The sequence below is a fragment of the Yersinia bercovieri ATCC 43970 genome (assembly GCF_013282745.1).
GTDB classification, from domain to species: Bacteria; Pseudomonadota; Gammaproteobacteria; order Enterobacterales; family Enterobacteriaceae; genus Yersinia; species Yersinia bercovieri.
Genome location: NZ_CP054044.1, coordinates 1380541 through 1438211, shown reverse-complemented (window position 1 = coordinate 1438211; position 57671 = coordinate 1380541). Strand labels below are relative to the sequence as shown.

Here is a 57671-nt window from a genome sequence, read left to right as displayed (position 1 = left end):
TTCTGAACCAAGGTAGAGTAAAAGAATTTTCGACGTGTTTTTCTCTATAAAATCAGCATAAAATTGGTCTATTTTTGCGCACGGAGTCACATATAGTTCACACAAATTTTACATTACAACACGCTATATGCGCGATACCTCGCAGCTGATTTGAGTGCCCGATATCACTTGATCCATTATCTGACTCCTCATTTGGAATCAAAAAATGGATCTATTTTTGCAAATCAGTCAGAGATAAAAATCCGATCAACGATAAACACGACAAATCATGCCAAAATAATAAATAAAGGTGGGTACATATAGAGCAGGGATCATTTATAGATCTATAGATGGCAGGAGATATCCATACACCTAAAGCGGGTCGTCGGACGCGGAGATGGGTAAAGGTTTTCTCTAATAGTCGTTCCCAGAATGATAAAAGCCCCAACTGTGTTAGTCAGGGCTTTTAAGGTACTACAAATTTAAAATTAAACATTAATCAACTTAATAACGTGATACTTATCTTCGTACTGTTTATAACGATGTACATGTTTCTACAGGAATATTTTCGCTTATTACTAACTTCCCTCCAATATATTAACTGAATGGTAACAATTCCCGTTTATTCATTTTAGCTATGCTCATGATAAAACAAGCTAAATTAGTACATCCCCTCGCGATATATACTCTTTGTTACGTGGCTTTACTTTCGTCGCGATATCCTCGATCTCATACTTGTGTACACAAATCGCGAACATTACTATTAACAACAAAGCCTTAACTCATCGCGTTATCGTCCACAAAATGCGATTGTAAAGATCTACTGCGTAGCCTTAAAGCTTCATCACAACGATTAATTATAAAAAACCATTGTGAATCTCACATACAAAAATATTTCGTGACCTTTATCGCATTATTTAAACTTTACTACATGGACACCGGCTAAATAAAAAATTTACTACTAATTGCACCGGTGTTGAATTCCAATGTACTTGTTCTAGATGAGATGTCAATACTGTTTTTAAGAACATGGTTTTATTATCAGTACTACTTAAAAACCATCGCTTTTTATTAGCTTAAATTATGTTCTAAGTCATTATCTTAGCATCATAGCCTTCAGTAGCGCTGCCTAGAGTCGCGTCCACGTTAAGTTTTTCTATTCTGCGGTGGGGGGCTGAATAAACAGCACTACTATGGCCTGTTTTTCCGTGTTAGTGTATTTTGAATAAATAGAGGCTGTTGCTAATATTTTTCAATAATTTACCCTCCAGTAATCAATCTGGCCTGTAATAGACGAAAATAATACCAACGTAAAGATAATGCGATTGCCCTGAGCTACCACTTCCTTTAAAAGGAAATATGCTGATTACATCCCATTTTCATGCTTTAGTGATACTAACCGACTAAAACGTCACTTCTCTCGACATGCTCACTTAAACAAACTTTCACCTGCTATATTTTATTAATTTTAGGAATTAACTTAAATGAGCATAACAGCATAAAAAATATAGTGTTTTTTTATTTTTTTCATGCTTAACTTTCGCTCTATCTCAAAATCTGAGAGTAGAAAGAAAATTTAATATGATTATCGCTACTATCTAATATCAGCTATGAAGAAATTACACATATACTTTATCAGTTGAATGGTCACGATAGCGTCGTGCTATAGAGGTCAAGATAACCACAATGATAGAGCAAGCTAGGGATAGGACTGTTTTAACCACTGGCTAAGGTAACTAAAAGACACATAGATACTTATTGGGGGATCGCGCATGTTCGAAGACCAAGACACATCGATCCTCAATACCTATTTTGGTACTCATAGCCCTTTTTGGCGACTTGCTTTTGACAGCCAAGCTTTAGAGTTAGCTGCGATTAAAGGGACGACCAATATTGCGATTCCCCTTAATTCAGTTCAAACAATGAAAATCCGCAGCTTAACCGGAATTACTGCCAGCTTAGATGTAGAAATTGAGATTTATGGTCATCCACTCCATTTACACCTTGTCGGCCGAAAAATTAATAGCAAAGAGTGGGGAGGAACAGCCTCCGCCTATGCTGATACTGAATCTGTCGCTCGCGATTTAGTCATGGGACTCTCCTTTGCAGAGCAGGTCGTTTCCGAAGCGAATTCAGTTATCGTTATTCTCGATAAAGATGGCTACGTCCAACGTTTTAATCACCTCAGCGAAGAATATACCGGCAAAAAAGAGCAAGATGTTATTGGCAAAAATGTTTATGACTTATTTATGACAGCCAAAGAGGGGGCGTCATCGCGGAAAAATATTGAAGGCTTCTTCCAACGCGGCGCGTCTTATGAAGTTGAACGTTGGGTTAATACAGTAAAAGGGAAACGCCTCTTTTTATTCCGCAATAAATTTGTTCACAGCGGCAGTGGAAAAAATGAACGTTATCTCATCTGCTCTGGTACTGATATTACCAAAGAGCGGCGTGCCCAAGAGCGCCTCAGGATTTTAGCTAATACCGACATGATTACTGGCTTACCTAATCGCCATGCGATTCATGAACGGATTAATAGCGCGATCCAAACTCGCGGTGATACCTCGGTGGGTATTATTTACCTCGATCTCGATAACTTTAAAAAAGTGAATGACCATTACGGGCACATGTTTGGTGACCGGTTACTCAAAGATGTCTCGCTGGCTATTTTGAGTTGTTTAGAGGAAAACGAAATGCTGGCCCGGTTGGGCGGCGATGAGTTTATTGTGCTGGTCGAGAATTCCTGCCTGAATGAACTGGAGGCAACCACACAGCGTATTCTCAACCGCATGAAATTACCTTTTAGAGTGGGATTGATCGAGGTATATACCGGCTGCTCTATTGGCATTGCATTATGCCCTGAGCATGGCGATACATTGGAAAATATTATCCGCAGTGCGGACACGGCCATGTATACCGCGAAAGAACATGGCAAACGAACCTATTCAATCTTTTCGCAAGAGATGAATAAAAAAGTATCTGAATATGTTTGGCTAGATACTAATTTGCGCAAAGGTTTAGAACAGCATCAGCTGCAAGTGTTTTACCAACCAAAAATATCCACGCAAACCGGTAAAGTACATAGTGTCGAAGCATTAGTCCGATGGCTATCGCCTGAACGCGGCTTAATCGCGCCTCTAGAGTTTATCTCATATGCAGAAGAGTCTGGACTAATAGGGCCACTAGGTAAATGGGTTCTGCAAACGTCAATGCAGCAAGCAGTTGATTGGAAGAGTCGAGGAATTAATCTGCGGGTGGCAGTAAATGTCTCTGCCCGGCAATTAATTGACGAGGCGATCGTAACCAGTTTTATTGAATCTCTTGAAGCCAGCGATCTGGAGTCTAGCTTAGTTGATGTGGAACTCACCGAAAGTTGCTTAATAGATGACGAAGATGCCGCTATTAACATCATGAAGCAGTTGCGCCACTTAGGGGCTCAAGTTCATTTGGATGATTTCGGTACAGGCTACTCTTCCCTTTCTCAATTAGCACGTATCCCAATTGATGCCATTAAGCTGGACCAAAGCTTTGTGCGCGGCATTGATAATAATCCTATTTCACAATCTCTGGTTCGGGCCATTATCGTTGTTGCCGAAGCCCTTAAAATGCGGGTTATTGCCGAAGGGGTAGAGACGACAGGAGAAGAGGAGTTTTTGGACTCTATTGGCATTGATGAAAAACAGGGATTTCTTTACGCTAAACCAATGCCCGCAGATGAACTGGAGCATTGGCTGGTAACACAGCACCCTCACCTTTTACTGGATTAGGTGCCAAAAACTATATTGCTTTTGGCATTGTCGAAGTATGGCGATCTTGTAGCATAACCAAACGTTCAATATAGGCGATATCTTTTGGCTCAATAGAGAATGCAGAATCAACCCAATCCTCAGTAATATCCATTAGTTCAGAACGTGTTAATTGCAAAACACGCTGCCGGACCCTAATCATGGCTCTTATACCATTTAGCTTAGGTCTTATCGTATCTATAAAAGTGCGAGTCGCAAGATACGCATCGCCCGGTTGAAATAATTTATCCACTAACCCACGACTCTCATACCATTCAGCAGCATGGGGTTCGCCGGTCCAAATCAGCTGTTCAGCCACTCGCATTCCCGCTTTTCTCGCGACAAGCGAATAACCTCCCATGCCAGGGAATAGGTTAAAAGCAATTTCCGGAAAACCCATTCTGGCGGTTGTTTGTGCTAGAACAAAATGATGGGCCAGTGCGGCTTCAAATCCCCCCCTAATGCACTGCCTTCAATCATTGCAATAGATATTGCGCCAGTATCAAACCCGCGAGAAGCTCCATGAACACAATCTACACAAGCGCGCGCATAGGCCATTAATGCTTCACGTTTACGACTGCGAATCATTTGTGCAAAAAAGCTTAAATCACCTCCCACATTAAACATATTGGGTACAACTGAGCCGGTCACCCAAAAATCAAAAGGTAATTTTGACTCTTTAGCGGCCTGTGCCAACGTCATAATATTTTCAATTAACTCTAAGTTAAAACAGGGACGCGGATGAGCACGCAACAACATCCACATGATATTGCGCTCCTCTTCATAATAGGCCGATATTTGAGATAAATGGCCGGCTTCGCTAAAAGGGCGGCAGCTAGGCAGATTAATCATATTCATATTCCATCCAATGAGTTAGTTGAACACCAAGAGTACTTTTGAGCCTGAGCCTCCTTGAGGAAGCGCTAAACATGTCGCAATCGCGACAATTTAAGCTGGCAGATAAATAGTGAGCCACTCAATGAATAAATGATGGAAAAGCAGTAAAATTTTCAGCTCTCGAAATTTTTGGGATACAGCTATGCGATGCGTAGAATATATATTTTCAGGAGGGTTGAATTTCAGATGAAAAAAATCTGTTATTGCAGATAAAATGCTAGCTGAATTTTATCCCTAACGGACTTATTATGTTGCAAATTCTGCATTTTCTTCTGGCGTTGATGACTATTGCAATACTGGCATTACTGGCTAGCCGTGACCGGAAAAGCATTAGACTGCGTTATATTTTTCAATTACTGATTATAGAGATCGCCCTCGCTTATTTCTTTTTACACTCAGAAAGTGGCTTGGGCGCGATCACGTATTTTGCTGGATTATTCGAAGTGTTGATGAAATTTGCCGCAGTCGGCACCAGCTTTGTTTTTGGCAACATGAATGAACAAGGGTTAGCCTTTATATTCTTGAATGTTCTTTGCCCAATCATTTTCGTTTCCGCATTGATTGGAATTTTGCAGCATTTTCGCATATTACCACTCATCATTCGGGTGGTCGGTACATTGCTGTCCAAAGTTAATGGGATGGGTAAACTAGAATCTTTTAATGCCGTGAGCACATTGATTCTAGGGCAGTCAGAGAATTTTATTGCCTACAAAGGAATTATTGCTGATATATCGCCGCGCAGAATGTACACCATGGCGGCGACAGCGATGTCGACAGTATCCATGTCAATTGTAAGTGCTTATATGACCATGCTCGAACCGAAATTTGTGGTGACGGCACTAATATTGAATATGTTTAGTACATTTATTGTTCTTTCTATTATTAACCCTTACCAAGCCATTGAAGAACCCGAATTAAAGCTCAACAAGCTTCATGAAGACCAAAGTTTTTTTGAAATGTTGGGAGAATATATCCTGGCTGGATTTAAAATCGCGATGATTATAGCTGCAATGTTAATCGGGTTTATTGCCATCATTTCTGCTATTAATGCTTTATTTAGTAGCTTATTCCAGATTAGCTTCCAAGGCGTGCTGGGATATCTATTTTATCCACTGGCGTTTCTGATTGGTATCCCTGCTCAAGATGCCTTGCAGGCTGGGAGTATTATGGCGACCAAACTGGTTGCTAATGAATTTGTTGCCATGATTGAGTTGAAAAAGGTTGCAGCTGAAATGTCTCCACGTGGCTTAGGTATTCTTTCTGTGTTTTTGGTCTCTTTTGCCAATTTTGCCTCTATTGGAATAGTGGCAGGTGCCATTAAGGGGCTTAATGAAAAACAGGGTAATGTGGTTTCACGCTTTGGGTTAAAACTGGTATATGGTTCAACATTAGTCAGCTTGCTTTCCGCTGCCGTTGTGGGGCTTATCCTGTAGCCGGATATAATAAATGGTGCTCTTGGTCTTTTACCTCCCATAAATTAGAGATAAAAGGCCAAGCATTCGCACGAGAGCTTCACTACCCGAGTTTCACTGTTAGAAATTTATCACTAAAAATCGACGCACACATTGGTATCAACACGCATCACAGACTCTTGCGCAAACTGCTGTTTATAGCGGGAGCGCAGAGCTTCAATGTCAGCATCTTTATCATTTTTATGGATAAGCACCAACGCCTTGCTACTCTCTTTGGCTACACGACCATCATTTCCTAACCACTGCCCTTTGGCATCAATGATGGTCAGGCCCTCTTTAAAGCGGCTAGTCACATCATTATCCACAAAAGAGTGCCATTCAGCTGTAGAAATAGCGGGGCCATGAGGGCGATTTAACCCGAAATAGAGTGTCGTTTGTGCCATCGGTTCACCTTTAATACAAGCCGGAGATGATACTTTCGCTGTTGCTGTGTCGCTGTGGACAGGGCGATCAACACAACCACTCAGTAATATGCCGGCAGCAATCATGCCGGTAAACAATACAGCCCGATAGTGGAACCGATTAATACACTTATCCATGAACAAATCTCACTGAAATAAAAGATAAAAACTAGCATCGGATAAGAAACTCTGCAATCAGGCCTGGTAATCATAAAATAGGCTCGCTAGCTCCCACGCAGAATCCATACCGCCATCGTTTACCATAGAAATATTCATGGTAAATAATTATATACATAGTATTTTATCTATATTTATTATGTAGATAATTAAAAAAACGATTAGATTAAATAATCATAAATGCATGACTTAGAAAATCTCAGTCGCAACAACCAAACTGTGTGATTACTCTGCAACCTTTGCAGCCCTTAAGAAATTTGACTCATTATGCTACTTAGCGTTCTTTATATTATTGGTATTACCGCCGAAGCCATGACAGGGGCGCTGGCTGCTGGCCGCCGTCAAATGGATATGTTTGGCGTCATTATCATTGCCTCTGCCACGGCAATCGGCGGTGGTTCGGTCAGAGATATGCTATTGGGTCATTATCCACTCGGTTGGGTTAAGCACCCTGAGTACATTGTGATTGTCGCTGTTGCTGCCATTGTGACAACTTGGATGGCGCCTTTAATGAAACACTTGCGCCACTTATTTCTCGTGCTTGATGCCATTGGGCTGATTGTTTTTTCCATTATTGGTGCACAAATTGCCCTTGATATGGGCCACAGCACAATTATTGCAGCTATTGCTGCGGTGATTACCGGTGTCTTTGGCGGTGTCCTACGCGACATGTTTTGTAACTGCATTCCATTGGTGTTTCAAAAAGAGATCTATGCCGGTATCTCCTTTGCTGCTGCTTGGATCTACATTGCCCTGCAATACACACCGCTGTCCCATAACTGGGTGATTATCATTACCCTTATCACTGGGCTAAGCGCCCGATTGTTGGCATTAAGATTCCACCTTGGTCTGCCCGTCTTCAAGTATGAGCATTCAGAGCACTAAGTCAGTGCCGCAAAAGCTTTACTGTTCGGGCCGGAACCCCACAATAGATTGTTTCGATAAGAAATCAGCCATCGTTTGCACCTCTGGGTGGTGTAAGAAATCATTAATCTGTTTCGCTCGTACCGGCCCAACACCCGGCATTAAGCGCCACTCAGCAATACTTTTTCGCTGTAAAGAGTGCCAGTGGCCATTACTGAATGTCACCAGTGGGAATCCCAATGCCTGTAACCACTGAGAAAATGGCTTCTGAGTTGTGCGTTGAAATTGTTGATAGATACTCTCTGCCCGATCACGACTTATCCCAGGAATATCAGCAATTTGATCTGGCGTTAGTGATAACCACCCGACCAGATCTTTGACAAGTCCATGGTGGATAAGCTCTCGCCAAAGCCCACCACTAATGTTGTGCATATTCAGCCCCTTCGGGCCACTGAGCCAGATCAAACGAGATAAGAATTGTGGCTCACACTCGTACGGCAAGTTACGAAAACAACTTAATTGATGAAATTTATCTCCATCTGGAGGGGTGAATTTATGGCGCTGGTTGACCCGCCAAACAACATTATTCAACCTTGGAATACTCTGTCCAGCCAGAGTAATGGTGACTTGATCTCCTGTGGTGATATCCCATTGTCGCCAACGCGCAATAGAACCAATATTCACTCGCCGAATCCATTTATCATCAATTTTTACCGGCGAAACCTGCAAAACCACAGTGATTTTACCAGTGCGACCAATCGTAAATTGTATATCTTTTATTTCTGCCATTTGCTGCTGTGGTGGGTATTTCCACGCCACAGACCACGGCCCCGGAACGGCCTGCCAATAGCGCCCGGCTGGCTCCTCTTCCTGACGGATAACAACACCATCAGTCACGAAAGGCAGAGGGGTTTGATGCCAGCGCTCCCGCCACCGGGCAACATCCTTGGCTGAAGTGACAGGCTTGCTGTATTGCGCGGTCAAAGGAAAGCCCATGTCCTGTAATCGCATGTTTTTTTCCACCATGCTTTTCGGCCCATCGGGCCATGCCCAAATAAAAATACCGAGTTGAGCCAGCAAAGGGGACGATGATTTTCTCATCAGCGCACCCGCGACTGAAGAGCGGGCATTAACACCGCCAAACTGGGCTTGTTTATGCCCTTCCATCTGTAGAAACAACTCCCCTTGCAGCGTTAGTAAAGGAGGGGCACCGGCAATATAGTGAGGAATGGCGGCAATAAAAGGAGCTTTATCGCTCCAGTTTTGACCCTTCCATCCATCTCCTCGGCTGAGCAGTTGCATCAGCTTTCCGTTCTGGTAAACCAGTGTCACTGCAACGCCATCAACTTTGGGTTGTACCCAGAGTTTTTCCCGCCGCAACATCCAGTTAGCTACTTCAGTTTCACTTTTCAGTTTTTTTAATCCGGTATGAGCAACAGGATGAGAAAACTTCCCGTGACCTGGTACTCCTTTATTTTCCGTGCTGTCAGGCTGACCACCACAGACCTGCCATCCCTGTAATTTAATCTGCAATTGATCGTAAATATCATCCTCAAGCAGGCTAACCCCCTGTTGATGATATGCCGCATCCCATTTATCCAACTGCTTTTTAAGGGAATTGACCTCAAGAGACACTCTTTCTGCTGACCACTCTGGGCAACCAGATACCGCACTGGTGTTCCAGCTCATAAAGCCAACCATCAGCAAGCTTAGTATTTGTATATTAGACATATTTACAGGCCCCTTTCCTTGGAGGTAAGCAGTAAACCCTGAAATGTCTTATCCGTCGAAGGCCAAAATTGTTAAATGCGCGGGCTGCCGAACAATACTTTTATATTTACTGTAACGAGTCGAAATTACGCTATCCTCCCCGCAAAATCAGAAAATCGGGCTGTTTATAGACAAAACATTCGGGTGAAATGCGTTGTAACGCTGCATGACGCGTAGCAGCCGTGTATACTGTGCGGAGATTCACACTTCTGCTTTCTATATATCAACCTAATCAACTGAAACGTCATCATGGTCCAAGGCACGCTATATATTGTTTCCGCGCCCAGTGGCGCAGGGAAATCAAGCCTGATTCAGGCTTTGTTAAAAACACAACCGTTGTACGACACGCAGGTTTCTATTTCTCATACCACGCGTGCTAAACGTCCGGGTGAGAATCACGGTGAGCATTACTTTTTTGTCGCTGAAGAAGAGTTTTGCCAGATGATTGATGACGACGCTTTTCTTGAGCATGCTAAGGTTTTTGAAAACTACTACGGCACCTCACGTTTGGCGATTGAGCAGGTTCTCGCAACCGGGGTTGATGTGTTTTTAGATATCGACTGGCAAGGTGCGCAACAAATTCGCGCAAAAATGCCAACCGCGCGCAGTATTTTTATTTTGCCTCCCTCTAAAGAAGAGCTGGATCGCCGCTTACGTGGCCGTGGGCAAGATAGCGAAGAGGTTATTGCAAAGCGTATGGCGCAAGCTGTCGCCGAGATGACCCATTACGCAGAGTATGATTATTTAATCGTAAATGATGATTTCAATCTGGCATTATCTGACCTGAAAACCATTATTCGCGCAGAACGACTGCGTTTAGGCCGCCAGAAACAGCGGCATGACGCTTTAATCAGCAAATTATTGGCAGACTGAACAGAGTTTCAGTATCATGCCCAGTCATTTCGTCACCTGTGGAGTAGCAGAATTATGGCACGCGTAACTGTTCAAGACGCTGTAGAGAAAATTGGTAACCGTTTTGACCTGGTGTTGGTCGCTGCTCGTCGGGCACGTCAAATCCAGTCCGGCGGCAAAGACGCACTGGTTCCAGAAGAGAACGATAAAGTTACTGTGATTGCGCTGCGCGAAATCGAAGAAGGTCTGATTACTAATCAGATTCTTGATGTTCGTGAACGCCAAGAGCAGCAAGAGCAGGAAGCCGCAGAGATCCAAGCGGTTACCGCGATTGCTGAAGGTCGTCGTTAATTAGACTGCGAGTCTGCCTTGTACCTGTTTGAAAGCCTGAATCTGCTGATTCAACGTTACCTGCCAGAGGAGCAGATTAAGCGCCTCAAACAGGCATATCTTGTTGCACGTGATGCTCACGAGGGTCAGACACGCTCCAGCGGTGAGCCTTATATCACTCACCCGGTTGCTGTGGCCTGTATTCTCGCGGAGATGCGGCTTGATTACGAAACCTTAATGGCGGCGTTATTACATGACGTCATTGAAGACACCCCTGCCACATATCAAGATATGGAGCAGTTGTTTGGGAAAAGCGTAGCCGAGCTGGTCGAGGGTGTTTCTAAACTCGATAAACTGAATTTTCGTGATAAGAAAGAAGCCCAGGCGGAAAACTTCCGCAAAATGATCATGGCGATGGTGCAGGATATCCGCGTCATTTTGATCAAACTGGCTGACCGCACACATAACATGCGAACGCTGGGTTCATTACGGCCAGATAAACGTCGCCGTATTGCCCGCGAAACCCTTGAAATATACAGCCCACTGGCCCATCGGCTGGGTATTCACCATTTAAAAACCGAGCTGGAAGAGCTGGGTTTTGAAGCGCTCTACCCGAATCGCTATCGCGTCATCAAAGAAGTGGTGAAAGCCGCGCGCGGTAACCGCAAAGAGATGATTCAGAAAATCCTGGCGGAGATAGAAGGGCGTCTGACTGATGCGGGAATTCCTTGCCGGGTCAGTGGTCGTGAAAAGCACCTCTATTCTATCTATTGCAAGATGAACCTGAAAGAGCAGCGCTTTCACTCCATCATGGATATCTATGCGTTCCGGGTTATCGTCAAAGAAGTCGATACTTGCTACCGCGTGCTGGGTCAGGCCCACAGCCTGTACAAACCGCGCCCTGGTCGAGTAAAAGACTATATTGCCATCCCTAAAGCCAACGGCTATCAATCACTGCATACCTCATTAATCGGCCCTCATGGAGTGCCGGTTGAGGTGCAAATCCGTACTGAAGATATGGATCAGATGGCCGAAATGGGGGTTGCTGCACACTGGGCTTATAAAGAGCAGGGTGAATCCGGTACTACCGCACAAATCCGCGCTCAGCGCTGGATGCAGAGCTTGCTGGAGTTACAGCAAAGTGCGGGTAGCTCATTTGAATTTATTGAAAGCGTGAAGTCTGATCTCTTCCCTGATGAGATTTATGTTTTCACCCCGGAAGGCCGCATTGTTGAGCTGCCTGCCGGTGCGACACCTGTCGACTTCGCCTATGCCGTGCATACCGATATCGGTCATGCCTGCGTCGGTGCCCGTGTTGACCGCCAGCCCTACCCGCTCTCTCAACCCCTAAGCAGTGGTCAAACGGTTGAGATCATTACCGCGCCGGGCGCACGGCCAAATGCCGCCTGGCTGAATTTTGTTGTCAGTTCAAAAGCGCGCGCCAAAATTCGTCAGTTACTGAAAAACCTGAAGCGTGATGAGTCGGTGAGCCTTGGCCGTCGATTACTGAATCATGCATTAGGCAATGGCCGTAAACTGGCTGATATTTCTGAAGAAAATATCAAACGTGAACTAGAGCGCATGAAGCTGGCGACGCTAGATGATTTGCTGGCTGAAATTGGTCTTGGCAATGCGATGAGTGTGGTGGTGGCTAAAAACCTGTTGGGTGACCCATCCACACTGGCGACCTCCGGCACCCGCAATCTGGCCATCAAAGGCGCAGATGGCGTATTGATCACTTTCGCTAAGTGCTGTCGCCCGATTCCAGGTGACCCCATTATTGCCCATATCAGTCCAGGTAAGGGGTTGGTCATCCATCACGAGTCTTGTCGTAACATCCGTGGCTACCAAAAAGAGCCTGAGAAGTTTATGGCGGTCGAGTGGGATCAAGAGACTGAGCAAGAGTTTATCGCTGAAATTAAAGTCGATATGTTCAACCAACAAGGTGCGCTGGCAAATCTCACGGCGGCAATTAATGCAGCCGAATCAAATATTCAGAGTCTGAATACCGAAGAGAAAGATGGTCGGGTATACAGCGCCTTTATTCGCCTAACTACCCGTGACCGGGTCCATCTGGCTAACATTATGCGTAAAATTCGTATCATGCCGGATGTGGTTAAAGTCAGCCGAAACCGTAATTAACGCCGATGAATCCTCAACGCTATGCGCGGATTTGTGAAATGCTTGCCACCAGACAGCCGGATCTGACGGTCTGTCTGGAGCAAGTGCATAAGCCCCATAATGTATCCGCAATCATTCGCACAGCTGATGCTGTCGGTATCCATCAAGTCCATGCCATTTGGCCCACCACCGAAATGTATACGCGGCTCTCTTCTGCTGCCGGCAGCAACAGCTGGGTACAGGTCAAAACGCACCCCCATATCACCGATGCCATTGCCCATTTGAAATCGCAGGGTATGCAAATACTGGCGACACATTTATCTGATAAGGCAGTAGATTTTCGCGAAATCGACTATACCCGCCCAACCTGTATCTTGATGGGGCAGGAGAAAACCGGTATCTCTGAAGAGGCATTGGCGCTAGCAGATCAAGACATCATTATTCCGATGATTGGCATGGTGCAATCTCTCAACGTTTCCGTCGCCTCCGCACTCATTTTATATGAAGCTCAACGGCAGCGGCAAAACGCGGGCATGTATCAGCGGGTGCTGAGTGTTCTGCCACCGGCTGAGCAACAGCGGCTTTTGTTTGAGGGCGGTTACCCAGTGTTAGCGCAAGTTGCCAAGCGAAAAGGGCTTCCTCAGCCCCATATTGATGAACAGGGCCAGATTATTGCTGATCCGCAATGGTGGTCTGCCATGCAATCCACGGAGTCTTAAATGAAAGGCCGCCTACTGGATGCCGTACCCCTAAGTACACTTTCCGGTGTTGGCGCAAGTCAGGCGGGGAAACTGGCTAAAATGGGTCTGGAAACCATTCAAGACCTGCTACTTCACCTCCCACTGCGTTATGAAGATCGCACTCAGCTGTACCGTATTGGCGATCTACAGCCCGGTCTTTCGGTGACTGTCGAAGGTGAAGTTCTGCGTTCCGATATCACTTTTGGCCGCCGCCGCATGATGACCTGCCAAATCAGCGACGGCAGTGGTGTTCTTACCCTGCGCTTTTTTAACTTCAATGCCGCGATGAAAAACAGCCTATCGCCGGGCAAGCATGTCATTGCCTATGGTGAAGCTAAACGGGGCAACAGTGGCCCGGAAATCATTCACCCTGAATATAGGGTGCATGGCGAGAATATTGGCGTTGAATTGCAGGAGTCGCTGACCCCAGTTTATCCCACCACAGAGGGCATTCGTCAGGCAACGCTACGCAAACTTATTGATCAGGCGCTGGCGATGCTGGATACCTGTGTTATTGCTGAATTATTGCCGATTGAACTCAGCCGCTCGCTCCTTAGCTTGCCGGAGGCCATTCATACTCTGCATCGCCCACCAGCGGATATTCAGCTGGCCGATTTAGAGAAGGGAAAACACCCCGCGCAGCGGCGGCTAATTATGGAAGAGCTACTGGCCCATAATCTCAGCATGTTGGCCGTCAGAGCTGGGGCGCAAAGTTATCGGGCACTGCCATTGTTGGCAGAAGATCAGCTTAAACAACGTTTTCTGGCCGCACTGCCGTTCACACCCACCCGCGCACAACAGCGGGTGGTGGCGGAAATTGAGCAAGATATGATGCACAATTTCCCGATGATGCGACTGATTCAAGGGGATGTTGGCTCAGGAAAAACCGTCGTTGCCGCGCTGGCAGCGCTGCGCGCCATTGCTCACGGCAAACAAGTTGCGTTGATGGCCCCCACTGAATTACTGGCAGAGCAACATGCCAATACCTTCCGCCAATGGCTGGAGCCGTTGGGTCTGGAGGTGGGTTGGCTGGCGGGGAAGCAAAAAGGCAAAGCGCGATTAGCGCAGCAAGCAGCTGTCGCCAGTGGTCAGGTTTCGATGGTTGTCGGCACGCACGCAATGTTTCAGGAGCAGGTGAAATTTTCTGGATTAGCGCTGGTTATTATTGATGAACAGCATCGTTTCGGTGTTCATCAGCGGCTCGCACTCTGGGAAAAGGGTGAGGAACAAGGATTTCACCCACATCAGCTGATTATGACCGCGACCCCTATTCCGCGCACCCTGGCGATGACCGCCTATGCGGATCTTGATACTTCGGTGATTGATGAGTTGCCTCCCGGTAGGACACCCGTCACGACTGTCGCCATCCCCGATACTCGCCGCAGTGATGTTATTTCGCGGGTTAAAAATGCCTGTCTGGAAGAGGGTCGTCAGGCCTACTGGGTCTGCACTCTGATTGAAGAGTCTGAGCTGCTGGAAGCGCAAGCCGCTGAGGTGACCTGTGAGGAGCTGAAAATTGCCCTGCCAGAGATTAAAGTCGGCCTCGTGCATGGGCGCATGAAAGGCCCAGAAAAACAGGCGGTTATGCTGGCATTTAAGCAGGGTGAGTTGCAGCTATTGGTCGCTACCACGGTCATTGAAGTTGGGGTGGATGTGCCGAATGCTAGCCTGATGATCATCGACAACCCAGAACGTTTGGGGCTAGCGCAATTACACCAGTTACGTGGCCGCGTCGGCCGTGGTGCTGTCGCGTCCCACTGTGTGTTGCTCTACAAAACGCCGCTCAGCAAAACCGCCCAGATGCGTTTGCAAGTGCTGCGCGACAGTAATGATGGTTTCGTTATTGCTCAGCGAGACTTAGAGATCCGTGGCCCCGGCGAGTTATTGGGTACACGGCAGACGGGGAGTGCTGAGTTTAAAGTGGCTGATTTACTGCGTGATCAGGCGATGATCCCAGAAGTACAGCGGATCGCTCGCCATCTGCATCAGCAGTATCCCGAACACGCGCGGGCATTGATTGAGCGGTGGTTGCCGGAGCGGACGCGTTATACCAATGCATAATTCCGGGCAGACAAACTCCCCCCTTTAGACTGCTGACAAACCCCGATGGCTCGATCGGGAACGGTGAGGACAGACGGAAGAGTAAAGCGTCCGCGCCAGGGATGGCGCGGCTCGAGCCTCCAGGGATGGATTAACGGCGTCTTTACGATCTGCCTGTTGTCTCCACATTGTTATTAACCTCAGGGGCAGGCAAAGCTGCCCCCAAGCTCCCTATCCGATTGCCGCCGGGAAGATTGGCAGTAACAGATAGAGCTTAATCACAATCACATTGACGATATCAATAAAGAACGCGCCAACCATCGGCACTACCAGGAAGGCTAAATGCGATGGACCAAAGCGGTCAGTGATCGCCTGCATATTGGCAATCGCGGTCGGTGTCGCGCCTAAACCAAAACCACAATGCCCTGCCGCCAGTACTGCCGCATCATAGTTTCTCCCCATCACCCGATAAGTGACAAAGATAGCGTACAGTGCCATCGCCAATGCCTGCGCCGACAGAATCACCAACATCGGCAGAGCTAATGAGGCCAGTTCCCAGAGTTTGAGGCTCATCAACGCCATCGCCAAAAACAGTGACAAACTGACATTGCCCAACACCGATACCGCGCGATCAAAAACTTTATAAAAACCTATAGTCGACAGTGTGTTACTGAGAATAACCCCGACAAATAGCACGCAGACGAATGTGGGCAGCTCAAACATCGTGCCCTCTAACAAGCTAGAGATCAGGCGACCTGCCATCAAGCAAATGGCAATCATGGCGATAGTTTCGACCAATACCAGCGAGGTAATCATACGGCCAGCTGAAGGTTTTTCGAAGGCGGAGGGCACCTCGCTATCCTCTGGTGTGCCATCTGGCGTAGAGGAGTGCTTAACCAGATAACGGGCAACCGGCCCGCCAATTAGCCCACCGAGCACCAAGCCGAAAGTCGCACAAGCCATGGCAACTTCAGTTGCATTTTCAAAGCCATAGCGCTCAACGAACACTTTACTCCACGCCGCACCCGTACCGTGTCCGCCCGATAGTGTAATGGAGCCGGCCAATAACCCCATCAAGGGGTCTAGCCCCATCAACTTAGCGAGGGCGACACCAATGGCGTTCTGCACCAGCAGCAAACCGACGACCACAAAGACAAATACACTCAGGGCCTTGCCGCCAGCACGTAGGCTCGCCAAATTGGCGTTCAGACCTATAGTTGCGAAGAATGCCAGCATCAGTGGATCTTTCAGCGACATATCAAAACTGATTTCCCAACCGAGGGTTTTTTGCATCAGCAGCATCATAAAAGCCACCAGCAAACCACCGGCGACCGGTTCAGGAATGGTGTATTTTTTCAGGAAAGAGACAGTTTGAACCAGTTTACGGCCTAACAATAAAACCAAACAGGCCGCGACTAGCGTGCCATAGGTATCGAGATGAAACATCTTGGTACTCCATGCGATTAAAATATCGAATAAAAATATGACGTTAAGCAGTTCCTTAATAAACGCCAAAACCGTTAAGGGGGGATTAGAAAAAAAACACCGCTAATTACAAGTTTAGTCGTTAAAAATGTAGGGTAACGCCAGATATAAATATTTAAAAAAATGCGGCGCAACCGATTGCTTTTGTGAGGCGGATCATTAAAATGCCCTCTTTGCCGATCAGGGTATCCCACTCCATGTCTACGCAATCCGCCGAACTTGATACGCCGCAGCAAGTCACCACTCGCCCTAGCGAATTGATTTATCGTTTAGAAGACCGCCCGCCACTAGCACAAACACTGTTTGCCGCCTGCCAACATTTATTAGCGATGTTTGTCGCGGTGATTACCCCCGGCCTGCTGATTTGTCAGGCGCTCGGATTACCGGCGGAAGATACCCAACGCATTATCAGCATGTCCCTGTTCGCATCGGGGCTGGCATCGCTGCTACAAATTAAGACCTGGGGGCCGGTTGGCTCTGGCCTGTTATCGATTCAAGGCACCAGTTTTAACTTTGTTTCTCCACTGATCATGGGGGGGCTGGCGCTGAAAAATGGGGGCGCGGATATCCCAACCATGATGGCGGCACTGTTCGGCACCCTGATGGTGGCCTCTTGCACCGAAATTATCCTCTCCCGTTTCCTGCATCTGGCGCGCCGTATTATCACTCCGCTGGTCTCCGGTATTGTGGTGATGATTATCGGCCTGTCATTGATACAAGTTGGGCTGACATCTATTGGTGGCGGTTATGGCGCGATGAGCGATCATACATTCGGCGCACCGAAAAACCTGTTATTGGCGGGAGCCGTCCTGGTGGTCATTATTCTGCTGAACCGCCAGCGCAACCCCTATCTGCGCGTCGCCTCGTTAGTGATCGCTATGGCCGTGGGTTACCTGCTGGCCTGGTCGCTGGGTATGCTGCCGGAAAGCCGTCCGGTGGTAGACACTGCGCTTATCACCATTCCAACGCCGCTCTATTATGGGTTATCTTTTGACTGGAACTTGCTGGTGCCGCTGATGCTGATCTTTATGGTGACCTCGCTGGAAACCATTGGCGATATCACGGCCACCTCAGATGTCTCAGAGCAACCGGTTCATGGCCCACTGTATATGAAGCGCCTCAAGGGTGGCGTATTGGCGAATGGCTTGAACTCCATGCTGTCAGCCGTGTTCAACACCTTCCCTAACTCCTGCTTCGGCCAGAACAACGGGGTGATTCAATTGACCGGTGTTGCCAGCCGCTATGTCGGTTTTGTGGTGGCGCTGATGCTGATTGTGCTGGGCCTGTTCCCCGCCGTTGCTGGGTTTGTCCAGCATATCCCTGAGCCAGTGCTGGGTGGCGCAACCCTGGTGATGTTCGGCACCATTGCCGCCTCTGGTGTGCGCATCGTGTCGCGCGAGACCCTTAACCGCCGCGCCATTATGATTATGGCGCTGTCATTGGCGGTTGGTATGGGTGTGGCGCAACAGCCCTTGATCCTGCAATTTGCGCCTGACTGGATCAAAACCCTGCTCTCTTCTGGGATTGCGGCCGGTGGTATTACTGCCATCGTCCTTAACCTGCTCTTCCCACAAGAAAAATAATCCTCGCACTAACACGTCACTAAAATGGCCGGTGGTAAACGACACCGGCCATTTTTTATGCCTTGATAACGGATTGTCTATTGAGCTAATGGACGATTTGCGGCATAAACAGGGTTCCGTATACCGACAGGCGTGAATTGACCAGATGAAATTTCTCGGGAAAGTGCTGCTAACGTTATTACTGCTCTTGGTGCTATCCGTCGTGCTCTGCTACGTGTTGCTCCAAACCAGTTGGGCCGCCGGATGGCTAAGCCGTTGGGTCAGTAATAACAGCGAATATCGCCTCTCTCTGGGGAAAATAGATCACTCATGGTCCACTCCTGGGCAAATCAGTGTTAAGGATGTCACGCTAGGACGCGCCAACCAGCCGCCCTTCCTTATTACCCAGCAGGGAATCATTGGCCTGAGCTGGCGACAACTGACGGAGCCTCGCCATCTTCTCAGTCTGAATTTGCAAAATGGCAGTTTGACCCTCAACAACAGCACATCGCCATTACCTTTGCAGGCGGATACCTTGCAATTAACCAATATGGCGCTGAATACCACTATTGAACCAAAAAACTCAGCGGGCCAATGGAGAGTGACTGGCCAGCAAGTCACGGGTGGATTAGTGCCGTGGCGGCCCTTGGCGGGCAATAGTTTGGGCGAAAATGCCCAATTTCAGTTCAGTGCCGGTTCTTTAGCGGTCAATGGTATCGCGGCACAAAAACTCTATGTGCAGGGCTTGATACAGAAAAACGCACTGACACTGAACACTTTCGGGGCCGATATCGCGCAGGGGGAATTAACCGGTAGTGCCAGCCAATCCGCCGATGGCAGTTGGATGGTTGATCGCCTGCGCCTGAGTAATATTCGCCTGCAAACCCCCGTGGCCATTGATGATATTTGGCATACCTTCCTAAAACTGCCGCCAATTACACTCAAACGCTTTGACTTAATTGATGCGCGGGTCGAAGGGAATAACTGGGCATTTAATGATTTAGATCTGACGCTAAAAAATATCACCTTTAAGCAGGGCGATTGGCAAAGTGATGATGGTGAACTCTCCTTCAATGCGGGGGATATAATTAAAGGTAATATTCATCTGATTGACCCAATCGCCACATTTGCTTTATCTCCTACTGGCGTGGCAATTAATCAGTTCTCCACCCGCTGGCAGGATGGGCTGCTAAGAACACAGGGGCAGTGGGTGCGTGATACCCGCCGCTTGCAGCTAAATGAGCTAACACTGGTGGCGCTGGTCTATACCCTCCCTGCCGATTGGAAGCAGCAATGGCAACAAACGCTGCCAAACTGGTTGTCTGAGGTCTACGTTGGCAAGCTAAGCGGCAGCCGTAACTTATTGATTGATATCAGCCCTGACTTCCCATTCCAAATTACGTCGCTGGATAGCGCGGGTACAGATTTGCTGCTGGCTAAAAACCATCAATGGGGTCTGTGGTCGGGGTCACTGATGTTGAATGCTGGTAACGCGACCTTCAATAAAAACGATGTTCGCCGGCCATCACTGGCGCTCAGTGCCAATGAACAACAGATCACCTTTAGTGATTTAAGCGCTTTCACCAAAGAGGGATTACTGGAGGCCACCGCCAGCATTGATCAAACACCTGCCAGAACTTTTTCGCTGGGGCTAACTGGCCGTTCTGTTGAGTTGGATATTCTGCAAAACTGGGGCTGGCCAGCATTACCACTACAGGGGCTGGGTAACTTAAAGTTGCAGATAAAAGGTAGTTTGGCGGCTGATAGCGCGCTAAAACCAACTGTTACTGGCTCCCTACAGGCCACTGACAGCCACGGGCAGCAAGTTAATCAAGTCATGCAGCATGGCGAGGTGCATAGCGCAGCGGGTCAATAAGAGGGCTTGGGAGCGGCGACAGAGTACCGACTCCGTTCGCGTAAACTCGCCGATTACGTCAAAGTGCGGACGTAATCGGCAACTGCTGAGCTGACCACTATATTAATGAGAAAGAGCCAGAGGAATCAAAAAAGCTCTGTGGTACATAATTATTGATTTTATTCTCATAGCAATACTCAATGATCTGCCGCTTGCTAGTAACTCCAACTTTCTTATAGATTCCTTGGGTAATATTGCAGATAGTCCTGGGTGATAAAAATAGCTTTTTAGCAATCTCGGGGCTGGTATAAGCATGTAAAAGATAGAACAGCACTTCCCACTCTCTTTTGGTAAATAGTTCCGATGGTGGAGTAAATGTAAGTGATGTGGGGATTTTTACTTTAGTTAGGCGGGTTAGCATGGTATCAGTTACTGGTTTCGCATGGAGAATAACCCCCTGTGATACACCATCCTCATCAATTAATGGGTATTTATCGCAGAAATAAGGCGTACAATAAGAGTGTCCATCAAATAGTTGTATATCAACTGATGTACCACGCTCCTGTAATAACTCGACCCTACGGTCTTGTTTCTGGAATTCATCCTGAAACTCTGCCGCTGGTGTTGGAATTTCGCCATCTAACCGTCCTTCTACACAATAATTATCCGACAAACCCCACAGTTTATTGGTTCTTGCGTTAGCATAGATATATCTGGATTGATGATCCTTTATTGCCCAAGGATCATCACTGTGCTCCCAAAAGCGAATTAACATTTCCAGTGATTGAGATAATTTTTTCCCATTCATTTTATCCTCCTAAGCTGAATTAATCCTTACATTAATGGAAAAGAACCTGAAGACTCGAAGAAGCTCTGCGGAACATAATTATTAATTTTATTCTCATAGCAATACTCAATGATCTGCCGCTTACTGGTAACTCCGACTTTCTTATAGATGCTTTGGGTGATATTACAGACTGTCCTGGGTGATAAAAATAGCTTTTTAGCAATCTCCGGGCTGGTGTAAGCATGTAAAATATAGAACAGCACCTCCCACTCTCTTTTGGTAAATAAATCAGAAGGTGGGGTGAATACTAATGATGTGGGAATTTTTATTTTAGTTAGACAGGTTAACATGGTGTCAGTTACTTGTTTCCCATGAAAAATAACCCCTTGTGACACGCCATTTTTATCAATTAATGGATACTTATCGCAGAAATAAGGTTGAAAATAGGAGCGCCCATCGAATAAGTGTATCTCAACTGTTGTAATGCGATCCTGCAATAATTCCACCTGCCGATCATGTGCCTGCCACTCATCCTGAAACTCTGAAACGGGTGAAGGAAGCTCGCCATCTAATCGACCTTCCATAGTAAAACCAGTAGGCAAATTATATAATCTATGCAACCTAGGATTTGTATAAATGAATCTAGATTGATTATCCTTTACCCCCCAAGGTTCAGAACTGTGTTCCCAAAATCGAATTAACATCTCAAGTGAGTCAGTTAGCGATTTGTCCATTACGTCCCCCTCTTCATAACATGATAATTTTCCTTACATTAGTGAGAAAGATCCTGAGTGCTCAAAGAAGCTCTGCGGAACATAATTATTAATTTTATTCTCATAGCAATACTCAATGATCTGCCGCTTACTGGTAACTCCGACTTTCTTATAGATGCTTTGGGTGATATTACAGACTGTCCTGGGTGATAAAAATAGCTTTTTAGCAATCTCCGGGCTGGTGTAAGCATGTAAAATATAGAACAACACCTCCCACTCTCTCTTGGTAAATAAATCTGATGGTGGAGTAAATATAAGTGATGTAGGTGCCTTAATTTTAGCTAAAAAGGTTAAATATATGTCGACCATAGGTCGGCCATGAAAAAAAGTGCCTTGAGATATCCCATTCTCATCAATTAATGGATATTTGTCACAGAAATAGGGCTTAAAATAGGGAAGCCCATCATGACAATGTATCTCAACTGATGTTATACGGTCTTGTAATAACTCTACCTGACGATCTTGATGCTGAAATTCATCCTGAAATGCTGATACAGATGAGGGCATTTCACCATCTAACCGCCCTTCGACATTGTATTTAGCGGGCAAATTTATTACTTTATTGAATCTGGGATTGGCATAAATAAACCTGGACTGATTATCCTTTATTGCCCAAGGTTCTGAGCTATGTTCCCAAAATTGAATTAACATCTCCAGTGATTGAGATAACTTTTTCCCATCCATTTTTATCCTCCTAAGCTGAATTCATCCTTACATTAATGGGAAAGATCCTGAGTACTCAAAGAAGCTCTGCGGAACATAATTACTAATTTTATTCTCATAGCAATACTCAATGATCTGCCGCTTACTGGTAACCCCTGCTTTATTATAGATACTTTGAGTGATATTGCAGATGGTGCTGGGTGATAAAAATAGTTTTTTAGCAATCTCATGGCTGGTGTAAGCATGTAAAATATAGAATAACACCTCCCACTCTCTCTTGGTAAATAAATCTGAGGGCGGGGTAAATGTCAGTGATGTGGGTGCCTTAATTTTACTTAGATGGCTTAATACTACATCTTGCACCGGTCTTACATGAAAGATAGTACCCTGAGCTATACCATCTTTATCAATTAATGGATATTTGTCACAAAAATTAGGCATTAAATAAGAAAGCCCATCCCATGCATGTATTTCAACAGTTGTAATACGGTCGTTTAGTAATTCTACTTGACGGTCATGTGCCTGGAATTCAAATTGGAAATCTGCAGTTGGTGAAGGGAGCTCGCCATCTAACCGACCTTCAAGACAATATTTATCAGGTAAATTTAATAATTTATGATGTCTGGCATTTGAATAAATGAATCTGGATTGATTATCCTTTACCCCCCAAGGTTCAGAACTGTGTTCCCAAAATCGAATTAACATCTCAAGTGAGTCAGTTAGCGATTTATCCATTATGCCCCCCCTTTTCATAACATGATAAATTTCCTTACATTAATGGGAAAGAACCTGAAGATTCAAAGAAACTCTGTGGGACATAATTATTAATTTTATTCTCATAGCAATACTCAATGATCTGCCGCTTACTGGTGACACCGACTTTCTTATAGATACTTTGGGTGATATTGCAGATAGTTCTGGGTGATAAAAACAGCTTTTTCGCGATCTCGGGGCTGGTATAAGCATGTAAAATATAGAACAATACTTCCCACTCTCTTTTGGTAAATAAGTCAGATGGTGGAGTAAATGTGAGTGACGTGGGGACTTTTATTTTAGTTAAGCGAGTTAACATTATATCGGTCGCGGGTCGACAATGAAAAATAACCCCTATGGATATGCCGCTCTCATCAATTAATGGGTATCTATCACAGAAATAGGGTGTAAAATAAGAGTGTCCATCATATAACTGTATATCAACTGATGTAGCTCGCTCCTGTAATAACTCGACCCGACGATCTTGCTTTTGAAATTCATCCTGAAACTCTGCTGATGGTGTTGGAATTTCCCCATCTAACCGCCCCTCCACACAATAATCATCCGATAAATGCCATAGTTTATTGACTCTAGGATTGGCATAGATATATCTGGATTGATTATCCTTTATTGCCCAAGGATCATCACTATGCTCCCAAAAACGGATTAATGATTCAGTGAATTGAGATACCTTCTTCTCCATTTAATTTACCTCCTTAAATTAAGCCACTCATTATTTTAAAGGAAAAGGTCCTGAGTATTCGAAGAAACTTCTAGGAACAAAATTATTTATTTTATTTTCATAACAATACTCAATAACCTGTCTATTATTGGCAACACCTGCTTTTTTATAAATGCTTTCACTAACATCACACACTTCACTTGGTGATAAGCTGAGTTTTCTAGCAATCTCTATGCTTGATAAGTTATGTAAAAGGTAAAATAGCACTTCCCACTCTCTTTTTGAAAATATCTCTAGCGGGGAGGTTAATACCAATGATGTGGGCATTTTTATTTTATTTAGCCGAGTAAGTATAATGTTATTCACAGGTCTGATATGGCAGATCACCCCTTGGGATATATCATTTTCGTCAATTAGTGGATATTTATCACAGAAATATGCCGTGTAACAAGAGCAACCATCAAGTAAGTGGATTTCAATTGATGTAATCCGATCCTGTAATTTTTCTGCCTGCCGATCTTGCCGTTCAAATTCAGCGGAAAACTCTGCTATTGGTGTCGGGAGTTCACTATCAAGTCGCCCTTCGACACAATATTCATCAGGTAGGTATAAGAACTGATTAAACCTAGGATTTGCATAAACATATCTTGAGCAATTATCTTTTACACTCCATGGCTCTGCACTTTGATCCCAAAATCTTATTAACATTTCAAGTGAGTCGAATAATTCTTTTTCCATTATATTTCTCCCTTTATGATTAACTGTATTTATACCAATGAGGGTATTTCATCATCTAACAGACCTTCTACATTATATTTAGCAGGTAAGTTAATGGCTTTGTTGGATCTGGGATTTGCATAAATAAACCTGGGTTGATTCTTTTTTACACGCCAAGGGTCACTACTATTCTCCCAAAATCGGATTAACATATTAAGAGACTGCTCTAATATTTCCCTCATGAGATACTCCTCTAACGTTTAGTTTTTTCTTATCCTTCTGATAATTTTATGTCCTCTATAATCGATAAATCGGCTGGGCCATATCTCTTGAGGTGATATACCAATGGCATTGGCAATAATCATTTCACCTTTTGGCCAAGGACGCATGAGCGCATTAGAGAGTGTGCAGGGGGATAGCCCATGTTCTCTTGATAACTCGGCAAGTGAACCTTTCTCTTTTCTGATTGCAGCTAAAATGTCTTGTTTATGCCAGTCTTTGTTCATTTTAATTCACTCCAAATAGTGCTAATGGAATTTAATTAATTACTTTTGTTTAATCTGTTATTAAATTATCAAATGATGGTTTTTAATTAATTCTAGATGTAAAATACTAAGCAGATAAATAATAACACCCTGTTCTGTCATCACATGATAATTAACAGCAGATTCGAAATCATTAAATATCTATTATCGGTTTTCGTCCAGTGCAATTCATACTCTAGTTACACTAAAAACTACTAAGCAGGAATATCAGATAATAAAATATCGCTTTTTAATGATATATATTTTTTAGCAATCCTATGACTGGAATGTTAATTATAGCGACTTTTAAGAAAGGCGAATTGAAACTTATGGCGTAATGATGGGATAGGGAAAAACATAAGTTGCGGGTGAACCGATAAGCAACCATGCGGGCGCTGTTTATCGGTTCACTATTTTACCATGCTTACTCACTCACTGATGGTTAACCATAAACCGGCAAACTCATAACCACTTTGTTGCTGAAATTCCGCTAACGTTGGATTGCCCCAGTCGTTATTACGAATGCCAGTGGCGGGGTCGTAATAAAGCCCGTCGGAACCACGGGCAAGCATATGAAGCGCTTGCGGGCCAGAGGCCACACAAATTAACTGAACTTGTCCGACGTTGGGATCGGTATAATCAGCATCCGTATGTACATTTTGCTGACCAACAACTGCCTCACAAGCGACCTGTTCATGAGGGTACAGCATACCTAAGGCAAATAAGCCCGCAGTAGTGATACTCACCGATGCCGTGCGGGTGAAATCCATGGCCACGGCGGCCATGGCTGCCGGAGAGTTATATCCCTCATTAGCAACATTTGCCCCACCATCAGGGTTTAGTATGCCCGTCAGGCCATAGATTTTGGTCTTAGCCGTAACAAAATCATCAACTTGGTAAATCACATTCGTGTTTTCCAGATAGGTGATAATGGTACTTTCCGGCCAGTCCGCAAAGGCAGCCAATGTGGCCGTTAGGGCATAGGCACCACACTCGTTACTAAAAGGTGGTTGAGTCAATTGGCCCACAGGATCAGCAAGTTGGCCTAGCAATAGATTGAGTGGAATGCTGGTTGTCAGATTAGGCATAGTGCCTCCTCATAAAAACGGGATAATAGAAATGAGTTGTCGTAAGAGGCACGGCGAGTTGATCAAGCTGCCGTGCAGATCTGCTTTTATCAAGCCGACGTTACCGTCCAGGTGCCTTGCGGGTTGTAGGTCACGTTAAACGCGGTAACCCCTTGAGTGGTATCGCATATTGCAGAACCGACTGACGAGGTGGAGAAATTAATCACCGTCCCCGGCTGGTAAGTCCCGGTTTGGACATAGAAGCTCAGCACCGGCTGGCAATCGATGTTTTTACTCGGTTCCGCATTGATAAAGCTCGATAAAACCGTGCCACCACTCGCGCTTTGCACCGCTAACCCCGCATTCAATACTTCCGTAATCGGATTGAACGCGGGTGTGATAATGCGATAGGCGCCGGGCTGGACACCCTCGGTATAGCTAGCAGGTGATAGACCTAGGGAGGGATCAACGGAAAGTAATGTGGTGTTGGCCGTTTGCACTCCTGCGGTTGCCGAGGTTAAATCGACCGCCTGACTGGAGGTGATGAATCCCGAGTCTTGCCCGACACTCAAATTCGGTAACTGAGTTTGTGCGCCAGCATAGAACTGCATTAAGCACTCAAAGGTCAGCACGGAACCGGAGTTCGCATAGGGCTGCAACACTTCCTGGTAGATACTGTTGGAGTAGACTTTAGCGCCACCGGTATAAATCGCCGGTTTTTGGAAGAAGAAGAAGTCCTGCGCTGTTGGGCTGTTATTGATTACGTTAATTGTATAGAGAGTACTCATATTGTGTTCCTTAATAGATAAGAGAGAAACATCATTAGGTAGTACATCTGATACTCTACCCACAGTAGAAATTGCAACCTGCGTGCCAACCAATTAACCAGTTGATTTATAACTATTAATTTAATTTTTGTGCGCTAAAAACTCACAAACATGGACGATTCCGTCCAGAGAAAAAAGAGCATTGGCCGAAAATGACCATCGGCGCTGATGCCGGCTCATTCCGGTTGAAGCCACTCAGCTAGCAGTTGAGTCGCTCGGCTAACAAAAGGGGGAGCCTCATGAGGATCGATGCTTTTCAGCATGTTGGACAGCAGGGTAATAGCTTCTGGTTTTCGCCGCGTTTGGGCTAATAAGTTGGCCAGTTCGTGAGTCGCAACCAGTTGGGCAGGAATAACCCCCAATGTTTGTGCGGTCGCAATGGCACAACGAAAACCTTGTTCCGCACCAATAAGGTCATGCAGTGCTCCTCTGGCGCGGGCTTTAACAATCATTAATTCGCTGATATAGGCCCGCTCTTGGTGCTTGAAGGCGAGTTCCAGCGCCGATGAAATTAGGGCATCGCACTGTTGTGGTCGCCCAGATAGCAGTAATAATTCGCCACGTTTCCATGCTTGAAAAGAGTGAAATAGCTTGCCGCCCTGACAAAATAGGTCGGTTTCATCGCCATCAAGCATATGCTGCTCCGCCTGCGCATAATCATGCTGCATCAGTAGATGACAGCCTTTCAGCAACTTCCCCAGCCCCTGATAAAACGCAAAACCATATTGCTGCGTCACTGTTTCTAACCCGTGGGTCAATCGCCCCAAACTGTCACTCTCCTCGAATAGGCAGGCCAGCCATGCCGCCCCTCGTAGTGAGATAACACGATGAAAAGCAATAATGTTTTCATCAGCGGCGCGTAATTCCAATTTTTTGGCGATCTCTCTGGCCCGCTTGAATTTGCCCAGTTGCAAGAGCGCCAGCCCCTCCAAGGTCAGCGCCATGCCGACTAAATCCAAACCCTGTTGATCACTATATTCGCAAGGCATACTCAGCAATTTGCTGCGTAATAAGCAGGTTAAAACTTCCTGATTATCCCCCAGCCAAAACAGGGTGCTGGCCAGTGCGATATGGGCTTCACGCCATATCTGCGCGGTTTTTTCTGTCTGCCCGCGTTGCAGTAACTCCTGAGCCAGGGTGCGAACCTGCGGTAAATCAAGGAGCATTAACTGTGCTGACCAGCGCCAGAAACATAGTTCGGCCAGCTCCGACTCATCGCCGGTTTTCTTACCCAGAGTGATCGCATCATTATGATATTTCAGGGCATCATGACTTAACCAACCATGCAATATTTGATAGCTGAGACTGAGTTGGCGATAGAGGTTGTAGTGAAGCTGCCGGACCTCCTCATCTAAAGTGATCCCCACCAGCAGTTGTAATCCTTTTTGCAGATCAGCAATAGCTTCGTGGTAGGCCGAGCACTGCATCAGCCGCATTCCCTCCTGCAAATGCTGTAGCGCTATGGGCCGCTTATCCATCCGGCCCTGAATGCGCCGCTCCACCGATTTGCGGCTGATACCCAGCAATTGGGCTGCTGCCGTTTTATTGCCCGTCGTCCGCTGGAGTGCTCGCTCAATCAACAGCTGTTCCACCACCACCAACTTATCGCCCCCCGGTAGTGCCAACATGGCGTCAGCCAGCAGATCCGATGACACTTTCACCTCAAGCTGCGCGGTTGGCATAAAGGTGTCCAGCACCTCGCGAGTAATTAAGTGGGTATCCGATAGTGCCGCTAATCTGTCGACTAAATTGCGCAACTCCCGCACATTGCCCGGCCAGGGGTACTGCTGTAGGTGGGACATCGCGTGGGCGTTGAAGACTAATCGGTGAGTTTGCAGTGAGGCGAAATGTTCAATTAAGGCGGGGATATCCTCCCTGCGCTGACTAAGGGCGGGAATATCCAGTGTGATGACCCCTAAGCGGTAGTAGAGATCCTCCCTGAAAACGCCGCTTTTGACTTGAGTCAGCAGGTTCCGGTGGGTCGCCGCCACCACTCGCCCCTTAAAATGGCGCACATCACTGCTGCCAATCGGACGAAATGTGCGGGTTTCTAATGCCCGCAGCAGCTTAGGTTGCACCGATAAGGGCATTTCACCGATTTCATCTAAAAATAGGGTGCCACTGCCGACCATTTCCAAATGACCGCGCCGATCACCGGATGCCCCGGTAAATGCGCCTTTGACATGGCCAAATAGCTCCGCCTCAACCAAATGCTCAGGGATCGCGCCACAGTTAAGATCAATAAAGGGGGCCAAGGGATTCTTACTGCGCTGATGAACCAATTGGGCAATCACCTCTTTGCCGCACCCGGTGGGGCCGCAAATCAGTAAACTTTGTTGCGATGGCGCAACCCGCTCAACCAAACGTAAAAGCTGATTAAATGCCGGGGACGAACCAATAACATTAATTGATGAATTACCCTCAAATACTGGCATGACTCCCTCCTTGACACCAAGGATGGAGAAATAAGATCGAACCATCTGGAGGTGATTGCTGTGATTAGAGTATGGGGAAAGATGAGTGCTTCAGTGGTTTTTATTCAATAATATCAACAAAATTTAATGCATTGGCGTGTGCTCTGCACATCAAATAGGCGGTGTTCCCCCTGCCTGTTATGGCGAAAAAATCAGATCCATCAATATATAACTGTAAGTTATATATTTAATATTGCACATGTCTCGGCAAACAATTCGGTGAAATAGTGCGGGCGGTCACAGGAAAGCGGGGCGAATAAGGTGGTGAGGTAAAAAGATGCCCGTTAATCTGCTATCAATTGGACGGGCGGCTTAAGGGTGATGTTTAGCGGACGGCGTCATCTCCGGCGGCAACAGGTAGCACCATATAAGTGCCTGAAAAGACAGAACCTACATCTTCATCGCCAAATAATTTGACGTCTAACTGCACTCTGGCGCGGCGGCCTCGGGCCAGACGATCCAGATCGCCACTTAATGAACTTAGTTCAGCAACCGCTCTTGGCCTGCCGGTCACCGGCGCACTGTAGCGAATGTGTGCATCGACGAGAATAATGGTGCCGCCTAAATGACGTTCGCGCAACAATAACCAAATCAGCCCCCAGCCCGTCAGGGTCGCCAGCGAGAACAGACTACCCGCGAATAAGGTGTGGTGCGGGTTTTGGTTGCCCGCCTCCGGCATCGTGGTGACAAAACGCTGACCGGTATATTGGCTGATGCGCACCCCCATTTTTTCACTGAGCGGGATATGGTCGTACCAAGCTTGCTGCAACTGACCACACCAATCGGGGCGATGTAAAATGTCATCCATGGTGGCGACGGGTTTTATCATCAAAAAGTGGCGTACTGGTGTCGTTTGCGGCGCGGTTATCTCCCCCTGGCTGACAAAGCCCAGTTTGGCAAAGAAATCGACCGCATCTTCACGGGCGCTACAGACGACCCGCTTCACCCCCTCCTGACGCGCCACCGACTCTAAGGTCATCGCCACCAGTGTTCCTAGCCCCTTATCACGGACTGAGGGGGCAACGGCCAGAAAGCGAATAGCGGCCTCATTATCAGCATTGATATACAGCCGACCAATGGCGACGGGCTTGCCCTGCTCATCCACCACCATCTGGTGATGTGCCATAGCATCGTAGGCGTCTTTTTCTGAACCCACCGGTTGGTGCAGTGGCTTGCGTAACATCTCCCAACGGAATTGATAATAATCTTTGAGTTCTTGTTCTGTTATGGGCACACGCAAGTGGTACATAGGCACATTCTCTCTTTATAATTATCAATAAAATCTATGACATAACCCTCAATCCATGTCGTAAGCCCAAGCAATATCCTGCCCCTAGACTTGTAACCAGAAAGTCACTGGGCCATCGTTTACCAGACTGACTTTCATATCTGCTGCAAATAATCCCGTTTCAGTTTTTACACCACGCTCACGGCACTGAGCAACAAAATAGTGATATAAGCGTTCAGCTTCTGCGGGCGCTGCACCACGGGAAAAGCTGGGCCTCATGCCCTTTTGGGTGTCGGCAACCAGTGTAAATTGCGATACCACCAGCACGCTGCCGCCCGCTTGCTGAACATTGAGATTCATTTTGTCGTTTTCGTCGCCAAAAATTCGATACCCCAGCACCCGATCACATAAGCGCTGCGCTTTTTGCTCGGTATCCTCTTGTTCGACGCCGAGTAAAATCAGCAATCCGGGGCCTATCTCCCCGACAATCTTTCCGTCTACCACCACATTGGCGCTAAGCGCCCGTTGAATCAACGCAATCATAATGCTTCACATCTCCTGGCTCTGGCTCTCTTCCCCATTCGGCTTATGGCGCAGTGCTCGATACTCACCCAAGGTGACGGTAATTTCCGCCCCCAGTAGCACGATGCACCAGCTCCAGTAGACCCAGAGGAATAGGATTGGGATGACGGCCAGCACCCCATACATCAACTGATAAGAGGGGAACAGCGTGATATACATTGTGAATCCTTTCTTACCTAGCTCAAATAGCAGTGCCGCGACCAATGCGCCGATCAGCGCGTCTCGGGCCGGCACCCGCACGGTGGGCACCACACTGTACAATAACCAAAATGAGACCCAGGAGATCAATAGCGGAAACACCCGCAATATCTCATCGATCATGCTGTCGACCTGAGCATTTGCCAGCCATTGCAGTGACAGCAGGTAGGAGCTTATCACCATGCTGGCCCCCACCAGAATCGGCCCCAGAGTCAGTACCATCCAGTAGACCGCAAATGAAAACACCAGTGAACGCGGGGTTTTGCTGCGCCAGATCTGGTTAAGCACACTGTCTACCGAGTAAATCAGCAGCAGCGCGGTCACAATCAAACCACAGGTGCCGACCACCGTCATGCGATTGGAGTTCGCGACAAACTGCTCAAGGTAGTTTTGGATGATGTCGCCGGTAGCGGGCATAAAATTGGAAAAGATGAAGGCTTTCAATTTGATGCTGATATCGGCAAACATCGGAAACGCCGCGAACAGGGCAAAAACCACCGTGATAAGTGGCACCAGCGAAAGTAATGATACATAGGCCAAATGGCCAGCTAGCATCGTTAACCCGTCTTTATCGATTCGGCTGTAAAGCATTCGCCCAAAAGTGACACAGGGTTTTAAGGGAGGAGCTACGCGAAAACGCAGAAATTTTGCCATGTTCGTCTCTCAGTCAACACGATCTGGCCCAGTTTGGGGCCAGCGTGACCACTAAGGCTAACCCATTAATGGTTGGAGCAAGAACTTATCAGGAAAAATAAGCAGGAATAACCGTTCGGTCGGTGACATGAATGGCAGTAATTCCTTCGATTCTAGCCGCGACAATATTCGCCTCGACATCATCGAAGAAGATAGCCTGTTCCGCCGGGGTACTTTCCGCGTTTAGCACATGTTGATAGATTCGGGCTTCCGGCTTGCGCATCCCCAGATCTTGAGAGAGATACATATGATCGGCAGCGGCGGCCACTTCAGGGTAGTGTTGTGGCCAGTGATTACAGTGCAGGCGGTTCGTATTGGATAGCACCACCACTCGATGCCCCTCCTCGCGCAATTTATGCATAATCGCGATCACTTCAGGGCGCAACGCGACAAATACCGCCTGCCATCCTTCGGCGAACTGTTCGAAGCTAAGAGAGACGCCCATTTCATCACTAAGCTGGCGGGCAAACTCCTCATCGCTGATTTCCCCACGTTCATGCTGCTGGAATACCTCGCCCATCGTAAAGCGCTCGCTCAATGTCGCTAGCGGAATACTGCTTAATTTGCTCCAGACACCCAACACGCGTTTAAAGTCGATATCAACAATCACATTCCCTAGATCAAAGATATACAGCATAGCGCTCTCCCAATTAGATGGTGAGTTTCACTGTAACGGGAAAAGGTAAAACTGAACAGAGAGAGGAGGAAAAAGACAGGGGTGAATCAGGAAAAATATTACTTTTGTAAGCAGCAGGAAGTATCCCCAAACACACTGGAGTTACGGCAAGGCAGCAAGTGAACGAAGCTAACACAGTAGCAGCTTCAAGGTCGAAGGGGATAAAGAACTCAGGGCGCTTTTCGCGCCCTAAGTATCAGCAGAACAAAGAAGAATTAACCTTCTTTAGGACCACGACCTGCACGCTTACGATCGTTTTCCGTCAAATGACGCTTACGGATACGGATTGATTGCGGGGTAACTTCAACCAATTCATCGTCATCGATGAATTCCAGAGCCTGTTCCAGCGTTTTCTTCAGGAAAGGAACCAGAGTGGTTGCTTCGTCAGTACCGGATGCACGCATGTTGGTCAATTGCTTACCGGTCAGGCAGTTTACAGTCAGGTCGTTAGAACGTGAGTGAATACCGATGATCTGGCCTTCATACACTTCTGTACCGTGACCGATGAACAGCTTGCCGCGGTCTTGCAGTTTGTACAATGCGAACGCTACAGCTTTACCCTGACCGTTAGAGATCAGCACGCCATTTTGACGTTGGCCGATTTCGCCCGGACGCACATCATCATAGTGACTGAATGTGGAGTAAAGCAGACCAGTACCCGAAGTCATGGTCATGAATTCTGTACGGAAGCCAATCAGGCCACGGCTTGGGATCATGTAATCCAGACGAATACGACCTTTGCCGTCTGGGATCATGTCCTTAACATCGCCTTTACGCTCACCCATGGCTTGCATCACTGCGCCCTGGTGCTGCTCTTCGATATCCAAAGTAACGCTTTCAAATGGTTCTTGATGGCGACCGTCGATAATACGGTTGATAACTTTAGGACGAGATACAGCCAGCTCGAAACCTTCGCGGCGCATGTTTTCGATCAGAACCGACAGGTGAAGTTCACCACGGCCTGATACGCGGAATGCGTCAGCATCTTCAGTTTCTTCAACACGCAGAGCAACGTTATGGATCAACTCTTTGTTCAGGCGGTCTAGGATCTGACGTGAAGTCACGTACTTGCCCTCTTTACCACAGAACGGAGAGGTGTTAACGCAGAAATACATGGTGACGGTCGGTTCATCAACAGACAGCGGCGGCAATGCTTCAACAGCATTCACGTCACAGATAGTGTCAGAGATGTTCAACTCGCCCAGACCCGTGATAGCAACGATGTCGCCCGCTTCAGCCAGTGTGGTTTCGATACGTTCCAGACCCATATGGCCCAGTACTTTACCGACTTTACCGTTGCGAGTTTTACCTTCGCTATCGATAACAGTGACTTGCTGGTTAGGTTTAACCACACCACGTTTGATACGACCGATGCCGATAACACCAACGTAGTTGTTGTAGTCCAACTGGGAGATTTGCATCTGCAATGGACCGGTGCTGTCTACGTCTGGCGCAGGCACATGGTCAACGATTGCTTGATACAGCGGGGTCATGTCCGGCGCCATATCATTGTGGTCTTCGCCCGCAATACCCATCAATGCAGATGCATAGATGATAGGGAAGTCCAGTTGTTCGTCGGTTGCATCCAGGTTAACGAACAGGTCAAACACCTGATCCACAACCCAGTCAGGACGCGCGCCAGGACGGTCAACTTTGTTGATTACCACGATAGGTTTCAGACCATGAGCAAAGGCTTTTTTGGTCACGAAACGGGTCTGCGGCATCGGGCCATCCATTGCGTCGACGACCAGCAGCACAGAGTCAACCATAGACATTACACGCTCAACCTCACCACCGAAATCGGCGTGTCCTGGGGTATCCACGATGTTGATGCGGTAGTCTTTCCAGTTAATGGCGGTATTTTTCGCGAGGATGGTTATCCCACGCTCTTTCTCCAAATCGTTGGAGTCCATTACACGTTCAGTTGCTTCAGTACGTTCACCGAAAGTACCAGATTGTTGTAGCAACTTATCGACCAGGGTAGTTTTCCCATGGTCAACGTGCGCAATAATGGCGATGTTACGCAGATTCTCGATCACAGCTTTTTTGCCTCAGGCATTTAGAAATAGCGCGCTATTGTACACGTAATAAGCGAGGGACTAAACAAGATCACAAACTTCTCTTATAAACAACCTGACGGCGGTTAGTTTGTGATCCCTTTCACGGTGCAAAAATAGCCTCTCGACCCACTTTTGCACCAATATAGTGCTCAACGGCGCAAATGAAGCACCAGAATAGTGCAATATAGCTATCCTGGTGCATACTGAATATCAGCAGACCCCTATGATATGGCATAAACGGGGGGTTTGGAAAGTTGGCATAGATTTCGCAATGTATTTTAGCATGAATCGCCAGCTCTAATAACTGTACGAAATAAATAGTGACAAGTTTGCTGTTTTGAGTGACACCGAAGCACTATAAACCTCAGTAATACACGGTAATCGTTCCACGACGACGACTATGACAAATCCAGGAGATATAAGTATGTCCGCTGAACATGTTTTGACGATGCTGAATGAGCACGAAGTGAAATTTGTTGATTTGCGCTTCACCGATACCAAAGGTAAAGAACAGCACATCACTATTCCAGCTCACCAGGTCAACGCTGACTTTTTCGAAGAAGGCAAAATGTTTGATGGCTCCTCGATTGGTGGCTGGAAAGGCATTAACGAATCCGACATGGTACTGATGCCAGACGCCAGCACCGCTGTTATGGACCCGTTCTTCGAAGACTCCACACTGATTATCCGTTGTGACATCCTTGAGCCAGGCACCATGCAAGGTTATGACCGCGACCCACGCTCTATCTCTAAGCGTGCAGAAGATTTCCTGAAATCTTCTGGTATCGCCGATACCGTGCTGTTCGGGCCTGAACCAGAATTCTTCCTGTTCGACGACGTTCGTTTTGGTAGCAGCATCCGTGGTTCCCACGTATCTATCGATGATATCGAAGGCGCATGGAACTCCAGCACTAAATACGAAGGCGGCAACAAAGGCCACCGTCCAGCAGTGAAAGGCGGCTACTTCCCAGTGCCTCCTGTCGACTCTTCACAGGATCTGCGCTCTACCATGTGTTTGACCATGGAAGAGATGGGTCTGGTAGTTGAAGCGCATCACCATGAAGTGGCAACAGCAGGTCAGAACGAAGTGGCTACCCGCTTCAATACCATGACCAAGAAAGCTGACGAAATTCAGATCTACAAATACGTGGTGCACAACGTGGCACACGCATTTGGTAAAACCGCGACCTTTATGCCAAAACCTATGTTTGGCGATAACGGTTCAGGTATGCACTGCCATATGTCTTTGTCCAAGAACGGGACTAACCTGTTCGCTGGCGATAAATACGCTGGCCTGTCTGAAATGGCGCTGTTCTACATCGGCGGCATCATCAAACATGCTAAAGCTATCAACGCCTTAGCTAACCCGACTACCAACTCCTACAAGCGTTTGGTCCCAGGCTACGAAGCACCGGTCATGCTGGCATACTCTGCCCGTAACCGTTCAGCTTCTATCCGTATCCCAGTGGTTGCTAGCCCGAAAGCGCGTCGTATTGAAGCCCGCTTCCCTGATCCAGCGGCTAACCCGTACCTGTGCTTCGCCGCACTGCTGATGGCTGGCCTTGATGGCATCATCAACAAAATTCACCCAGGTGATGCGATGGACAAAAACCTGTATGACTTGCCACCGGAAGAAGAAGCAGAGATTCCAAAAGTAGCAGGTTCACTGGACGAAGCCATGATTGCACTGAGCGAAGACCGCGAGTTCCTGACCCGTGGTGGCGTGTTCACTGACGATGCTATTGATGCTTATATCGAGCTGCGTAAAGAGGAGATGGACCGCGTCCGTATGACTCCGCACCCAGTTGAGTTTGAACTGTATTACAGCGTTTAGTTTTAGTTTACCCAATAGATTTCAAGGTGTAGGAAGGCGGCAAACAAGAGAACCCCGATGAGCTTACACCAGTAAGTGATTCGGGTGAGCGAGAGCAGCCAACACACCTACAACTTGAAAGATGACGGGTTGTTGCCGTGGAAACTTTTGGCCCATCTTCGGATGGGCTTTTTTCTCCGCCGCTTAATTAGCTAATAAATTATACCCGAAGTAATTGAGTCCGCAGGTAGGTCGCGAATCTTGATAAAAAAGGTATTGATGCACCCCCAATGTGCAGGAGTCTGCGTAATGGCAACAGGCACGCTGCCCGATGCTGGGCAGATCCTCAATTCTCTCATTAATAGCATTCTGCTATTAGATGACTCTCTGGCGATTCATTATGCCAATCCCGCGGCGCAACAACTGCTGGCGCAAAGCTCCCGTAAACTTTTTGGTACACCACTACCCGAATTATTAGGCTATTTTTCCCTGAATATCACCTTGATGCGGGAAAGTCTGACGGCCGGGCAGGGTTTTACCGATAACGAAGTGACGTTAGTGGTTGATGGTCGCGCGCATATTTTGTCACTGACAGCACAAGCGCTGCCGGAGGGTTTTATCCTGCTGGAAATGGCACCAATGGATAATCAGCGCCGGTTAAGCCAAGAACAATTGCAGCATGCTCAACAAGTTGCCGCCCGTGATCTGGTGCGAGGGCTGGCTCACGAAATTAAAAATCCGTTGGGCGGTTTACGGGGGGCGGCGCAATTATTGTCAAAAGCACTGCCTGATCCGGCCTTGCTGGAGTACACCAAAGTGATCATCGAACAGGCTGACCGCTTGCGAAATTTGGTTGACCGCTTATTAGGCCCACAACGACCTGGCCAACATGTGACGCAAAGTATCCATCAGGTTGCTGAACGGGTCTGTCAGTTAGTCTCGCTGGAAAAGCCGGATAACGTGACGTTAATTCGCGACTATGATCCGAGTTTACCCGAGCTGGCCCATGATCCCGACCAAATTGAACAAGTGCTGCTCAATATCACCCGCAATGCATTACAAGCGCTAGGTGAAGCCGGCGGCACTATTACGTTGCGTACCCGAACCGCATTTCAGGTCACTCTCCATGGTATGCGCTACCGGTTAGCAGCGCGAATTGATATTGAAGATGACGGCCCCGGTATCCCCACGCAATTACAAGATACGGTGTTCTATCCGATGGTAAGTGGCCGCGAAGGTGGTACTGGCCTTGGCTTATCTATTGCCCGCAATCTTATCGATCAGCATTCGGGTAAAATTGAATTTAACAGTTGGCCGGGACACACCGAATTCTCGGTTTACCTGCCTATTCGCCAGTGAGGTTTCTATGCAACGAGGGATAGTCTGGATCGTCGATGACGATAGCTCCATCCGCTGGGTGCTTGAACGCGCACTGACTGGGGCAGGTCTAAACTGCGCAACATTCGATAGCGGTAATCAGGTGTTGGATGCATTGGCGACGCAAACCCCAGATGTGTTGTTATCAGATATTCGTATGCCCGGCATGGATGGATTAGCACTGCTGAAACAGATTAAGCAGCGCCATCCGATGCTCCCGGTCATCATAATGACGGCACACTCTGATTTAGATGCAGCGGTCAGTGCTTATCAGCAAGGGGCATTTGATTATCTGCCCAAGCCCTTTGATATCGATGAAGCTGTCGCGCTGGTTGAGCGCGCGATCAGCCATTATCAGGAGCAGCAACAACCGCCACGCAGTCAGCCGGCCAGCGGTCCAACCGCAGATATTATTGGCGAAGCCCCAGCGATGCAGGATGTTTTCCGCATCATTGGCCGCTTATCTCGCTCCTCGATCAGTGTGCTGATCAATGGTGAGTCGGGTACTGGTAAAGAGTTGGTGGCCCATGCACTGCACCGCCATAGCCCGCGCGCTAAAGCGCCCTTTATTGCGCTAAATATGGCGGCTATCCCGAAAGATTTGATTGAGTCGGAGCTGTTTGGCCATGAGAAAGGCGCGTTTACCGGTGCCAATCAGGTGCGCCAGGGCCGCTTTGAGCAAGCCGATGGCGGCACACTGTTTTTAGATGAAATTGGTGATATGCCGCTGGATGTACAAACTCGCCTGCTGCGCGTGCTGGCTGATGGTCAGTTCTATCGGGTCGGCGGCTATGCACCGGTCAAAGTGGATGTGCGCATTATTGCCGCAACCCACCAGAACCTGGAGCTGCGCGTTCAGGAGGGGAAGTTCCGCGAGGATCTATTTCATCGTCTGAACGTGATTCGAGTGCATTTACCGCCACTGCGTGAACGCCGTGAAGATATTCCGCGTCTGGCTCGCTACTTCTTGCAAGTGGCCGCCAAAGAGTTGGGGGTCGAAGCCAAGAACCTGCATCCTGATACAGAAGTGGCGCTCACTCGCCTGCCTTGGCAGGGTAACGTGCGCCAACTGGAGAACACCTGTCGCTGGCTCACCGTGATGGCGGCAGGGCAGGAGGTGCTGGTGCAGGATCTCCCTTCTGAGCTGTTTGAAACCAGCACGCCGGATGCGACAGGTCAGCGGACACCGGATAACTGGTCAACACTGCTGGCGCAATGGGCGGATCGGGCATTGCGTTCCGGCCATCAGGATCTGTTGTCTGAAGCGCAGCCAGAGATGGAGCGGACACTGTTAACCACTGCCTTGCGCCACACCCAAGGCCACAAACAGGAAGCAGCACGCTTGCTGGGCTGGGGTCGCAATACCTTAACGCGCAAGCTGAAAGAGTTGGGAATGGAGTAGCGGGGCAACATAGTGCTGACCTGAAAGTCACCCTCATCGCTGAGGGTGACATCATCAGATCACGCGGGAGAACTGCTGTCTGCGCGCCTGTTTACGTAAATAGATATCGAAGCACATACAGATATTACGAATGAGTAAGCGCCCACGCGGCGTCACACGAATGCCCTTTTCATCCCGCTCCACCAGCCCATCTTGCTCAAAGGGGGCCAGCAGTTCAAAATCCTCGGCAAAATAATCCGCAAAATGAATCCCGTACTGTTGCTCAATCGGCTGATAATTGATTTGGAAATGACAAATCAGCGTTTTAATCACATCACGGCGCAGGCAATCATCGTCGGTCATTGTCAGACCACGCCACAGCGCATTGCCCCGCTGTTCCACGCAGGCATAGTAGGTTTTCAGATCTTTTTCGTTCTGCGCATAGCTGTCACCCAACATGCTGATCGCCGAAACCCCTAAACCCAGTAGATCACTCTCGCCTTGGGTGGTATAGCCCTGGAAATTACGGTGTAGTGTCCCTTCCCGCTGCGCAACCGCTAACTCATCATCAGGGCGGGCGAAGTGATCCATGCCAATAAACTGATAACCGGATTCGGTTAGGAAACTGATGGTGTGCTGCAAAATATCCAGCCGTTGCTCGGCACTGGGCAAATCCGCATCTTTGATTTTGCGCTGCGCGGCAAACAGGCTCGGCAAGTGGGCGTAATTAAAGACGCTCAAACGGTCAGGATTTAGCTCAGCTACCCGTTTGAGGGTAAAAGCAAAGCTTTCCGGCGTCTGCTTGGGCAGACCATAAATCAGATCGATATTGGTGGAGTTAAAACCGAGGGCTTTCGCGCGCGCAATCAAGGCGAAGATAAAATCTTCATCTTGCTCACGATTAACCAGCCGTTGAACCTCTTTATTGAAATCCTGCACCCCCATGCTCAGGCGGTTAAAGCCCTCCGCACGTAGGTGATCAAGCACATCCAGTTCAATTTCCCGTGGGTCTACTTCAATCGACTGCTCCGCATCGGGCAGGAAATCAAAGTTTTCACGCAGCAGATTCATCAGGTGGGTAATTTGCGTTTTATTCAGGTAGGTGGGCGTACCGCCGCCCCAGTGCATCTGGCTAACCTGACGCCCAGCGAACAGCGCCGCACGCTGGCGGATCTCTTTTTCCAAGACCGCCAGATATTCATCAGCTTTATGTTGCTGGCGCGTCACCAGCTTATTGCAGCCGCAGAAGTAACAGAGCTTATGGCAAAACGGAATATGCACATACAGTGATAAAGGCCGCTGCGGGTAGCGCTGCACCGCCCGCTGAAAAGCAGCTTCGTTATAACCTTCACTGAACTCAAGGGCGGTGGGGTACGAGGTGTAGCGCGGCCCTGAATAATTATATTTTTGAATCAGGGACAGATCCCAAACTATGGTGCTTTCAGATATCGCGTGCTCAGACATGTTCACTCCTTCCGATATTTGCGCCTACCGGGCCGGTTAGAGGGCAGATGTTTTCGTTGTCTGGCCGCAGTAGCGCTGCGCAACCGTGATCGCCGTTGCGACAGCCGCCATAGTTTACCCAATAACCACAATAGATAACACGTCAGTAGTAGGGCTATTATTGGGATGACCCACTGCATAACTTAAAATACGTCTTTGGGATTACCGCCTTTCAGCAATTTCAGAATATCTTCCGGCTTCTCTTCTTTCTCTTCGTCATCTTCATCGTCGCCCAATTCAATACCCAACTGCTCCATCAGGGCATCAATGCGGTCTAATGTCAGATCAACGTAAGCCTGATCTTCTTTGCTCAATACTTCGTCGTTATCGAGCCTATCCAGCAATGCATCCAGACGCTCATCATTTTCCAGCTTGGAAAGCTCCTCTTCCGGTGTCAGACGTGGCTTAGCTTCAGCTTTAACCACCGGTTTAGTGGTTGGCTTGGCTTTAGCTTTGCTCTCAACCACCAGCGGCACAGGCACTTTACTGCCAAAGCGCGGATCTTTCTCCTGCACTGGGGTCTGGCCCTTCTTATTGCTGCCCTCAACATTACTTCTCGCGCCGGAGCGGTTGCCGCTATGTTTTTTCTGACGTTTACGTTCGCGAGCTTCGATATCCAGCTCTACACGGGTCTTTTTAATGCGCTTTGGTGTTACGGTGCCTTTCGGGGCTGCGCGTGGTGCTTTAGTTGGCTGCTTCATAACCTGTGCTCTTAAATGAGTATGGGATCGGATTAGTATATACCCGTCATCTTAAAATTTATTGGGTATAGGATTGGGCCGGAATCTAGCAGAAAGCGGACAAAGAAAAAAGGCGGCAGATTAACCTGTCGCCTTTTTTCGCACCTTCTGCGGAAGGATATCCTTACAGCGCACTCCCTGCACTTACATAACGTCCCGGTTTCTCCATCCTGCAATACGCCATCCCTACTGTCCCTTCAGCCCTGAAGGTGACTCACCCGGCACTCCGGCCTGTGTCCCTAAACATCCTTTTACCTGAGCTACATTATCATCCCTGGCTCATCGCATATCCATTACGTTCCTTAAGCATAGGCCACTCATCCTAAGTGATTTCGCTCCCTGCCAGCACATCCCGCGCTATGGGTAATACAAACAGTTATTTGTTTTTATTCAAAAAAACAATTATAAAAACAAATTAGCCGTTAATGATATTAGCTGACTTTAATGAAGTTTTTCTTAACAGTTGCTCAATGATAGGCTATTAATTTTCTCGACAATGACCGCCAACTCACAAAAATAGCAATTTCACGGGGAAAGTGCAGAAAAGAGCAGTGGAAGATAAACCCCCTTTTTTCGTCGTGATGCAGTTATAATCGCTCCATGTAAGCTATCTCTCACGGAGACGACAAATTTTGACTATCAGAAACTATAACTACCACATGACTCATTTCGTCATCAGTGCTCCGGATATCCGCCATCTGCCACGTGATGAAGGTATTGAGGTGGCATTTGCTGGCCGCTCAAATGCCGGTAAATCGAGCGCACTCAATACGTTAACCAACCAGAAAAGTCTGGCTAGAACCAGTAAAACCCCAGGCCGTACCCAGCTGATTAACTTGTTTGAAGTAGTCGATGGCGTGCGCTTGGTTGACTTGCCGGGCTATGGTTATGCCGAAGTTCCAGAAGAGATGAAACTCAAGTGGCAGCGCGCACTGGGCGAATATTTGCAAAAGCGTAACTGCCTGAAAGGATTGGTTGTGTTGATGGATATTCGCCATCCGCTGAAAGATTTGGATCAGCAGATGATTACCTGGGCAGTGGCCGTCGGCACGCCGGTACTATTATTACTGACCAAAGCAGATAAGTTGGCATCAGGCGCTCGCAAGGCCCAATTGAATATGGTGCGGGAAGCGATTATTCCCTTTATGGGCGATATTCAGGTTGAAGCTTTCTCATCATTGAAAAAGATTGGCGTCGATAAATTGCGGGAAAAACTGGATACCTGGTTCAGTGAGATCCCACCAGAAGTGATGATTGATGACGAGCATGATGATCAAGGTGAGTAATTAACCACCTACCGCAGCCCGTAAGGGCTGTTATCTCCCCTGAATACGCCCCGCTCAGACGACGAAAAGTGCCCATTTCGCTGGCAAAATCCCAATAAAAAACGCCCCAGTCAACAAGTGACTGGGGCGGCTAATATATAGCCAAATCCGATTACGTGAAGTAAAAGGTCTGAAAGATAGAACATCTTACCTCTGTACCCTACATCTGTAACTCTACATCATTTTTTCGCAGGGCAAAAGAATTTTTTGTTGTATAGTTACACAAATTGGCACGATTCAGCGCACCTATTCCCACCATAACCGGCACTAAATGTAGCTTAATTACATAAAGTGCTTTATTTATCGCCACTTACCCATACAACTAATGAGCTTGATCCCAGTTGTCGCCAACCCCCACGTCAACCTTCAGCGGCACCGCCAGTTGCATACTCTGTTCCATCAACTCACGGATTTTCTGTTCAGCGCTTTCCAATACACTCTCGTGCACTTCAAATACCAATTCATCGTGTACCTGCATGATAACCCGCACCAAAGGTTCAGACTCTTGCTGTAACCAGGCATCCACGGCAATCATCGCGCGTTTAATAATATCCGCAGCAGTGCCTTGCATGGGGGCGTTGATCGCTTCACGTTCAGCCGCCTTACGGCGGTTGGCATTACGCGAGTGAATATCAGGTAGATAGAGACGGCGGCCATCCAGTGTGGTGACGTAGCCCTGGTCAGCGGCTTGTTTGCGCGTGCGCTCCATATATTCCAGCACACCCGGATAGCGCTCAAAGTAGAGATCCATGTAACGCTGTGCCTCGCCACGAGGAATGTTCAGCTGCCGTGCCAGACCAAAGGCACTCATGCCATAAATCAGGCCAAAGTTAATTGCTTTGGCGCTACGGCGCTGTTCGGTTGTGACTTTTTCCAATGGCAAACCAAAGACTTCTGCCGCTGTAGCGCGATGAATATCTTTACCCGCCGCAAACGCAGCCAATAGCCCTTCATCCTGCGACAGATGCGCCATGATGCGTAGCTCAATCTGTGAGTAGTCGGCCGCCATGATGCGGTAACCTTTCGGCGCAATAAAAGCCTGACGTATACGACGCCCTTCTTCATTTCGCACCGGTATGTTTTGCAGGTTAGGATCACGGGAGGAGAGACGCCCGGTGGCCGTCACCGCCTGATGATAAGAGGTATGGACACGGCCCGAAACCGGGTTAATCATCAGCGGTAGCTTGTCGGTATAAGTACTTTTCAGTTTCGCCAAGCCGCGATATTCGAGGATCACTTTCGGTAGAGGATAATCCAGCGCCAACTCCGCCAGCACTTCTTCGTTAGTCGACGCCGCGCCGCCTGGCGTTTTTTTCAAGATAGGCAGTTTCTGTTTTTCATACAAAATCACCTGTAGCTGCTTAGGTGACGCCAGATTGAATGGCTCTTCCGCCAGTTCATGGGCCTGTTTTTCCAGCTCATCAAGGCGAATGGTCAGCTCTTTTGAGTGCGCAGCTAATATATTTTGGTCAATTAATACGCCGGTGCGCTCAATGCGGGACAAAATCGGCAGCAGTGGCATCTCAATCTCTTGGAATACCCGCTTCAGACCTTCACTCTCCTGCAACTTAGGCCACAGCACCAGATGCAGCTGTAGGGTGACGTCGGCATCTTCTGATGCATAAGGCCCCGCCTCCTCCAGCGCAATCTGGTTGAATGTCAGCTGATTTTTGCCTTTACCGGCAATCTCTTCAAAGGTGATGGTTTTATGGTTGAGGTAACGCTCCGCCAAGCTATCCATATCATGACGACCAGCAACGCTGTTTAAAACATAAGATTCCAGCATGGTATCGAATGCGATACCGCGCAGCTCAATGCCATAACGCGCCAACATGCTTTGATCAAATTTGAGGTTTTGCCCCACTTTAAGGGCTTTTTCATCTTCCAGTAGCGGTTTTAGGGTCGCGAGAACCCAGTCACGATCAAGCTGTGCGGGAGCATCCAGATAATCATGTGCTAATGGCAGATAAGCCGCTTCACCCGGTGCGACCGCGAAAGAGAGGCCAATTAAGTTACTGCTAAGGGTATCGAGGCCGTCGGTTTCAGTATCAAACGCGAACACCTCCGACTTTTTAAGGCGCTCGATCCAGTCGGCTAAGGATTTCTCATCCAAAATAGTCTGGTAGTTCTCTTGCGATAGCACGGCGGTGACTTCAGCCGCAGGAGCGGGTTCTGCTGCCACAAAGGCTTTATTACTGGTCTGCCCCGTTGGCCGCTCTTTTTTGCCATCCAGCCATTTGCCCGCTTCGACATCGGCTAACCAGCGCTTGAATTCATAGCGGCTGAATAATTGATGCAGCTGCTCATCATCCGGTGGTGAGACAGTTAGCTCGTCGCAAGTCACATCCAGTTCGACATCCGTTTTGATGGTGGCGAGCTTATAGGAGAGATAGGCGACATCCTTATTCTGCTCTAATTTGGCAGACATAGTTTTAGCGCCACGGAATGTTAGCGTGGGTATTTTATCCAAATTACTAAATAGCGAATCTAATCCACCCAAGCCTTGCAATAAAGCCTGCGCTGTCTTTTCACCAACACCGGGGACGCCAGGAATATTGTCTGATGAATCCCCCATCAGGGCCAGAAAATCAATAATCAGTTCAGGAGGAACGCCATATTTTTCACACACTTCCTGTGGCCCTAAAATAGCATTGTTCATTGTATTAATAAGAGTGATATTCGGCGTAACTAATTGCGCCATATCTTTATCACCGGTACTAATTAATACTGAATGACCTGCTTTTTCTGCTTCTTGCGCCAGAGTGCCAATAACATCATCCGCTTCTACCCCGGAAACAACCAATAAAGGCAATCCCATCGCCTTTACCATTTGATGGAGCGGTTCTATTTGCGACCGTAAATCATCGGGCATCGGTGGACGGTGGGACTTATATTCGGCGAACAACTCATCACGGAATGTTTTACCTTTAGCATCAAAAACGACCGCAACATGGCTGGGACGATATTGCAGCAACAGACTGCGCAACATGTTCAACACGCCATACATCGCGCCCGTTGGTTCACCACTGCCATTGGTCAACGGTGGGAAGGCATGGTATGCGCGATAGAGGTAAGAGGAACCGTCAACGAGGATCAATGGGTTTTCTGCAATCTGGGCCATAGAGTTTCTTCATCTTTATTCAGCAAGGTCTGACGCTAAGAATGCCATAGCTGGCGGCAAGAGACGAATCTTAGCGTCCATTCTTGTGCGAAAGAGAGCATTTTGCTCAGAGATCTTGAAGATCCTTTCTGTGGATAACTTTGTGAGTAAAAGCATGTGCAGATTATATTTATTTGTCATCTTTTACAGGATTAATAATTAAATTAAGTATAATCATGTAGTTATGATTGATGCCTTTCTATTTTACAGTCATTTTTATTTTATCTAAATTGTGGATATTACTTATTTAGTCTTGAGCTTAAGATAAATAAATTTTACTTATGGGTGTATTATCTCACATCTTTTTTTATTAGCCTCAGCAAGCTTTTTGGCATTTTTACATCACGAATATCTATACTCAACCATCACAGAAATAGATAAATGGATTGAAAGTAACACCCTTAAAAATAGATAGTCGGTATTCAATCACGCAGCTATTACTTTAGATAATATGATGATTTTGCAGCAGAGAAAGAAATAGAATTGTGCGAGACGCAGTACAACACAGAGAAAAAAGTAAATGAGACGCTAACTAAAGCTAGCGCCTCTTTACGTATAATTACTTTTGGGTCAGCAGGAACTTAACAACATCCGCATACTGTTTGACATAGATATCCATTGAACTGGTATCCATACCATCGTTCTTAATCATATATTTGCCATTAACAAACATGGCTGGAACGCCGCGTAATTCTAAATCTTCAGCCGCTTTTTGCTGCTGAACAACCAATGACTTAACCACAAAGCTGTTTAATGCCGCATCGTAGTCTTCACCACTCACACCGGCTTTGATAAAGACATTACGAATGTCATCCGGGGTCTGAACAGTTTGGGTTTTCTGTACGCCTTCAAACATCAGTGGCGTGATCTTCTCTTCAACGCCCAACGCCATGGCAACAGCCCATGCTTGAGTCAATTGTTTACCCAATGGGCCAAGGAACTCAACATGATAACGGGTCATTTTAGTCCCTTCTGGCAGTGCTTTTTTTACTGCCTGCGGAACATGGTAAATTTCTTCAAACTGATAACAGTGTGGGCAGTAGAAAGAGAAAAACTCTAAAACCTGAGGCTCACCCGTTACTGGTTTGTTTAACGTCTGGTACTGAGTACCGTCAGTAAATTGTGCGGCTGATGCACTGAATGCCATCACCATGCCAACGAGAGCTAACCAAACATTTTTCATACTATAACGATCTCCATTATCTTAACTTTAGTACATTGGCATCAGCTGCAAAGGCGGGGCCTGCAACAGCTTAACCTGCTCTGTAAATGATGCAGTCTGCTGTAACCAAAAATCAGACTCCGCCATCCACGGAAAACTTTTAGGGAATGCCGGGTCCTGCCAACGTCTGGCAACCCATGCAAGGTAATAAACCATCCGCATCGCGCGTAAAGGTTCAATCAATGCCAATTCACGCTGATCAAAATCAGCAAACTCGCCATAGGCTTCCAGTAAAATATCCAACTGGATCAACTGCTCACTTCGTTCACCATGTAATAGCATCCAGAGATCCTGAATAGCTGGGCCATTTCTGGCATCATCCAGGTCGACAAACATCGGCCCATCACGCCATAAAATATTACCTGGGTGGCAGTCGCCATGTAGCCGCAGTGGCTGCCAATCGGTGTGCCAATAGTGCTTAATTGTGCTGATCAATAGATCGGTCGCAGCCAGAAACTTATCTCGCTGTTTTGCTGGCACCAAACTACTGCTGGCCAACAACTGGCGCGGTTCTGTCAGATACTCTTCGATACCGATAGTTGAGCGGACCACAAAAAGTTTATCGCTACCCACCTGATGAATTCGCCCCAGAAAACGGCCAACCCACTCTAACTGATCAAGATTATCTATCTCATACTGGCGGCCACCGACACTTGGGAATACCGCAAAGAAAAACCCATTATGAGTATGCAAGGTGTGCCCATTAAGCTGCAATGGGGCAATCACCGGGATCTCCGACTCTGCTAAATCAAGCGAGAACTGATGTTCTTCGGTGATTTGTTCGCTGTTCCAGCGCTCAGGACGATAAAACTTCACCACGTAACGTTTACGATCTTCATCCATAAACTGATAAACGCGGTTTTCGTAACTGTTAAGCGCGGTTAATCCTGAATCCACCCGTAATCCTACCCCTTCAAGGGCATCCATAATTAGGTCAGGAGACAACGTCTGAAAATTAAAGGCAGAGCTGTTCATAACAACATTCAGTCTATATAAGTGACAGCGACGCGCTGAGAATAAGAAATAGTATCATCAAAGCCCTAATCTACGCAGATAAGGAGTATGACTAATCTTTAATGACGCCACGAGCGCGCAATATGGCAGTTTTAAAATCTTCTTCGAAATCTTTTTTCAGTCCTGGGATCACTTCTGTCGACGCCGAACCACGCATTTTCAGATGATAAATAAGAATATCGTCGGTTAGATCTGAAAACTCACCTTCAAAACCAGCTTCAGCGGCCAATTTTTGTAAAAACTGTACCAAATTTAAGTCAGGCTCTTGCTGCCAGGCCGGATGTAAAAGCTCAATCAATTCATTAACACGATGGCATTTCATAGCAAATCTACCTTATTCAAAAATATGCAGACAAAGTAGCAGGGATATTCACACAGGGAAAGATAGCTTACTGTCAATAAAAGTAAATCCTGACCTCCTCTCCTATTTAAAGATACAATTCGTCAGTAAGTTGAATGTAGCGGAGTGATAGAAATGCAGCCCAATATAACAGGCGTTATTCTTGCAGGCGGTCGTTCTTCCCGAATGGGCGGAAACGATAAAGGACTGATTATTCTTCATGGCAAACCGCTGTTTCAATATGTGATTGAGCGATTAAAACCTCAGGTTCACCACATGCTAATTAATGCTAATCGTAATCAGGCGTTGTATCAAGAAAGTGGCATACCAGTCATCAGCGATATCATTCCTGGCTTTGTAGGGCCGCTGGCAGGTATGCATGCAGGACTGAGTCATTCACCTACAGAATGGGTTGTTTTTGCTCCCTGCGATGTTCCGACACTGCCTATCAATTTGGTCTATCAGCTTTGGCACGGGAAAGGGCAAACACTGGCGGCTTATGCTCATGATGGTGAGCGAGCACACCCAACATTGGCCTTAATGCATGTCAGCTTGAAGCCACTGCTTGCTGAATTTCTGGCAAAAGGAGATCGTAAACTAATGATATTGATGGAGAGCATGAATGCTCAACCCGTAGTTTTCAGTGGGCAAGCCAACCCATTCAGCAACCTAAATACCCCCGCAGATTGTGACTTATGGGAACAAGATAGAAGAGGGCCGTTATGAGCCAAAAGATACCGCCGCTATTAGGTATAGCCGCATACAGTGGCACAGGAAAAACTACGTTACTAAAAAGTCTAATCCCCTTACTGCAACAGCGCCAAATCCGAGTCGGCTTAATCAAACATACACATCACAATATGGAAATTGATACGCCAGGGAAGGATAGCTATGAATTACGTAAAGCCGGCGCTCATCAGACTCTGGTTGCGAGTGATTGCCGTTGGGCATTAATGACGGAAACACCAGAGTCGCCCCCTTTAGATCTTCACTACCTTGCCAGTCGGCTAGATGCCTCAACCATCGATCTCATCTTAGTTGAAGGTTTTAAACATGAACCGATCAGCAAAATCGCACTTTATAGAGAAGCTGTGGGTAAACCATTCACTGACTTGATTGATAAATATGTTATCGCTTTAGCGAGCGACAAACCGATAGTGAGTACCGTAGAGCAATTGGATATTAACCAGCCAGAAGAGATCGCAGATTATATTTGCGATTGGTTAACGAGAATTGATAGGAAGTAAAACTGAATGGCGATTTTACCTGAACGCTAACAGGTTTATGCTCCACTCATATTTTATGCTAGATAATATTCGTCTCAACTTTAGGATGAGCCTCGCCCCTCCGCGGCCAGCACAGGCACTGTTCAAACTGCATTCGCAATTTGTCGTATCCCATGCTCGAGCCGCACCATCCCTGGCGCGGACGCTTTACTCTTCTGCCCATCCCCACTGTTATCGATCGAGTCATCGAGGTTTGTCAGCAGTCTGGCCGGTTTTTGTCTTTTTATACATAGCAAAAACCCCACGCTTTTGGCATGGGGTTTCGGCTTGATTTGATGCCTGGCAGTGTCCTACTCTCGCATGGGGAGACCCCACACTACCATCGGCGCTACGGCGTTTCACTTCTGAGTTCGGCATGGGATCAGGTGGGACCACCGCGCTATGGCCGCCAGGCAAATTCTGTTTTAACTCACCCGCTTCACAATAATATATCGTGCAGCCAGTCAGCCCAATCTCGGAACTTCGCTGAAAATCTCTCTCTCTCAAACCACCAAAACACCTTTGGTGTTGTAAGGTTAAGCCTCACGGATCATTAGTACTGGTTAGCTCAATGCATCGCTGCACTTACACACCCAGCCTATCAACGTCATAGTCTTTAACGTTCCTTCAGGGGGCTTAAAGCCCCAGGGAAGACTCATCTCGAGGCAAGTTTCCCGCTTAGATGCTTTCAGCGGTTATCTCTTCCGAATTTAGCTACCGGGCAATGCCATTGGCATGACAACCCGAACACCAGTGATTCGTCCACTCCGGTCCTCTCGTACTAGGAGCAGCCCCTCTCAATCTTCCAACGCCCACGGCAGATAGGGACCGAACTGTCTCACGACGTTCTAAACCCAGCTCGCGTACCACTTTAAATGGCGAACAGCCATACCCTTGGGACCTACTTCAGCCCCAGGATGTGATGAGCCGACATCGAGGTGCCAAACACCGCCGTCGATATGAACTCTTGGGCGGTATCAGCCTGTTATCCCCGGAGTACCTTTTATCCGTTGAGCGATGGCCCTTCCATTCAGAACCACCGGATCACTAAGACCTACTTTCGTACCTGCTCGAGCCGTCACTCTCGCAGTCAAGCTAGCTTATGCCTTTGCACTAACCTCACGATGTCCGACCGTGATTAGCTAACCTTCGTGCTCCTCCGTTACTCTTTGGGAGGAGACCGCCCCAGTCAAACTACCCACCAGACACTGTCCTCACCCCAGATTATGGGGCCGAGTTAGAACATCAAACATTAAAGGGTGGTATTTCAAGGTTGGCTCCATGCAGACTGGCGTCCACACTTCAATGCCTCCCACCTATCCTACACATCAAGGCTCAATGTTCAGTGTCAAGCTATAGTAAAGGTTCACGGGGTCTTTCCGTCTTGCCGCGGGTACACTGCATCTTCACAGCGAGTTCAATTTCACTGAGTCTCGGGTGGAGACAGCCTGGCCATCATTACGCCATTCGTGCAGGTCGGAACTTACCCGACAAGGAATTTCGCTACCTTAGGACCGTTATAGTTACGGCCGCCGTTTACTGGGGCTTCGATCAAGAGCTTCGCCTTGCGGCTGACCCCATCAATTAACCTTCCAGCACCGGGCAGGCGTCACACCGTATACGTCCACTTTCGTGTTTGCACAGTGCTGTGTTTTTATTAAACAGTTGCAGCCAGCTGGTATCTGCGACTGGCTTCAGCTCCGAGAGCAAGTCTCTTCACCTACCGCCAGCGTGCCTTCTCCCGAAGTTACGGCACCATTTTGCCTAGTTCCTTCACCCGAGTTCTCTCAAGCGCCTGAGTATTCTCTACCTGACCACCTGTGTCGGTTTGGGGTACGATTTAATGTTACCTGATGCTTAGAGGCTTTTCCTGGAAGCTTGGCATCAACTACTTCACCACCGTAGTGGCTCGTCATCACACCTCAGCGTTGATAAGCAACCGGATTTACCTGGTCACTCCGCCTACATGCTTAAACCGGGACAACCGTCGCCCGGATAGCCTAGCCTTCTCCGTCCCCCCTTCGCAGTAACACCAAGTACAGGAATATTAACCTGTTTCCCATCGACTACGCTTTTCAGCCTCGCCTTAGGGGTCGACTCACCCTGCCCCGATTAACGTTGGACAGGAACCCTTGGTCTTCCGGCGTGCGGGTTTTTCACCCGCATTATCGTTACTTATGTCAGCATTCGCACTTCTGATACCTCCAGCAACCCTCACAGGTCACCTTCAACGGCTTACAGAACGCTCCCCTACCCAACAACACCTAAGTGTCGCTGCCGCAGCTTCGGTGCATGGTTTAGCCCCGTTACATCTTCCGCGCAGGCCGACTCGACCAGTGAGCTATTACGCTTTCTTTAAATGATGGCTGCTTCTAAGCCAACATCCTGGCTGTCTGTGCCTTCCCACATCGTTTCCCACTTAACCATGACTTTGGGACCTTAGCTGGCGGTCTGGGTTGTTTCCCTCTTCACGACGGACGTTAGCACCCGCCGTGTGTCTCCCGTGATAACATTCTTCGGTATTCGGAGTTTGCATCGGTTTGGTAAGTCGGGATGACCCCCTAGCCGAAACAGTGCTCTACCCCCGAAGATGAGTTCACGAGGCGCTACCTAAATAGCTTTCGGGGAGAACCAGCTATCTCCCGGTTTGATTGGCCTTTCACCCCCAGCCACAAGTCATCCGCTAATTTTTCAACATTAGTCGGTTCGGTCCTCCAGTTAGTGTTACCCAACCTTCAACCTGCCCATGGCTAGATCACCGGGTTTCGGGTCTATACCTTGCAACTAGACGCCCAGTTAAGACTCGGTTTCCCTACGGCTCCCCTATTCGGTTAACCTTGCTACAAAATATAAGTCGCTGACCCATTATACAAAAGGTACGCAGTCACACCACGAAGGTGCTCCCACTGCTTGTACGTACACGGTTTCAGGTTCTATTTCACTCCCCTCGCCGGGGTTCTTTTCGCCTTTCCCTCACGGTACTGGTTCACTATCGGTCAGTCAGGAGTATTTAGCCTTGGAGGATGGTCCCCCCATATTCAGACAGGATGTCACGTGTCCCGCCCTACTCATCGAGTTCACAGAATATGCATTTTTGTGTACGGGACTATCACCCTGTACCGTGCGACTTTCCAGACGCTTCCACTAACACATAAACTGATTCAGACTCTGGGCTCTTCCCCGTTCGCTCGCCGCTACTGGGGGAATCTCGGTTGATTTCTTTTCCTCGGGGTACTTAGATGTTTCAGTTCCCCCGGTTCGCCTTGCATGGCTATGTATTCACCATGCAATAGTGCAACGAATTGCACTGGGTTTCCCCATTCGGGTATCGTCGGTTGTAACGCTTCATATCAGCTTACCGACGCTTTTCGCAGATTAGCACGCCCTTCATCGCCTCTGACTGCCTAGGCATCCACCGTGTACGCTTAGTCGCTTAACCTCACAACCCGAAGGTGTCTTTGCAGACCCTTGCGTTGCGATTATTTGAGAGACTCTAATACAGGCTACTCCTTATCTCAGTACATCTACGGAGAGATAAGTTTCAGCTGTATTGTTTCAATTTTCAGCTTGTTCCAGATTGTTAAAGAGCAATATTTCACAACACACTGTGTCTTGCGACCGCAGTACGTTTTGAAATAGTTTTTTATATGGTGGAGCTAAGCGGGATCGAACCGCTGACCTCCTGCGTGCAAGGCAGGCGCTCTCCCAGCTGAGCTATAGCCCCATATAAAAAGCAAATCACCTTATTGCTGCAACTCAACAGGGAATGGTGAGTTGGTGGGTCTGAGTGGACTTGAACCACCGACCTCACCCTTATCAGGGGTGCGCTCTAACCACCTGAGCTACAGACCCAACAAGGTACTAAAGCCCGGCTAATCTCTCAGCCCGGCCTTATTTGCTCGTTACTTTCTATCAGACAATCTGTGTGGACACTGCGCAATGCGTATCGTGAGGTAAGGAGGTGATCCAACCGCAGGTTCCCCTACGGTTACCTTGTTACGACTTCACCCCAGTCATGAATCACAAAGTGGTAAGCGCCCTCCCGAAGGTTAAGCTACCTACTTCTTTTGCAACCCACTCCCATGGTGTGACGGGCGGTGTGTACAAGGCCCGGGAACGTATTCACCGTAGCATTCTGATCTACGATTACTAGCGATTCCGACTTCATGGAGTCGAGTTGCAGACTCCAATCCGGACTACGACAGACTTTATGTGGTCCGCTTGCTCTCGCGAGTTCGCTTCACTTTGTATCTGCCATTGTAGCACGTGTGTAGCCCTACTCGTAAGGGCCATGATGACTTGACGTCATCCCCACCTTCCTCCGGTTTGTCACCGGCAGTCTCCCTTGAGTTCCCACCATTACGTGCTGGCAACAAAGGATAAGGGTTGCGCTCGTTGCGGGACTTAACCCAACATTTCACAACACGAGCTGACGACAGCCATGCAGCACCTGTCTCACAGTTCCCGAAGGCACCGAAGCATCTCTGCTAAGTTCTGTGGATGTCAAGAGTAGGTAAGGTTCTTCGCGTTGCATCGAATTAAACCACATGCTCCACCGCTTGTGCGGGCCCCCGTCAATTCATTTGAGTTTTAACCTTGCGGCCGTACTCCCCAGGCGGTCGACTTAACGCGTTAGCTCCGGAAGCCACGCCTCAAGGGCACAACCTCCAAGTCGACATCGTTTACAGCGTGGACTACCAGGGTATCTAATCCTGTTTGCTCCCCACGCTTTCGCACCTGAGCGTCAGTCTTTGTCCAGGGGGCCGCCTTCGCCACCGGTATTCCTCCAGATCTCTACGCATTTCACCGCTACACCTGGAATTCTACCCCCCTCTACAAGACTCTAGCTTGCCAGTTTCAAATGCAGTTCCCACGTTAAGCGCGGGGATTTCACATCTGACTTAACAAACCGCCTGCGTGCGCTTTACGCCCAGTAATTCCGATTAACGCTTGCACCCTCCGTATTACCGCGGCTGCTGGCACGGAGTTAGCCGGTGCTTCTTCTGCGAGTAACGTCAATCAATCGTGCTATTAACACGACTGCCTTCCTCCTCGCTGAAAGTGCTTTACAACCCGAAGGCCTTCTTCACACACGCGGCATGGCTGCATCAGGCTTGCGCCCATTGTGCAATATTCCCCACTGCTGCCTCCCGTAGGAGTCTGGACCGTGTCTCAGTTCCAGTGTGGCTGGTCATCCTCTCAGACCAGCTAGGGATCGTCGCCTAGGTGAGCCATTACCCCACCTACTAGCTAATCCCATCTGGGTTCATCCGATGGCGTGAGGCCCGAAGGTCCCCCACTTTGCTCTTACGAGGTCATGCGGTATTAGCTACCGTTTCCAGTAGTTATCCCCCTCCATCAGGCAGATCCCCAGACATTACTCACCCGTCCGCCGCTCGCCGGCAAAGTAGTAAACTACTTCCCGCTGCCGCTCGACTTGCATGTGTTAGGCCTGCCGCCAGCGTTCAATCTGAGCCATGATCAAACTCTTCAATTTAAGATTTGTTTGATTTGCTGCTAATGAAAGCAGCGATGCTCAAAGATTACTTTCTGCAAATATGCATTCGAACCGAAGTTCAAATGTGTACTGCTTTGGTCACTCTTCAAGACTTTGATATTGCTTCTGCCTGCCGAAACAGGCTTCGATATCGTCTTGCGAGTGCCCACACAGATTGTCTGATAAATTGTTAAAGAGCGTTCGTTACCCGTTGGCCTTTCAGCGAATCTTACGGTAACGCGGGAGGCAGATAATACGCTTTCCCGCTGAAGAGTCAAGGTGTTATTTGATTTCTTTCGAACTCAAACGCGTTCTTTTCTCTTCCTGACCCGGCGAAGTTTGTTTCGTTGTTCCCGGTCAGTGGAGGCGCATTATAGGGAGTTCCTGACAGGCTGCAACCCCTAAATTGAAAAAACTTTTCAACCGTGTTTTTTTTCAGCAAATATGGGGTAATAGCCGGGTTTTTAAACAATTATTAAGCTAAACATTCAATCCCAGAGTGAATCTGTAGAGTAAAATAGAAAGATAAGAAGATAGATAGGACAAATCACCATGCAACTAAATACCCAACAACAGGCCGCCCAACGCAATCTTTCATATCTATTGGCCGAAAAAATTGGTCAGCGCATTCTCGCAGGTGAATATGTCGCCGGTAGCATACTGCCTGGCGAGATAGAGTTGGGTGAGCAATTTGGTGTTAGTCGTACTGCCGTTCGTGAGGCAGTGAAAATGCTCGCAGCAAAAGGGATGTTATTACCGCGCCCACGTATTGGCACTCGAGTTATGCCGCAAGCAAATTGGAACTACCTTGATCAGGAGTTACTGACATGGTGGATGAATCGAGAAAACTTTGATCAAGTGATGCAGCACTTCCTTATATTAAGGACATCACTCGAGCCTCAAGCTTGTGCCCTGGCGGCGGTGAATGCCAATGATAAGCAGCGGGTGCGGTTAGCCTCATTAATCGCAGAGATGCGCGAGCTATATGCTCACTTTAATCGTGAACGATGGATTGAGGTGGATGCTCAGTTTCATCAATTAATCTATGAAGCCAGCGGTAATCCATTTTTGACTTCGTTCGCCAATTTGTTTAGCTCGGTTTATCACAGCTATTTTCGCGCCATTACCGGCGATGAGGTGATTAAGCTGCAACAGCATCAGGATATTGTCGATGCGATTCTGGCAAATGATAGCCAAGGTGCTTTATTAGCCTGTCGGGTGTTATTAGCAGGGAAAGAGTAGCGGCGAGATGTTATTTATCTATATATAGATAGAGGGTACTCACACCCACTCAATTTAATCAGGACGGACAATGATAAAATCTGCGCGCAGCATGGCGGGTCTTCCTTGGATAGCCGCCATGGCTTTCTTTATGCAGGCTTTGGATGCCACCATACTGAATACGGCACTGCCATCAATCGCCGAAAGCCTCCATCGGTCGCCACTGACCATGCAATCCGCGATTATCAGCTATACCCTGACAGTCGCGATGCTGATTCCGGTAAGTGGTTGGCTAGCAGACCGTTTTGGCACCCGAAGAGTTTTCATTTTGGCGGTCTCTCTCTTTACGCTGGGGTCGTTGCTGTGTGCACTTTCAGGTTCACTGCCATTTCTGGTTGCCTCCCGCGTGATTCAAGGTGTCGGCGGGGCGATGATGATGCCCGTCGCCAGACTGGCGCTTATTCGAGCTTATCCGCGCAGTGAATTGTTGCCGGTATTAAATTTTGTCACCATTCCCGGATTAATTGGCCCTGTCATGGGGCCACTCTTGGGCGGACTACTGGTGACCTACGCCACCTGGCACTGGATTTTTATCCTTAATATACCTATCGGCATATTGGGCATTATCTACGCACGTAAATATATGCCCGACTTCACCATGCCCAAACGCGCCTTTGATTTTATCGGCTTTCTGCTATTTGGTAGCAGCTTAGTTTTGATATCCGTGAGTTTGGAAATCATGGGGCGGCCAGACATTGCCAATTATCTGCCCGCCGCGA

42 protein-coding genes, 2 tRNA genes, 3 rRNA genes and 2 pseudogenes (1 of these 49 running past the window's edge) are annotated in these 57671 nt (G+C 47.7%); 18 read left to right on the top strand and 31 right to left on the bottom strand.

The window, feature by feature from the left end:
• Positions 1-1751: 1751 nt before the first annotated feature.
• Positions 1752-3746, top strand: coding sequence for a cyclic di-GMP phosphodiesterase (gene pdeR / locus HRK25_RS06480; protein WP_005273729.1), 1995 nt, complete (start codon positions 1752-1754; stop codon positions 3744-3746).
• 10 nt (positions 3747-3756) lie between these two features.
• Here the strand turns inward: pdeR and HRK25_RS06475 are convergent.
• Positions 3757-4622, bottom strand: a pseudogene (locus tag HRK25_RS06475) (crotonase/enoyl-CoA hydratase family protein).
• Between the two features lie 287 nt (positions 4623-4909).
• On the opposite strand from HRK25_RS06475, the gene HRK25_RS06470 reads away from it, so the two are divergent.
• Positions 4910-6094: a NupC/NupG family nucleoside CNT transporter gene (locus tag HRK25_RS06470; RefSeq protein ID WP_005273737.1), complete on the top strand. Its 1185-nt coding sequence runs from the start codon at positions 4910-4912 to the stop codon at positions 6092-6094.
• Between the two features lie 113 nt (positions 6095-6207).
• Here HRK25_RS06470 and HRK25_RS06465 read toward each other — a convergent pair whose 3' ends face one another.
• Positions 6208-6672, bottom strand: coding sequence for a DUF3574 domain-containing protein (locus tag HRK25_RS06465; protein WP_005273739.1), 465 nt, complete (start codon positions 6670-6672; stop codon positions 6208-6210).
• Between the two features lie 306 nt (positions 6673-6978).
• Between HRK25_RS06465 and HRK25_RS06460 the strand changes: the two genes are divergently transcribed.
• Entirely contained in the window at positions 6979-7596 is a 618-nt protein-coding gene (locus tag HRK25_RS06460; protein ID WP_005273742.1) for a trimeric intracellular cation channel family protein, read from the top strand.
• A gap of 18 nt (positions 7597-7614) precedes the next feature.
• Here the strand turns inward: HRK25_RS06460 and ligB are convergent, their stop codons facing one another.
• Positions 7615-9306: an NAD-dependent DNA ligase LigB gene (gene ligB, locus HRK25_RS06455; RefSeq protein ID WP_032897662.1), complete on the bottom strand. Its 1692-nt coding sequence runs from the start codon at positions 9304-9306 to the stop codon at positions 7615-7617.
• Positions 9307-9594: 288 nt separating this feature from the next.
• Here ligB and gmk point away from each other — a divergent pair, with 288 nt between their 5' ends.
• The 5 genes from gmk to recG are packed head-to-tail and all read left to right on the top strand — an operon-like array spanning position 9595 to position 15449.
• Complete coding sequence (gene gmk, locus HRK25_RS06445; protein ID WP_005273748.1) at positions 9595-10218, top strand: guanylate kinase; 624 nt, start codon at positions 9595-9597, stop codon at positions 10216-10218.
• A 54-nt stretch (positions 10219-10272) separates the two neighbouring features.
• A complete protein-coding gene (rpoZ, locus tag HRK25_RS06440; protein ID WP_004392061.1) occupies positions 10273-10548 on the top strand; it encodes a DNA-directed RNA polymerase subunit omega in 276 nt (91 codons plus the stop codon).
• Between the two features lie 18 nt (positions 10549-10566).
• Positions 10567-12669 carry a bifunctional GTP diphosphokinase/guanosine-3',5'-bis pyrophosphate 3'-pyrophosphohydrolase gene (gene spoT, locus HRK25_RS06435; protein WP_005273753.1) on the top strand — a complete coding sequence of 701 codons (2103 nt, stop codon included), beginning with the start codon at positions 10567-10569 and terminating at the stop codon, positions 12667-12669.
• A 5-nt stretch (positions 12670-12674) separates the two neighbouring features.
• Positions 12675-13367, top strand: a complete 693-nt coding sequence (gene trmH, locus HRK25_RS06430; protein ID WP_005273756.1) for a tRNA (guanosine(18)-2'-O)-methyltransferase TrmH — start codon at positions 12675-12677, stop codon at positions 13365-13367.
• Positions 13368-15449: an ATP-dependent DNA helicase RecG gene (gene recG / locus HRK25_RS06425; RefSeq protein WP_005273760.1), complete on the top strand. Its 2082-nt coding sequence runs from the start codon at positions 13368-13370 to the stop codon at positions 15447-15449. It begins immediately after the preceding gene.
• Positions 15450-15659: 210 nt separating this feature from the next.
• On the opposite strand, the gene gltS is transcribed toward recG, so the two are convergent.
• Entirely contained in the window at positions 15660-16874 is a 1215-nt protein-coding gene (gltS, locus tag HRK25_RS06420; RefSeq protein ID WP_005273764.1) for a sodium/glutamate symporter, read from the bottom strand.
• Positions 16875-17110: 236 nt separating this feature from the next.
• On the opposite strand from gltS, the gene HRK25_RS06415 reads away from it, so the two are divergent.
• Entirely contained in the window at positions 17111-18496 is a 1386-nt protein-coding gene (locus tag HRK25_RS06415; protein ID WP_005273766.1) for a uracil-xanthine permease family protein, read from the top strand.
• A 145-nt stretch (positions 18497-18641) separates the two neighbouring features.
• Positions 18642-20351, top strand: coding sequence for an AsmA family protein (locus HRK25_RS06410; protein ID WP_005273769.1), 1710 nt, complete (start codon positions 18642-18644; stop codon positions 20349-20351).
• A 97-nt stretch (positions 20352-20448) separates the two neighbouring features.
• Here the strand turns inward: HRK25_RS06410 and HRK25_RS06405 are convergent, their stop codons facing one another.
• From HRK25_RS06405 to typA, 15 genes are all read right to left on the bottom strand, one after another.
• Positions 20449-21138 carry a helix-turn-helix transcriptional regulator gene (locus HRK25_RS06405; RefSeq protein ID WP_005273775.1) on the bottom strand — a complete coding sequence of 230 codons (690 nt, stop codon included), beginning with the start codon at positions 21136-21138 and terminating at the stop codon, positions 20449-20451.
• A gap of 26 nt (positions 21139-21164) precedes the next feature.
• Positions 21165-21851: a helix-turn-helix transcriptional regulator gene (locus HRK25_RS06400; protein WP_099460574.1), complete on the bottom strand. Its 687-nt coding sequence runs from the start codon at positions 21849-21851 to the stop codon at positions 21165-21167.
• Positions 21852-21884: 33 nt separating this feature from the next.
• On the bottom strand, positions 21885-22574 hold the full coding sequence (locus HRK25_RS06395) for a helix-turn-helix transcriptional regulator (protein ID WP_049602828.1): 690 nt from the start codon (positions 22572-22574) through the stop codon (positions 21885-21887).
• A gap of 27 nt (positions 22575-22601) precedes the next feature.
• Positions 22602-23288: a helix-turn-helix transcriptional regulator gene (locus HRK25_RS06390; RefSeq protein WP_032898605.1), complete on the bottom strand. Its 687-nt coding sequence runs from the start codon at positions 23286-23288 to the stop codon at positions 22602-22604.
• Positions 23289-23322: 34 nt separating this feature from the next.
• Complete coding sequence (locus HRK25_RS06385) at positions 23323-24009, bottom strand: helix-turn-helix transcriptional regulator (protein WP_005277705.1); 687 nt, start codon at positions 24007-24009, stop codon at positions 23323-23325.
• Between the two features lie 30 nt (positions 24010-24039).
• Complete coding sequence (locus HRK25_RS06380) at positions 24040-24726, bottom strand: helix-turn-helix transcriptional regulator (RefSeq protein ID WP_005277706.1); 687 nt, start codon at positions 24724-24726, stop codon at positions 24040-24042.
• 239 nt (positions 24727-24965) lie between these two features.
• Complete coding sequence (locus HRK25_RS06375) at positions 24966-25211, bottom strand: helix-turn-helix domain-containing protein (RefSeq protein WP_005277707.1); 246 nt, start codon at positions 25209-25211, stop codon at positions 24966-24968.
• A 446-nt stretch (positions 25212-25657) separates the two neighbouring features.
• Positions 25658-26317, bottom strand: coding sequence for a T3SS effector IpaJ family cysteine protease (locus HRK25_RS06370; RefSeq protein ID WP_005277710.1), 660 nt, complete (start codon positions 26315-26317; stop codon positions 25658-25660).
• 89 nt (positions 26318-26406) lie between these two features.
• Positions 26407-27084 carry a hypothetical protein gene (locus tag HRK25_RS06365; RefSeq protein WP_005277712.1) on the bottom strand — a complete coding sequence of 226 codons (678 nt, stop codon included), beginning with the start codon at positions 27082-27084 and terminating at the stop codon, positions 26407-26409.
• A 215-nt stretch (positions 27085-27299) separates the two neighbouring features.
• Complete coding sequence (locus tag HRK25_RS06360) at positions 27300-29558, bottom strand: sigma-54-dependent transcriptional regulator (RefSeq protein WP_005277714.1); 2259 nt, start codon at positions 29556-29558, stop codon at positions 27300-27302.
• A 364-nt stretch (positions 29559-29922) separates the two neighbouring features.
• Positions 29923-30846, bottom strand: a complete 924-nt coding sequence (gene fabY, locus HRK25_RS06355) for a fatty acid biosynthesis protein FabY (protein ID WP_005277715.1) — start codon at positions 30844-30846, stop codon at positions 29923-29925.
• Positions 30847-30930: 84 nt separating this feature from the next.
• Complete coding sequence (gene dtd / locus HRK25_RS06350) at positions 30931-31368, bottom strand: D-aminoacyl-tRNA deacylase (protein ID WP_005277716.1); 438 nt, start codon at positions 31366-31368, stop codon at positions 30931-30933.
• A 6-nt stretch (positions 31369-31374) separates the two neighbouring features.
• On the bottom strand, positions 31375-32259 hold the full coding sequence (locus tag HRK25_RS06345) for a virulence factor BrkB family protein (protein WP_032898608.1): 885 nt from the start codon (positions 32257-32259) through the stop codon (positions 31375-31377).
• Between the two features lie 88 nt (positions 32260-32347).
• Positions 32348-32935, bottom strand: coding sequence for a glucose-1-phosphatase (gene yihX, locus HRK25_RS06340; protein ID WP_005277720.1), 588 nt, complete (start codon positions 32933-32935; stop codon positions 32348-32350).
• Between the two features lie 254 nt (positions 32936-33189).
• Positions 33190-35013, bottom strand: a complete 1824-nt coding sequence (gene typA, locus HRK25_RS06335) for a ribosome-dependent GTPase TypA (RefSeq protein WP_005277722.1) — start codon at positions 35011-35013, stop codon at positions 33190-33192.
• Positions 35014-35458: 445 nt separating this feature from the next.
• Between typA and glnA the strand changes: the two genes are divergently transcribed.
• From glnA to glnG, 3 genes are all read left to right on the top strand, one after another.
• The gene (gene glnA / locus HRK25_RS06330) at positions 35459-36868 is read left to right on the top strand and encodes a glutamate--ammonia ligase (RefSeq protein ID WP_005277724.1); all 1410 of its coding nucleotides are present in this window, start codon (positions 35459-35461) and stop codon (positions 36866-36868) included.
• Positions 36869-37156: 288 nt separating this feature from the next.
• Entirely contained in the window at positions 37157-38206 is a 1050-nt protein-coding gene (glnL, locus tag HRK25_RS06325; protein WP_005277728.1) for a nitrogen regulation protein NR(II), read from the top strand.
• Between the two features lie 7 nt (positions 38207-38213).
• On the top strand, positions 38214-39626 hold the full coding sequence (gene glnG, locus HRK25_RS06320; protein WP_005277730.1) for a nitrogen regulation protein NR(I): 1413 nt from the start codon (positions 38214-38216) through the stop codon (positions 39624-39626).
• Positions 39627-39680: 54 nt separating this feature from the next.
• On the opposite strand, the gene hemN is transcribed toward glnG, so the two are convergent.
• Complete coding sequence (gene hemN / locus HRK25_RS06315; RefSeq protein ID WP_005277733.1) at positions 39681-41069, bottom strand: oxygen-independent coproporphyrinogen III oxidase; 1389 nt, start codon at positions 41067-41069, stop codon at positions 39681-39683.
• Positions 41070-41251: 182 nt separating this feature from the next.
• Positions 41252-41809 carry a Der GTPase-activating protein YihI gene (yihI, locus tag HRK25_RS06310; RefSeq protein ID WP_005277740.1) on the bottom strand — a complete coding sequence of 186 codons (558 nt, stop codon included), beginning with the start codon at positions 41807-41809 and terminating at the stop codon, positions 41252-41254.
• Between the two features lie 671 nt (positions 41810-42480).
• Between yihI and yihA the strand changes: the two genes are divergently transcribed.
• Positions 42481-43134 (top strand): ribosome biogenesis GTP-binding protein YihA/YsxC, encoded by a 654-nt coding sequence (gene yihA, locus HRK25_RS06305; RefSeq protein WP_032898610.1) that lies wholly within the window; start codon positions 42481-42483, stop codon positions 43132-43134.
• A 140-nt stretch (positions 43135-43274) separates the two neighbouring features.
• Here yihA and spfP read toward each other — a convergent pair.
• The 5 genes and pseudogenes from spfP to HRK25_RS06285 form a co-directional block, all read right to left on the bottom strand.
• Positions 43275-43319 (bottom strand): annotated as a pseudogene (spfP, locus tag HRK25_RS20480) (small protein SpfP); the annotation flags it as partial.
• A gap of 176 nt (positions 43320-43495) precedes the next feature.
• Positions 43496-46294 (bottom strand): DNA polymerase I, encoded by a 2799-nt coding sequence (gene polA / locus HRK25_RS06300; RefSeq protein ID WP_005277749.1) that lies wholly within the window; start codon positions 46292-46294, stop codon positions 43496-43498.
• A 598-nt stretch (positions 46295-46892) separates the two neighbouring features.
• Complete coding sequence (gene dsbA / locus HRK25_RS06295; protein WP_005277752.1) at positions 46893-47516, bottom strand: thiol:disulfide interchange protein DsbA; 624 nt, start codon at positions 47514-47516, stop codon at positions 46893-46895.
• A 27-nt stretch (positions 47517-47543) separates the two neighbouring features.
• Positions 47544-48530, bottom strand: coding sequence for a serine/threonine protein kinase (locus tag HRK25_RS06290; RefSeq protein WP_032898611.1), 987 nt, complete (start codon positions 48528-48530; stop codon positions 47544-47546).
• A 91-nt stretch (positions 48531-48621) separates the two neighbouring features.
• Complete coding sequence (locus HRK25_RS06285; RefSeq protein WP_005277758.1) at positions 48622-48891, bottom strand: YihD family protein; 270 nt, start codon at positions 48889-48891, stop codon at positions 48622-48624.
• A 153-nt stretch (positions 48892-49044) separates the two neighbouring features.
• On the opposite strand from HRK25_RS06285, the gene mobA reads away from it, so the two are divergent.
• The gene (mobA, locus tag HRK25_RS06280) at positions 49045-49635 is read left to right on the top strand and encodes a molybdenum cofactor guanylyltransferase MobA (RefSeq protein WP_032898613.1); all 591 of its coding nucleotides are present in this window, start codon (positions 49045-49047) and stop codon (positions 49633-49635) included.
• Positions 49632-50156, top strand: a complete 525-nt coding sequence (mobB, locus tag HRK25_RS06275) for a molybdopterin-guanine dinucleotide biosynthesis protein MobB (RefSeq protein ID WP_032898614.1) — start codon at positions 49632-49634, stop codon at positions 50154-50156. The genes mobA and mobB overlap by 4 nt, the downstream gene beginning before the upstream one ends.
• Before the next feature lie 316 nt (positions 50157-50472).
• Here the strand turns inward: mobB and rrf are convergent.
• The 5 genes from rrf to HRK25_RS06250 all read right to left on the bottom strand — a co-directional run bounded on the left by rrf (position 50473) and on the right by HRK25_RS06250 (position 55671).
• A 5S ribosomal RNA gene (rrf, locus tag HRK25_RS06270) occupies positions 50473-50588 on the bottom strand.
• 118 nt (positions 50589-50706) lie between these two features.
• Positions 50707-53613, bottom strand: a 23S ribosomal RNA gene (locus tag HRK25_RS06265).
• Between the two features lie 209 nt (positions 53614-53822).
• A tRNA-Ala gene (locus tag HRK25_RS06260) sits at positions 53823-53898 on the bottom strand.
• Positions 53899-53949: 51 nt separating this feature from the next.
• A tRNA-Ile gene (locus HRK25_RS06255) sits at positions 53950-54026 on the bottom strand.
• 102 nt (positions 54027-54128) lie between these two features.
• Positions 54129-55671, bottom strand: a 16S ribosomal RNA gene (locus HRK25_RS06250).
• The 16S, 23S and 5S rRNA genes sit together here with 2 tRNA genes alongside, the layout of an rRNA operon.
• 552 nt (positions 55672-56223) lie before the next feature.
• Here HRK25_RS06250 and HRK25_RS06245 point away from each other — a divergent pair.
• On the top strand, positions 56224-56913 hold the full coding sequence (locus HRK25_RS06245; protein ID WP_005271454.1) for a FadR/GntR family transcriptional regulator: 690 nt from the start codon (positions 56224-56226) through the stop codon (positions 56911-56913).
• Positions 56914-56983: 70 nt separating this feature from the next.
• Positions 56984-57671, top strand: partial view of a multidrug transporter subunit MdtD gene (gene mdtD / locus HRK25_RS06240; protein WP_005271457.1) — the start only. The gene runs 737 nt beyond the window's last position; 688 of the gene's 1425 nt are visible here — the first part of the coding sequence; it begins with the start codon at positions 56984-56986; the stop codon falls past the right edge of the window.

Bases quoted from the DNA above. Each gene is read 5' to 3' on its own strand.
- hemN (WP_005277733.1), bottom strand. From the start codon at position 41,069: ATGTCTGAGCACGCGATATCTGAAAGCACCATAGTTTGGGATCTGTCC.
- HRK25_RS06385 (WP_005277705.1), bottom strand. From the start codon at position 24,009: ATGGAGAAGAAGGTATCTCAATTCACTGAATCATTAATCCGTTTTTGG.
- HRK25_RS06370 (WP_005277710.1), bottom strand. From the start codon at position 26,317: ATGCCTAATCTGACAACCAGCATTCCACTCAATCTATTGCTAGGCCAA.
- HRK25_RS06380 (WP_005277706.1), bottom strand. From the start codon at position 24,726: ATGGAAAAAGAATTATTCGACTCACTTGAAATGTTAATAAGATTTTGG.
- HRK25_RS06365 (WP_005277712.1), bottom strand. From the start codon at position 27,084: ATGAGTACTCTCTATACAATTAACGTAATCAATAACAGCCCAACAGCG.
- HRK25_RS06395 (WP_049602828.1), bottom strand. From the start codon at position 22,574: ATGGATGGGAAAAAGTTATCTCAATCACTGGAGATGTTAATTCAATTT.
- HRK25_RS06390 (WP_032898605.1), bottom strand. From the start codon at position 23,288: ATGGATAAATCGCTAACTGACTCACTTGAGATGTTAATTCGATTTTGG.
- HRK25_RS06410 (WP_005273769.1), top strand. From the start codon at position 18,642: ATGAAATTTCTCGGGAAAGTGCTGCTAACGTTATTACTGCTCTTGGTG.
- mobA (WP_032898613.1), top strand. From the start codon at position 49,045: ATGCAGCCCAATATAACAGGCGTTATTCTTGCAGGCGGTCGTTCTTCC.
- yihX (WP_005277720.1), bottom strand. From the start codon at position 32,935: ATGCTGTATATCTTTGATCTAGGGAATGTGATTGTTGATATCGACTTT.
- HRK25_RS06290 (WP_032898611.1), bottom strand. From the start codon at position 48,530: ATGAACAGCTCTGCCTTTAATTTTCAGACGTTGTCTCCTGACCTAATT.
- dtd (WP_005277716.1), bottom strand. From the start codon at position 31,368: ATGATTGCGTTGATTCAACGGGCGCTTAGCGCCAATGTGGTGGTAGAC.
- mobB (WP_032898614.1), top strand. From the start codon at position 49,632: ATGAGCCAAAAGATACCGCCGCTATTAGGTATAGCCGCATACAGTGGC.
- HRK25_RS06460 (WP_005273742.1), top strand. From the start codon at position 6,979: ATGCTACTTAGCGTTCTTTATATTATTGGTATTACCGCCGAAGCCATG.
- polA (WP_005277749.1), bottom strand. From the start codon at position 46,294: ATGGCCCAGATTGCAGAAAACCCATTGATCCTCGTTGACGGTTCCTCT.
- dsbA (WP_005277752.1), bottom strand. From the start codon at position 47,516: ATGAAAAATGTTTGGTTAGCTCTCGTTGGCATGGTGATGGCATTCAGT.
- HRK25_RS06360 (WP_005277714.1), bottom strand. From the start codon at position 29,558: ATGCCAGTATTTGAGGGTAATTCATCAATTAATGTTATTGGTTCGTCC.
- gltS (WP_005273764.1), bottom strand. From the start codon at position 16,874: ATGTTTCATCTCGATACCTATGGCACGCTAGTCGCGGCCTGTTTGGTT.
- HRK25_RS06400 (WP_099460574.1), bottom strand. From the start codon at position 21,851: ATGGACAAATCGCTAACTGACTCACTTGAGATGTTAATTCGATTTTGG.
- HRK25_RS06415 (WP_005273766.1), top strand. From the start codon at position 17,111: ATGTCTACGCAATCCGCCGAACTTGATACGCCGCAGCAAGTCACCACT.
- HRK25_RS06465 (WP_005273739.1), bottom strand. From the start codon at position 6,672: ATGGATAAGTGTATTAATCGGTTCCACTATCGGGCTGTATTGTTTACC.
- fabY (WP_005277715.1), bottom strand. From the start codon at position 30,846: ATGTACCACTTGCGTGTGCCCATAACAGAACAAGAACTCAAAGATTAT.
- rpoZ (WP_004392061.1), top strand. From the start codon at position 10,273: ATGGCACGCGTAACTGTTCAAGACGCTGTAGAGAAAATTGGTAACCGT.
- glnG (WP_005277730.1), top strand. From the start codon at position 38,214: ATGCAACGAGGGATAGTCTGGATCGTCGATGACGATAGCTCCATCCGC.
- ligB (WP_032897662.1), bottom strand. From the start codon at position 9,306: ATGTCTAATATACAAATACTAAGCTTGCTGATGGTTGGCTTTATGAGC.
- HRK25_RS06405 (WP_005273775.1), bottom strand. From the start codon at position 21,138: ATGAATGGGAAAAAATTATCTCAATCACTGGAAATGTTAATTCGCTTT.
- yihI (WP_005277740.1), bottom strand. From the start codon at position 41,809: ATGAAGCAGCCAACTAAAGCACCACGCGCAGCCCCGAAAGGCACCGTA.
- gmk (WP_005273748.1), top strand. From the start codon at position 9,595: ATGGTCCAAGGCACGCTATATATTGTTTCCGCGCCCAGTGGCGCAGGG.
- HRK25_RS06245 (WP_005271454.1), top strand. From the start codon at position 56,224: ATGCAACTAAATACCCAACAACAGGCCGCCCAACGCAATCTTTCATAT.
- recG (WP_005273760.1), top strand. From the start codon at position 13,368: ATGAAAGGCCGCCTACTGGATGCCGTACCCCTAAGTACACTTTCCGGT.
- glnA (WP_005277724.1), top strand. From the start codon at position 35,459: ATGTCCGCTGAACATGTTTTGACGATGCTGAATGAGCACGAAGTGAAA.
- pdeR (WP_005273729.1), top strand. From the start codon at position 1,752: ATGTTCGAAGACCAAGACACATCGATCCTCAATACCTATTTTGGTACT.
- glnL (WP_005277728.1), top strand. From the start codon at position 37,157: ATGGCAACAGGCACGCTGCCCGATGCTGGGCAGATCCTCAATTCTCTC.
- HRK25_RS06285 (WP_005277758.1), bottom strand. From the start codon at position 48,891: ATGAAATGCCATCGTGTTAATGAATTGATTGAGCTTTTACATCCGGCC.
- HRK25_RS06345 (WP_032898608.1), bottom strand. From the start codon at position 32,259: ATGGCAAAATTTCTGCGTTTTCGCGTAGCTCCTCCCTTAAAACCCTGT.
- trmH (WP_005273756.1), top strand. From the start codon at position 12,675: ATGAATCCTCAACGCTATGCGCGGATTTGTGAAATGCTTGCCACCAGA.
- HRK25_RS06375 (WP_005277707.1), bottom strand. From the start codon at position 25,211: ATGAACAAAGACTGGCATAAACAAGACATTTTAGCTGCAATCAGAAAA.
- HRK25_RS06470 (WP_005273737.1), top strand. From the start codon at position 4,910: ATGTTGCAAATTCTGCATTTTCTTCTGGCGTTGATGACTATTGCAATA.